Raw genomic sequence first — 44318 nt, 5'->3', positions numbered from 1 at the left:
GGATCATGAATCTGCAGGAGCCGGCCGCCAAGATGAGCAAGTCGGAGGAGGGTGGGGCCGGGGCGGGGGTCGTCTTTCTGCTGGATGAGCCTGAAGCCGTGCGGCGGAAGGTGATGCGGGCGGTGACGGACAGCGCGAGCGATGTCGCGTACGACCGGGAGAAGAAGCCTGGAGTCAGCAATCTGCTGGATGTGCTGGCCGCGTGTGCCGGTGGGCGGCCCGAGGAGCTGGCCGGGGAGTACGACTCGTACGGGGCGCTGAAGAAGGATGTGGCGGCGGCCGTGATCGAGCGGCTGCGGCCGCTGCAGGAGCGGTATCGGGAGCTGTCGCGGGACCCCGGGTATGTGGAGGGGGTACTGCGGGAGGGGGCGTCGCGGGCGCGGGAGCTGGCTCATCCGCGGGTGGATGCGGCGTATGCGGCGATTGGGCTGCTGGCGCGGTAGGGGCTGTGGATAACTCGGGGCGATGTCGGGGGGCGCCGATAGCCTGGAAGGGGCGTGGCCCCCGGGAGGGCGGGGACTGTGCTGGCGGGGGGCGGGGTGCCTTTGGTCTGCCGGGCGGCGGGCGTCCCCTCCCTCACCCCACCCCGCGGATCGTGATCGATCCATCGTTCGCCCGCGAGTCGATCGCGTGTCTGCTGCTGTCCGAGCGTGGTACGTCGATTGTGCGGTTGCCGTCGCGGAGCTTTGTGGCGATGCGGTACGGGCCGTCGGCCGGCAGCTCCAGCGTGGTGCTGCCGTCGCGGGAGCTTGTCTGTACTCGGTCGGGGGTCGAGGCGAAGGCCAGGTGGAGGCTGCCGTCATTTGTCGTTGCGCGGACGGTCGGGGTGGTGATGCCCTTGGCCGTCACCGAGCCGTCCCTGCTGTGCAGGGAGAGGGGGGCCTTCGGGTTGTCGATCTTGATTGAGCCGTCCTGGGTGTGGATGTCGAGCTTTGTGTCGAGGCCGGAGGCGCGGACCGTGCCGTCGCGGCCGTTCACCTTGACGTTCAGGCCCTGGGGGATCTCGACCTTGTGGCGGGAGTCGCAGTCGACGATCACGCCGCTGCACTTGGTCTTCAGGCGGAGGGTGGAGCCGTCGATGGACCAGTTGGTCCTGGTGGTGCCGTTCCACTTCTTGGCCTTGAACCAGCGCGTGACCCGCACGTCCTTCGTCTTCGCGTCCTCCGCGGGTACGAGGGTGAGGTTGCTGTCGTCGGTGTCGATCGTCAGCTGCCTGGCGTCGGACGGGAGGGTGAAGGTGCGGTGTTCGGCCTTGCCGTCGCCGACCGTGGTGCAGGAGGCGGCGACCGCCGCCACGGTGATGGCCGCCACGGCGGCGAGTGTGGTGCGCAGGACTGGCTTTGACGGCTTCGACATCATGCCTTCGACGGTAGAAAGCGGCTGGTTGCGGCGGAATGCGGTGGGCTACCGGGCGGGCGGGGACCCGGGGTAGGGCTAACCCCCCGGGGGTCCCTAAGGGTTGGATTCCCTCTGGGCCGGGGGGTCGGTGCCGTATGCGAGCTGGATTCCGGGTTCTTCACGCCGCCAGCGCCACCGCCTCCACCGCGGGGGTACGCAGCCGGCGCGCCGCCGTGGCCACGCTCGTGACCATCGTTGCGGCCACCGCCACGCCCGCCACCGCGAACCAGATGCCCAGGCCCTGCTGCGGCATCGAGTCCGTACGGGCCAGGGCGAAGGGGACGATGCCGGCCACGGCGGCGATGGTGCCGAAGAGGATGCCGGTGGCCGCCAGGACCGCCGACTCCGCGCCGACCGTGCGCAGGACCTGCCCCGGTGTGGCGCCCGCCAGTCGCTGCTGGCCGAACTCCTGGCCTCGGTAGGTCGTCGACGCGTACAGGGTGTTGATCAGCATGACGCAGGCGAAGGCGGCGATGATGCCGACGACGACGAAGTTGAGGGTCTCGAGCTGCTTGTCCTCGACCGTCTTGGCGATGCCGGACTGCTTGATGTGGTCGTTCTCGATCGCCTGCATGTAGAGGGTGGCCGTGCTGATGCCAACGAAGAGGATCAGCGGCATCAGGACGCCGGAGAGCTGGGCGGTGCGGTGGCGGAGGTTCGCCGCCGTGAGGCTCAGGTCGCCGGACTTGCCGACCAGGGCGGCGAGGAGGCGCGGGGAGAAGACCGCGAAGCCGACCGAGAGCATGATCGCGCCGTACGCGGGGGGTGCCATGGCCTCGGGTCCTGCGTCCTCGCCAATGGCGAAGGTGGTGACGCACATTGCGGCGCCGAGAGCGATGGCCGCGTAGCCGGACCAGGTGCGCAGGCGGGTGCGCTGGGTCTTCTTCTCGTGGGCCTTCGTCGCCCTGCGTACGGCCAGGAAGGCGGCGCCGACGGAGGCGAGGAGGGTGATGTTCACGCCGGAGGACATGGCGATCGCGCCGAAGGAGTAGTCGACCGAGTCCTTGACCTGGCCGCTGTCCTTGAAGAGGTCGAGCAGGGCGTTGCCGGCGAGCATCGCGGGGGCGATGGCGAGGGCGGCGCCCAGCAGTGCGACGACCGCCGCCTCGACCACGATCATGCGCTTGATCTGGGCCGGGGTGGCGCCTGCCGAGCGGAGGAGGTCGATTTCGCGTTCGCGCTGGCGGACGTTGACCGTGAGGGTCGAGGCGATGGCGAAGAAGACCAGGAGCGAGCCGTAGCCGCCGACGACCGCGGCCGCGGTGGAGAGGGACTCGGAGCTGACCTTGTCGACGCCTGTGGCGCCCGCGGTGTCGTGCATCGAGTTGAAGGTCATGATGATCGCGGCGCCGAGGAAGGCGGCGAGCAGGGTGGCCGCGAAGCGGCCTGGGCGCTTGCGGATGGAGCGCAGGGCCAGGGAGAACATCGTCGTCACACTCCAGTGGGGACGTAGGCGGTGTCGTTCGAGGACTCGTAGATGTCGCCGAGGTGGGCCATGCGCTCGGCCACGGCGTCGGCGGTGGGGCGGTCCATCCGGCCGGCGAGGCGGCCGTCGGCGAGGAAGAGCACCGAGTCGGCGTACGAGGCGGCGACCGGGTCGTGGGTGACCATGACGACGGTGCGGCCGTGGACCCGTACCGCCTCCTGGAGGAGCCGCAGGACCTCGCGGGCGCTGCGGGTGTCCAGGGCGCCGGTGGGCTCGTCGGCGAAGACCACGCTGGGCTCGGTGACCAGGGCGCGGGCGATGGCGACGCGCTGGGCCTGGCCGCCGGAGAGCTGGTCGGGGCGGTGGCCGACGCGGTCGCCGAGGCCGACGCGGGCGAGGATGTCGCGGGCGTGGGCGCGGTTGATGCGGCGGCCTGCGAGCTTCAGCGGGAGGACGGTGTTCTGCAGGACGTTGAGGGTCGGCAGCAGGTTGTACTGCTGGAAGATGAAGCCGATGCGGCCGCGGCGGAACTTCGTCAGCTCGGCCTCGGTGCCGCCGGTCATTTCCGTGCCGTCGACCATGACGATGCCGTTGTCGGGGCGGTCCAGGCCGGCCGCGCACTGGAGCAGGGTGGACTTTCCGGAGCCGGACGGGCCCATCACCGCCGTGAAGGTGCCGGCGGGGAGGCTGAGCGTCACGCCGTCGAGGGCGGTGACGGCGCTGTCGGCTTCGCCGTAGGACTTGGTCACCTTGACCAGGCGGAGCGCCTCGCCGGCCGCCGTGGCCTGGCCGCGGATCTTGCGCTCCTTACGTGCCTTGCTACCGAACATGGTCTTCAACTCCTCGTCAGCGGGGCACTCTCTGTGCCTCGCTTAAGAAGTTACGGACGGTGATCGGCGCGGGCATTGGGCGCACGACCCCAGTGGGGGGTGGACTTTTGTGTACCCCCTGGCTGGGGTGAGCCCCCTGCTCCCGTGTCGATTGTGGTAGCACTCGGGCATGCAGCAGCGCTCCGGTTATCACCATGGCTCGCTGCCGTCGGCGCTGGTCGCCGCGGCGCTCGAGCTGCTCGACGAGGGCGGCGCGGAGGCGGTGCGGGTACGGGAGGTGGCGCGCCGGGCCGGGGTGTCGCCGGGGGCGCCGTTCCGGCACTTCGCCGACCGGCGGGCGCTGCTGACCGCGGTGACCGGCTGGGTGCTGGAGGACTTCGCGCAGTGGCAGGCCGGGCAGGCGGCGGAGGCGGCCGCGGCCGGGGAGCCGGTGATGCGGGCGTTCGGGCTCGGGTTCGTGCGGTACGCGATCCGGCATCCGCATCGGTTCTCGTTGCTGCGGTCGGCGGTGTTCGCGGCGGAGCAGCCCGCGGAACTGCGGCCGCGGCTGGGCGAGTTGGACGAGGTGCTGGCCGGTCTGGTGGTGGCGGCGCAGCGGGACGGGGAGCTGCCGCCCGGGGATCCGGAGGTGGTGACGCTCGGGGCGCAGGCGCTCGTTTACGGGCTGGCGCAGATGATCGTGGACGGGTTTCTGCCGGTGGAGCGGGCGGAGTCGCTGGCGGAGCAGGTGCTCAACACGTATGCCCCGGACGGGCATTGACTCGCCAGTAACCCAGCCAGTAACTTCGCGATGTAATCGGCGATTACATCAACGCGGAGGAGGCACGTCCAATGCAAAGACTGCACATACCCCGCTTCCCTGAGCCCGCCGCCACCGGCTCCGTCACCATCCGCTCCACCCCGTCGGCGGCGTACCGCATCATCAGCGACCCGCCCGCCCTCTCCCGCTTCACCGCCGAGGCGTACGCGGCCGAGTGGGCGGACGGCGCGACCGGCGCCGCCGTCGGAGCCCGCTTCCGCGGGCGCAACCGCAACGGCGTCCGGCGGTGGGTCACCACCTGCCGTATCACCGACGCCGAGCCCGACCGGCGCTTCGCCTTCGAGGTGACCGCCGGGCCGCCCGGCATTCCCATCTCCCGCTGGCAGTACGACATCGCGCCGGCGGGCGATGGCGAGGGTGAGGACGGCTGCACGGTCACCGAGACGAACTGGCTGCGGGTGCCGCTGTGGTTCATCCCCGCGGCGATCATGATCACCGGGATCGTGAACCGGCCCGGGGCCAACGGGACGCATATCGCTACGACCCTGGAGCGGCTCAAGGCGCATCTGGAGGGCTGAGGCCTCAGGGGGCGTCCGCGTCCACCTTGCCCTTGTGGGTCAGGCGGCCGTCGGTGAAGCACAGCCGGTAGACCGGGTCCATGCTCCACGCGGAGGTGCGGTAGAAGCGGCACTCGTCGGTGCCGGCGGGGTCCTGCGGGACGTGTTCGGGACGGCCGCCGTCCTCCGCCTGGTAGGCGGGGAGGCGCTGCTCGACCGCGTCCTTCGGCTGGCCGATGCGCAGGCTGTCGTACGTGTCGGCGTCGAGCACCGAGCGGTACGAGGTGTAGACACTGAAGCCGAACAGCAGCACCGCGAGCACGATCGTGCCCGCGATCGGGATCCAGATGGCGTCGAGGATGCCGCGGCGGACCCGGCGGCGGGCGGCGGCCAGTTCGCGCTGGGAGACGTACTCGCGGGGCGGGGTGGCGGCGGCGCCCGGGGCGACCGGGAGGCTGGCGGTGACCTCGAATCCCGTGCCGCTGTCCACAGGCTGTGCATGGAGCGTGCCGCCGGCGAGGCGGACGCGCTCGTCGAGGCCGACGAGGCCGTAGCCGCCGGAGACCGCCGCGGACGGGAGGGGGCCGGCGGGGGGCGGGCCGTTGGCGACCGTGACGTCGGCGGTGTCGGGCGTACGGCGGAGGGTGATGGTGACGGCGGCGCCCGGGGCGTGCTTGGCGGCGTTGGTGAGGGCTTCCTGGATGACGCGGTAGATGCGCGGTCGGCCATGGGCGGGAGGGGCGGGGCGGCGGTGCCGCCCCCGCCGCCCTCGCCCCCGTCGTCCCCGCCCCCGCCGCCCTCGCTCTCGTCGCGCTGCTCCAGCGTGACCGCCATCCCGGAGTCGCTGGCCCGTTTGACCAGGGCTTCCACGGTCTCGTCCGCCGGGTGTACGGGCGCCTCCTCGCCGTCCTCGCGCAGCACGCCGATGATCTCGCGGAGCCGTTCGGTGGCGGTCGCGGCGGCCTCGCGGAGCTCGGCGGCGGACTCGCGGTCGGCGTCGTCCAAGCGCGGGCTGACCTGCAGGGCGGCGGCGCGCAGGGCGATGAGGCCGAGTTCGTGGCCGAGGGAGTCGTGCATGTCGCCCGCGATGCGGGAGCGCTCGCGCAGCCGCATCCGGTCGGCGACCAGCTCCTGTTCGCGCTCCAGGCGTTCGGCGAGCTCCCATCCGGTGCGTACGAGCTCGGCCTGCTGGCGGGCGTACCGGCCGAGGAGCCACGGCAGCACGCTGCCGAACAGCAGCGTGAGCATCAGCGTGCCCCAGCCGGGGACGCTCGCCCCCGGGATGACCGCCAGCAGCACGAGCCCGGTCACGGCGACCGCGGTGAACAGCACCATCGGCCCGCGGGTGCCGGCGGCGCGGCGGCCGAGGAGGAAGGACAGGGCGACCTGGGCGAGTACGTAGTTGTTCGTGAACAGCTCGGGGGTCGCGGCGAGCCCCAGGGCGAGGGGTGCGGCGGCGGCGAGGAGGGGGGCGCGGCGGGCGTACCAGACGGCGAGGGTGAGGACGGGGAACGCGGCGATCTGGGTCCAGATCAGGGGTGCGCCGACGACCTGGTAGTCGCCGCCCGGCAGGCTGTCCACCGGCAGCACCGGATACAGGACGGCCACCCACAGCAGGGCGTCCCAGGCGCGCGGGTGGCGCGCGAGGCGGAGGAGCTGCTCGGGGAGGCGGATCATGCTGCTCAAGGTACGGGGCGGCCTGTCGGCCGCGGTGCTGGCGAAAGTAAGGGATTCGCCTGCGGCGGGCATATCGCGCCTGCGGCGCTCGGCCTCAAGCGCCGGCCGGGCTTGAATTGTGGTTAGTTCGCGCTGAGCGGGGCGGAATTCCTTACGAAAGTCAGGGGATGCCGGTGTCCTTCGTGCACGGCCGGGGCGGTGGCCTGCTTCGTAGCTTCCCTTACATGAACGACGCCATCATCCACGCCGTCGAAGGCGTGGTCACCACACCCTGGGTCTATCTGGCGCTTTACGCCATCGCGGCCCTCGACGGCTTCTTTCCCGTCGTGCCCAGCGAGACTCTCGTGATCACGCTGGGCGTGTTCGCGGCGGCTACCGGCGATCCGTCGCTGGTGCTGGTCATCGTCGTCGGTGCGCTGGGGGCGCTGACCGGGGATCACATTTCGTACTTCATCGGGCGGCGGGCCGGGCCGCGTCTCTTTGCGCGGCTGAAGCCGGGGGGCCGGACGGCGCGGGCGTACGAGCGGGTGGGGCGGATGCTCGCCGAGCGGGGCGGGCTGGTGCTGATCGCCGCCCGGTACATCCCGGGCGGGCGCACCGCCGCCACGCTCACCACCGGCGCGACCGGGTTTCCGCGGCGGTCCTTCACGCGGTACGCGATCGTGGCCGCCGTGAGCTGGGCGGTGTACTCGGCCGTGCTCGGCTATCTCGGCGGGCGGGCGTTCGAGGAGAAGCCGCTGTACGGGGTCGCGCTGGGGCTGGGCATGGCGTTCGGCATCACGGTGCTGCACGAGGGCGTGCGGGCGGTGCGGATGCGCCGGCGGGCGGCCCGGGCCCGTGACGGCGCGGCGGTGGATACGGACCGTACTCCCGAAGGAGCCCAATCATGATCACGCTGCAGGGGCTGACCAAGCGCTACGGCGCCAAGACCGCGGTCGACGACCTCACGCTGGAGCTGACGCCCGGCACGGTCACCGGCTTCCTCGGCCCGAACGGCGCCGGGAAGTCCACGACCATGCGGATGGTCCTCGGCCTCGACCGGCCGACATCCGGCGCGGCGCTGATCGGCGGCCGCCCGTACGCCGAGCTGCGGCGCCCGCTGCGCACCATCGGCGCGCTACTGGACGCCAAGGCCGTGCATCCGCATCGCACCGGCCGCGACCACCTGCGGGCGATGGCGCTGAGCCAGCGGATCCCGTACGCGCGGGTCGAGGAGGTGCTGGGTCTCACCGGCATGACCGAGGCGGCCGCGCGGCGGGCGGGCGCGTACTCGCTCGGGATGAGCCAGCGCCTCGGCATCGCGGGCGCCCTGCTCGGCGACCCCGAGGTGCTGATGCTGGACGAGCCGGTGAACGGGCTCGACCCGGACGGGGTCCGGTGGATCAGGACGCTGCTCAAGTCCCTTGCGGAGGAGGGCCGGACGGTCTTCATCTCCTCCCATCTGATGAGCGAGATGGAGCAGACCGCGGACCGCCTCGTGGTGCTGGGGAAGGGGCGGCTGATCGCGGATGAGCCGATGGAGCGGCTGGTCCGGGGGGCGGGTGTGGTCGTACGGGGGCCGGGGCTGCAGCCGCTCGCCGAGGTGCTGCTGGACGTGCGGTGGACGGGGCCCGAGGAGCTGACCGTCGTCGGGCCGAGTGTGGAGCAGGTCGGGGATCTGGCCTACGAGTTGGGGCTGCGGGTGCATGAGCTGCGGCCGGTGGAGTCGTCGTTGGAGGAGTCGTACATGCGGCTGACAGAGGGTGACGTGGAGTACGGGGCGGTGCCGGCGTGAGGTACGTGGACTTTCGCGGGGCCGCGGCGGCCGAGTGGCTGAAGCTGCGTACGGTGCGGTCGACCTGGTGGTTCGCCGCGGGCGCGGTCGCGCTGATGCTGGCCGTCGCGCCCGGCACGGCGCTGACCGTCGGCAACAACATGGAGGCGGCGGGCGACCCGCTCCACTCGGTCGAGGTCGGCCCGCTGGCGGCGACGGCGGTGCTGTACGCCGTGCACTTCGTCTTCGGCGCGCTGGGACTGCTGTCCATGACGGCGGAATTCGGGTCGCGTTCGATCGGCGTCGCGCTGGCCTGCGTACCCTCGCGGGCGCGGCTGCTCGGGGCGAAGGCGGCGGTGGTCGGCGCGGCGGTGTTCGCGGCCGGGGTGCCGGTGGCGGCGCTGGGGACGGCGCTGAGCGTGCCGGTGCTCGGGGATTATGCGGCGCCGTACGGGATGGGCGAGGCCGTCGCGCAAGTGCTGGCGATGGCGGCGCACCTGGCGCTGGTGGCGGTGCTGGCGGTGGGGATCGGGACGCTGGTGCGGTCGACGGCCGGTGCGCTGACGGTGCTCTTCGCGCTGCTGATGGTGCTGCCGGCGGTGCTGCAGACGCTCGCCGACCTGGTGGGGTCGTGGGTGATGGAGGTCGCGGCGCTGACGCCGACGGTCGCCGGGGAGCGGTTCATCGGCGGGGAGTGGGCGTACGGGCTGGTGCTGGTGGCGTGGGCCGGCGCCGGTGTCGCGCTCGGAGTGCGGTCGCTGGAGCGGCGGGATGCGTGAGGCTTGGGCTCGGCGCCGGGATCAACGCAGCCGGGCTACTCCCCCTCCACCAACCCCGCCTCGTACGCGATGATCGCGGCCTGGACGCGGTTCTTGACCTCGAGGCGGGTGAGGACGGCGCTGACGTACGCCTTGACCGTGCCCTCGACGAGAAAGAGGCGGTCGGCGATCTCGGCGTTGGAGAGGCCGGCGCCGACGAGGGCGAGGACGTCGCGTTCGCGCGGGGTGAGGGCGGCGATGCGGTCCTTGGCGGCGGTCTGGCGGGTCATGCCGCCGCCCGCGCTGAGGCGTTGGATGACGCGGTGGGCGATGCGCGGGGAGAGGAAGGAGGCGCCCGCGTGGGCGGCGCGGACGGCGGCCATCAGCTCGTACGGATCCCCGGACTTGAGCAGGAAGCCGGCGGCGCCGCTGTCGAGGGCGCCGGCGATGTACTCGTCCTCGGAGAAGGTCGTCAGCATGACGACGGCGGTGTCCGGCGCGGCGTTACGGAACTCGGCCGCGGCGGCGAGGCCGTCGAGGACGGGCATGCGGATGTCGAGGAGGGCGACATCGGGCCGGTGCCGGCGGGCAAGCTCGAGCGCCTCCCGCCCGTCCCCCGCCTCGGCGACCACCTCGATGTCGTCGGCGGCGGCGAGGATCGCCCGTACACCGGCCCTGACCATGATCTCGTCGTCGGCGAGGAGGACTCTGACAACACCGCCGGAGGCGCGATCTTCTGAGGCCGTCATGCGGCCAGGTTACGGGGCTGCGCCAGGCTGCCCGAGCGGCGGGCGGAGGAATTCTGATATTCTGAATCCATGACGGTGATGAGTGCCAGCGAGGTCTCGAGGAACTTCTCCGCTGTCTATGACCGGGCGGCGGCGGGCGAGCGCATCGAGATCATGCGCAACGGCAAGCTGCTGGTAGAAATCGGCCCGATAAACCACCGCCCCAACGGCGCCCGCATCCTCGAAGCCGGGCGTAGGCGCGGCACCGGGCTGCTGGACGATGCCTTCGAGGACGACCTGCGCGCCGGCCGCGAATTCCACGCTCAGGGACAGGACCGTGATCCGTGGGCCGACTGATCCTCGACACCGGCGTCCTCGTGGCCGTCGACCGGGGCCGCGTCAAACTGTCGGACATCATCACCGAGGCCGACGATGTGGTGATCTCAGCAGTGACCGTAGCGGAGCTGGATGAAGGGCTGCAGTTGGCCGATGACTCCAACCGCGCAAGGCGCCAGGCGTTCATGGACGGCGTCCTGGAGGACTATCCGGTCGAGCCATACGACGTGCCCGTAGCCCGTGCACACGCAAAGCTCATGGCGCACTGCCGCATGGCCGGTCAGCCCCGGGGCGCCCATGACCTGATGATCGCCGCTACGGCAGCAGAGACCGGCCGGACACTGATCACCATGGATGCAAGGGCAGGCTTCGGGGACCTTCCCGGCATCACGGCCAAGGTGCTGCCGCGCTGATCGGGAGGGTGTTACTTCCCCGAGCTCGAGCCCAGCTCCCGGCTGCGGTCGCGGGCGGCTTCGATGGCGGCGATCAGGGCGGCGCGGACGCCGTGCTTCTCCAGCTCGACGATGGCGTTGATGGTGGTGCCTGCCGGGGAGGTGACTGCCTCGCGGAGCTTTACGGGGTGTTCGCCGCTGTCGCGGAGCATCGTGGCCGCGCCGATCGCCGCCTGGACGATGAGGTCGTGGGCCTTCTCGCGGGGGAGGCCGAGGAGGATGCCGGCGTCGGTCATCGCCTCGACGAGGAAGTAGAAGTACGCCGGGCCCGAGCCCGACAGCGCCGTCGCCGCGTCCTGCTGCGACTCCGGGACGCGGAGCGTCTTGCCGACCGGCTGGAAGATCTCTTCCGTACGGGCAAGGTCCGCGTCGGACGCATGGCTGCCCGCCGAGATCACGCACATGCCCTCGTCCACCAGCACCGGAGTGTTGGGCATGACCCGCACCACCGGGGTGTCCTCCGGCAGCCGCTCCTCGAAGAAGGACGTGGGCACGCCCGCGGCCGCGCTGATGACCAGGCGGTCGGCGGGCACATGCGGCGCCAGCTCGTCGAGGAGCGCGCCCATGTCCTGCGGCTTGACCGTGAGGATGAGGGTGTCGGCGCGCTTCGCGGCCTCGGCATTGGACACCGGCTCCACGCCATACCGCTCGCGCAGCGCCTCGCCCCGGCCCGGGCGCCGGGCCGTGACCATGAGGTCCGACGGCGACCACCCGGCCCGGATCATGCCGGAGAGCAGCGCCTCACCAATCTTCCCTGCGCCGAGCACGGCGACCTTCTGCGACGACATGCCCCCATCCTCGCAAACCGGGACGGCCGGCGGCGCGGCTGTCCACAGGCTGAGCGCGCTACGCCGTCCTGCGCCGCAAGGTCGCCGCGCCCAGCGCCAGGACCAGCACCGCCACCCCCGCGACGATGCCGCAGTCGCGGATGAAGGTGCTGGTGACGTCCGTATAGCGGAGGACCTCGTCCATGGCGTCCACCGCGTACGACATGGGGAGGACGTTGGAAATCGCCTCCAGGACCGGCTGCATCGTGTCCCGCGCGGCGAAGAGGCCGCAGAGGAGGAGCTGGGGGAGGACCACCAGGGGCATGAACTGGACTGCCTGGAACTCCGATGTCGCGAAGGCGGACACGAAGAGGCCCAGGGCGGTGCCCAGCAAGGCGTCCAGGAGGGCTACGACCAGCAGCAGCCACGGGGAGCCGGCCACCGACATGTCCAGGGCCCAGACCGCCAGGCCCGTAGCCAGGGCGGCCTGGAGGATGGCCAGGACCGCGAAGGCGATGGCGTAGCCCGCGATGAAGTCCGCCTTGCCCAGGGGCATCGCGAGCAGGCGCTCCAGGGTGCCGCTGGTGCGCTCCCGGAGGGTGGCGATCGAGGTCACCAGGAACATCGTGATCAGCGGGAAGATGCCGAGCAGCGAAGCGCCGGTGGCGTTGAACTGCTGGTCCTTGCCGTCGAAGACCCAGTAGAGCAGGGCCAGCATGATGGCCGGCACGAAGAGCATCATCGCGATCGAGCGCGGGTCGTGGCGCAGTTGGCGCAGGACGCGGGCGGCCGTGGCGATGGTTCGGGTTGCGTTCACTGGACTGCTGACCCCTTATCGAATTCTGCGGCCTTCTCTGCGTCCTTCTCGGCGTCGACGATCTTCAGGAAGGCCTCCTCGACCGTGGCCGTGCCCATGCGTACGCGCAGCGCGTCCGGGTCGTCGTCGGCGATGATCCGGCCGGAGCGCATCAGCAGCAGCCGGTGGCAGCGCTCGGCCTCGTCCATGACGTGCGACGAGACGAGGATCGCGGCGCCGCGCTCGGAGGCGATCCGGTGGAACAGCGTCCACAGGTCGCGGCGGAGGACCGGGTCGAGGCCGACCGTGGGCTCGTCCAGGACCAGCAGCTCCGGCGCGCCCAGCAGCGCCACCGCGAGGGAGACGCGGCTGAGCTGGCCGCCGGACAGGTTGGCCGTCAGGGACTCGGCGTGGTCGGTGAGGTCCACGTCGGACAGGGCCTGTTCCGCATGCGTACGGGCTTCGCGGCGGCCGAGGCCGAGGATGGCGGCGAAGTACTCGAGGTTCTGGCGGGCGGTCAGGTCGCGGTAGACCGAGGCCGCCTGGGTCACGTAGCCGATCCGGGAGCGGAGTGCGGCGCTGCCGGCCGGTGCGCCGAAGACGGTGAGGTCGCCGGTGACCTTGGCCTGGGTGCCGACCACGGCGCGCATCAGCGTGGATTTGCCGCAGCCGGACGGGCCCAGGAGGCCCGTGATCTGGCCGCGGGGGACGTCGAAGTCGAGCCCGTCCAGGACCTGGCGGCCACCGCGGACGACGCGGAGGGAGCGGGCCGTGATGGCGGGCTCGGCGGTCAAATTCATCATGTGTTGAATATCCCGCGTGCGGGGCCGCCCGTCAAGTTCCGCAGGCAGGCGCGTACGCAAAAGGGGCACCCAGCGGGTGCCCCTTTTGTCCTAGCAGGAATCGCGGCTCAGCCGACCCGCTCCCGATCCCGCCCCGGGACGCCGTCCGCCGCGGACTCCACGCCGCCCGGCTCCTCCCGCCGCCGGAACAGCGCGCCCGGCCACCACGTCCACCGCCCCAGGTCCAGCGCCAGCGCGGGCACCAGCACCGTCCGTACGAGGAAGGTGTCCAGCAGCACGCCGACGCCCACCAGGACGCCCATCTGCGCCATCGTCACCAGCGGCAGCCCGGCGAAGACCGCGAAGGTCGCCGCCAGCACGATGCCCGCGCTGGTGATCACGCCGCCGGTGGAGGTCAGGCCCGCCAGCACGCCGCGGGCGTGGCCGAGCCGCTCGACCTCCTCCCGTACCCGGGTCATCAGGAAGATGTTGTAGTCGATGCCGAGCGCCGTCAGGAAGACGAAGCCCATCAGCGGGATCGACCAGTCCACCGCCGCGAAGTCGAAGACGTGGGTGAAGAGGAAGTACGAGGCGCCCAGCGCCGCCAGGTTCGACAGCACCACCGTCGACAGCAGCAGCACCGGTGCCACCAGCGCCCGCAGCAGGCCGATCAGGACCAGGAAGACGACGCAGAGCACCACCGGGATCACCACCCGCAGGTCGCGGTCCGCGGCCCGCTGGGTGTCCAGGGTCTGGGCAGTGGTGCCGCCCACCAGCGCGTCCGCGCCGTCGACCTCGTGGACGTTCGTACGCAGCGCGTCGATCGCGTCCTTCGCCGCCTCGCTGTCCGGGGCGTCCTTCAGGACGACCTCGAGGGTGGCGAGGCCGTCGGCCCGGTCGCCGTTCCGTACGTCCGCGACGCCCTTCGTGTCCGCGGCGGCAGCCTTGACCGCGTCCTCGTGGCCCGCCTTCAGGACGATCTTCGCCGGGTCGGAGGCGCCGGACGGATAGTGGTCCGAGATGCGCTCCTGGGCGACGACCGACTCGGGCTTGTCCTGGTACATCTCGGACTGGGACAGGCCCATGTTGATGCCCACGGCCCCGAGTGCCAGCACGGCGGTGACGCCGGCCGACATCATCCAGGACCAGCGCGGCCGGCGGGCGACCGCGGCGCCGATACGGGACCAGACGGTGCGGTGCTTGTGGGCGGGAGTGCCGTAACGCGGCACGAAGGGCCAGAAGACCCACCGGCCCGCGATCACCAGCAGCGCCGGCAGCACCGTCACCAGCGCCAGGAAGGCGCAGACCGCGCCCACCGCGCCGACAAGTCCCAGCGAGCGCGACGAGTTGATGTCCGCGAGCGCCAGGCAGGACAGGCCGACCGCGATGGTCGCCGCGGAGGCGAAGACCGCGGGGAAGGTGCGGCGCAGCGCGATCCGCATCGCCTCGTGGCGGTCCTCGTGCGCGTGCAGCTCCTCGCGGTAGCGGGCGATGAGCAGCAGCGCGTAGTCCGTACCGACGCCGAAGACCAGCACCATCAGGATGCCCGCGGACTGCGGGTCGACGGGCAGCGAGGCGTACTTGGCCAGCAGATAGGTGCTCGCCTGGGTGAGGACGGCGGCGAAGCCGACCGACAGCAGCGGGAAGAGCCAGAGGATCGGGCTGCGGTACGTGATCAGCAGCAGCAGCGTGACGACCGCCGCGGTGGCGATCAGCAGCGTCGCGTCGAGGGAGTCGAAGACCTCGACGGAGTCGATCAGGGAGCCGGCGGGGCCGCCGACCTCGGTGTCGACGCCGGGCGGGGCGTTGGCGGCGGCGATGTCGCGGACGCCCTCGACGGAGTCGCCGAGGTCGGGCTTCGCGGAGTCGGCGGTGTCGAGCGGGACGATGGTCATCAGCGCGCGGCCGTCCGCGGACGGGATGGGCTTCGATACGTGCTCGCCCTTGGCGGTGTACTCGGCGAACTCGCGGGCGTCCGCCGCCGCCTTCGCGCGGCCCGCGTCGGTCATCTTGCCTTCGGCCACCGTATAGACGGCGACGGCGGGCATCACCGGCTCGTCGCGGAACTTCTCCAGCTCCGTATTGACCTTCGCCGACTCGGCGTTGCCGGGGAGGAACGCGTTCGCGCCGGACTCCTCCACATCGCCGAGCTTGCCGGCGAGCGGGCCGAGCGCGAGCGCGATGATGACCCAGGCGGCCAGTACGAGCCATTTGGCTTTACGGCCGCCGGGAGCGGCGGGCAGCCGCTTGATCCGGCTGGACATGGGTGTTCTCCTTGGGGTGTGTGATCGCCCGATTTCGGGCGTACGCAGCCGACACCCCGGCCGTATGAGGTTTGGCGACCGGGCCGGGGTGCTGGCCTCTACGGGGGTTGGTGCGCTGGGGGGTTACTCGATCTCGCGCATCATCTTCTCCACGGAGGAGACGGTGCGCCGGGTCTCGGACAGCTCGTCGAGGCTGCGCCGGTGCAGCTCAAGGTTGTCCTCCAGGAGCTGCTGGTACTTGAGCGTCATCTGCTTGTACTGCTCCTCGCGGGAGGCCAGCATCTTGGCCCGCCAGGTGGCCGCGATCTGCCAGACGACGACGATCAGCAGGGCGAAGAAGCCCGCCGCGCCCACGGCGCCGACCCAGACCCCCGCGTCCTCGCCTGCAGCGAGGTTCACCAGCTGCTCGTTCACTTCGCTTCCTCTTTCACGGTCTCGTTGTCGGTGATCGTGGCTGCCGCACGTGCGACGACCTCGGGGGTCAGCTCGTACGCGAAGGGCGTGACCTCGAAGTACTTCATGGCCTTGCCGTCCTCGGACAACTCCAGCGAGCCGGCCACCAGACCCGCCGCCTCAAGGCGCTGCAGGTGCATGTGCAGCAGCGGACGGCTCATCTTCAGGTCCCTGGCGAGCTTGCTGACGTAGTTCCGGCCCTCGGAGAGGGCGGCGACGATCCGCATCCGGTGCGGGTTGCCGAGGGCCGCGAAGACCTTCAGCAGCTCATCGCCGTCGGGAGCCATCCGCGGCTCCTCTCTTTCCTTGGGTGTGTAAGTCAAAGCTGACACCTGCCATCCGCACCTGTCAAAGCATGCTGACACATGTCGGGGGAGAGTGGGGGACGGCCCTGGCGGGCGTCAGGGTTATCCCTGAGACCCGTCCTCGCGGGCGAGGATCAGGGCGCATACGTAATGCTCGGTGAGCTCCCCGTCGGGGAACCGCTCCAGCAGCACCTCCCGCTCCGCGGCCAGCACCTTCGCGGCCTCGTCGCCCATGACGATGAAGTGGGAGTGGCTGCCGATGTTGCGCAGGTGGTCGTCCACGGTGAGGCGGCGCGACCAGGAGACATTGCGCAGCAGCGGCTCCAGGCCGTGCCCGGCGAGGAGCTCCTGTGCGCTCTCCTTCGTGATCATCTCGCGCTGCCGCAGCTCCAGCCGCCGCTCCTGCTCCGCGATCCACGGCTCCCCGCTGTCCTGCTGATTCCAGAACAGCGCGAGCGCCCCGCCGGGCCGCAGCACCCGCCGCGCCTCGGGCACGGAGCGGTCCGGGTCGGTCCAGTGGAAGGCCTGGGCGTACGTGACGAGGTCGAAGGAGTCGTCGGCGAAGGGGAGCGTGTTGCCGTCGGCCCGTACCAGCGGCAGCTCCGGGAGGCGGGCGTGCAGCTGGGCGGCCATGCCGTCGCCGGGCTCCAGGGCGGTGACGCGGGCCCCGCGATCGGTGAGGAGGCGGGTGGCGATGCCGGTGCCGGCGCCGCAGTCGAGGACGTCCGCGCCGGTGAGCGGGACGGTTTCCGCGATGGCGTCGAAGAGGGCGGGCGGGTAGCCCGGGCGGTAGGCGGCGTACTGGTCGGCGGCGGCGTCGAAGGAGAGCGCGCGGGCGGCGCGGGCGGGGGCGTCGGCTGTCACGTAGCCGTGGGCGTCGGTGGGCGGCATGCCCGCCATCTTGCCCGCGCGGCGGTCCTGCGGGTAGACGATCAGCCGCGCTTGCGCTTGCGCTTGGCGGGGTTGCCGGTACGGGTGGTGCGCCGCCGCTGATAGAGCTCGAGTTCGCGCTCGTACTCCTGGCGGTGGAGCTTCTCGCCCGGCGCTTCGAGGAGATTCCGGAAGAAGTAGGCGAGCAGCACGCCGACGAAGCCGATGCCGAGGATCGGCCGCATGGATGCCTCGCGGCCGGAGTCGGCGGCGGGCTCGGGCCGCCGCGAGAAACGGGTGATCATGCGGCTGAAGGCCATCGACGAGCAGATCGCGAAGGCCGCGACCATGAGAATGCTCAGCAGACTCCCGGAGTCGGAGAGCGCCAGCCCTTCATAGGCCAGCCGCAGCACGTACGCGCCGAAGGCGGCCAGCACGAGCGCGCCGATGCCGACGCCGACCCGGCGCGCCCAGTAGGCACCACCGCGGTCCACCCACGTGGTGCCGAAGAACCTCAGCGGCCCGGGCTGCGGGGTGCCGTCACCTTCCGCGGGGGTCTGTTTGTCGCTCACGAAGCCGATTATCCAGGCCGCGGGCGGGGCGCGTCTCGGCGGGGCGCTCAGCCCTCCAGCTTGCTCACGTCACGCACCGCGCCCTTGTCCGCGCTCGTCGCCATCGCCGCGTACGCGCGCAGGGCCGCCGAGACCTTGCGCTCGCGGGCCTTCGGGGCGTAGCGGCCGCCCAGGGCCTCCCGCCGCGCGGCCAGGGTGGCGTCGTCGACCTTGAGCTCGATCGAGCGGGCCGGGATGTCGATACGGATCAGGTCGCCGTCCTCGACCAGGGCGATCGTGCCGCCCGACGCCGCCTCCGGCGAGGCGTGGCCGATGGAGAGGCCGGACGTACCCCCCGAGAAGCGGCCATCGGTCACCAGCGCGCAGGTCTTGCCCAGGCCGCGCCCCTTCAGGAAGGAGGTGGGGTAGAGCATTTCCTGCATGCCGGGGCCGCCCTTGGGGCCCTCGTAGCGGATGACGACGACGTCGCCGTCCTTGACCTGCTTATTGAGGATCTTGTCGACGGCCTCTTCCTGCGACTCGCAGACCACGGCCGGGCCCTCGAAGGTCCAGATCGACTCGTCGACGCCCGCCGTCTTCACCACGGCGCCGTCCTCGGCCAGATTCCCCTTCAGGACCCCAAGCCCGCCGTCCTTGGAGTAGGCGTGGGCGACATCGTGGATGCAGCCACCCGCCGCATCCGTGTCCAGGGACTCCCACCGCTCGCTCTGCGAGAAGGCCTCGGCGGACCGCCGGCAGCCAGGCGCCGCATGCCACAGCTCCACGGCCTCCGCCGACGGCGAGCCACCGCGGACGTCCCACGTGTCCAGCCATGCCTTGATCGAGGGCGAGTGCACGGTGTGCACGTCCTCATTCAGCAGCCCGCCCCGATACAGCTCACCAAGGATGGCGGGGATGCCGCCGGCCCGGTGCACGTCCTCCATGTAGTACGTGCCGGTCGCGGTGACATTCGGCGCGACCTTCGCGAGGCACGGCACCCGCCGCGACACCGCGTCGATGTCGGACAGGTCATAGCCGACACCGGCCTCCTGAGCCGCCGCCAGCAGGTGCAGGATCGTATTCGTGGAACCGCCCATGGCGATGTCGAGCGCCATCGCGTTCTCAAAGGCGGCATACGTCGCGATATTGCGCGGCAGCACCGACTCGTCGTCGTCCTCGTAATACCGCTTCGCCAGCTCGACCACCGTCGCGCCCGCCCGCTCATAGAGCGCCTTGCGCGCCGTGTGCGTGGCCAGCACCGAGCCGTTACCCGGCAGCGAAAGGCCGATCGCCTCCGTCAGGCAGTTCATGGAGTTGGCCGTGAACATGCCGGAACAGCTGCCGCACGTCGGACAGGCGTTCTCCTCGATACGGAGGATGTCCTCATCCGAAATGTTCTCGTTGACCGCATCGCTCATCGCGTCGACCAGGTCGAGCGTACGAACCGTGCCGTCAACGAGCGTCGCCTTGCCGGACTCCATCGGCCCGCCGGAGACGAAAATGGTCGGGATATTCAGCCGCAGCGCCGCATTCAGCATGCCCGGCGTGATCTTGTCGCAGTTCGAGATGCAGATCAGCGCATCCGCGCAGTGCGCCTCGACCATGTACTCCACGGAGTCCGCGATCAGATCACGCGAGGGCAGGCTGTACAGCATCCCGCCATGCCCCATCGCGATCCCGTCATCGACAGCGATCGTATTGAACTCCCGCGGCACGGCCCCGGCAGCCTTGATGGCCTCGCTCACAATCCGGCCCACGGGCGCCAGGTGCGTATGCCCGGGCACAAACTCCGTGAAGCTGTTCGCCACCGCAATGATCGGCTTGCCGATGTCCTCGCTCGCTACGCCCGACGCGCGCATAAGGGCGCGGGCGCCCGCCATATTGCGGCCGTGGGTGACGGTGCGGGACCTCAGCGAAGGCATGTTTCCTCCCGGAACGACTGACCTCCGATCGAGGGTACGCCCGCGGGCCAAGATCCGGACAAGGGTGTCCGGGATTCGGGATCAGCCACCCACGACGCCGGGATCGGCAGGATGCGGCGCCGGAATCAGCGGCAGCCCCGCCGCCATCCGCTGCTCGCACAGCTCCACCAGCCGGTCGTACCCCTTCTGCCCCATCAGCTCCACGAGCTCCGCCTCGTACGACACGTACACCGGCTCACCCGCCCCGTGCGCGCTGCGCGCCGAGGTGCACCACCAGTTCAGGTCATGCCCGCCGGGCCCCCACCCGCGCCGGTCGTACTCGCCGATCGAGACCATCAGCACCTTGGTGTCGTCCGGCCGCTCCACCCACTCGTACGTCCGCCGGATCGGCAGCTGCCAGCACACATCCGGTTTGGTCTCCAGCGGCTCCCGCCCCTGCTGCAGCGCAAGAATATGCAGCGCACACCCCTGCCCACCCGCGAACCCCGGCCGGTTGTTGAAGATGCAGGCGCCATCGACCCGCCGCGTCTTCCGCTCCCCGTCCTCGTCGAGCTCGATCCAGCCCTTCTTGGTGGCCGTACCTTCCTCGTGGTACTGCCACAGCTCAGGCGTCAGCTGCTTCACAAACCGCCCGACCCGCTTCTCGTCATCCTTGTCCGAGAAGTGCGCCCCCAGCGTGCAGCACCCGTCATCCGCCCGCCCGGCCTCGATCCCCTGGCAGCCGCTGCCGAAGATGCACGACCAGCGCGAGGTCAGCCAGGTCAGGTCGACGCGGAAGATCTGCTCGTCATCGCCCGGGTCCGGAAACTCCACCCAGGCCCGCGGAAAGTCGAGTCCGACCTCATCCGACATATCGCGTTTCGCCTCATTCGTCTTGGCCACCCCACCAGCGTACGGCCCCGCGCAGGAGGCAGTAGCGTTCCAGTTATGAGACTCGGTGTTCTCGACGTCGGTTCGAATACGGTTCACCTCTTGGTGGTGGACGCACACCCCGGCGCCCGTCCCCTGCCCGCCTACTCCCACAAGGCGGAACTCAAGCTCGCCGAACTCCTCGACGACGAGGGCGCGATCGGCGACGACGGCGTAGGAAAGCTGATCGAGACCGCCCGGCTGGCCATGGAGATCGCCGAGGACAAGGGCGCGGAAGACGTCCTCGCCTTCGCCACCTCAGCCGTACGCGAGGCCGCCAACGCCGACGACGTCCTCACCCGCGTAGCAGCCGCCACCGGCGTCCAGCTCCGCGTCCTGACCGGCGAGGAAGAGGCCCGCCTGACCTTCCTCGCCGCCCGCCGCTGGTTCGGCTGGTCAGCCGGAAAACTCCTGGTCCTGGACATCGGCGGCGGCTCCCTGGAAATCGCCTACGGCATCGACGAGGACCCCGACAAAGCGGTGTCCCTCCCCCTCGGCGCCGGCCGCCTCACCACGGCCTGGCTCCCCGGCGACCCCCCGGACCCCGACGACGTCCGCGCCCTCCGCCGCTACGCCCGCGCAGAGATCGCCCGCATCGTCGGCGAATTCAGCCGTTTCGGCGACCCCGACCACATCGTGGCCACATCCAAGACCTTCAAACAACTGGCCCGCATCGCAGGAGCGGCCCGCTCGGGCGAGGGCCTCTACGTACACCGCACCCTGGGCCGCAAGGCCCTGGAGGAGTGGGTCCCGAAGCTAGCGGCAATGCCCGCAGACGAGCGAGCGGAACTACCCGGGGTATCCGAAGGCAGGGCGAGGCAACTCCTCGCAGGCGCCCTGGTCGCCGAGGGAGCAATGGACCTCTTCGGCGTAGACGAACTCGAAGTCTGCCCCTGGGCCCTCCGCGAGGGCATCATCCTCCGCCGCCTGGACCACATGCCCTAAAGGACCCCTCCCCACGGGAGGAGGGCCAAGTGGAGCGACGCAGCCGAAAAAGTCTTAGTGAAGCGGGCTTTTTCGGTTGTGTCGCGGAACTTGGCCCGGCCCACCCACCAAACAAGCCCGTCCGGCGCTTGAGGACATCCGTGGCGAAGCCACAGGATGAAAACGCCGATTACGCTATGCGTCATGCGCATCCCCGACGCGAAGATCGCGCTGTCCACCGCGTCCGTCTACCCCGAGCCCACCGCGACCGCCTTCGAAGCGGCCGCCCGCCTCGGCTACGACGGCGTCGAGGTGATGGTGTGGACCGACCCGGTCAGCCAGGACATCGAGGCCCTGCGCCGGCTCTCCGACCTGCACGGAGTGCCGATCCTCGCCATCCACGCCCCCTGCCTGCTCATCACCCAGCGCGTCTGGTCGAAGGACCCGTGGGAGAAGCTGCTCCGCGCCCGCGCCGCCGCCGAGCGCCTCGGCGCCTCCACCGTCGTGGTCCACCCGCCGTTCCGCTGGCAGCGGGCGTACGCGCGCGACTTCGTCGAGGGCATCTGGCGCATGGCGGACGAAACCGACGTGCGCTTCGCCGTCGAGAACATGTACCCGTGGCGCTACCGCGACCGCGAGATGCTCGCGTACGCCCCCGACTGGGACGTCACCAACCAGGACTACCGGCACTTCACCATCGACCTCTCCCACACCGCCACGGCCCGTAACGACGCCCTGGACATGGTCGACCGGATGGGCGACCGCCTGGCCCACGTCCACCTCGCCGACGGCAGCGGCTCGGGCAAGGACGAACACCTCGTCCCCGGCCGCGGCAAGCAGCCCTGCGCCGAGCTCCTGGAACGCCTCGCGATGAGCGGCTTCGACGGCCACGTAGTAGTAGAGGTGAACACCCGCCGCGCCATGTCCGCCGCCGAACGCGAGGCCGACCTGGCGGAAGCCCTGGCCTTCACCCGCCTGAACCTGGCAACGGCCGCGGCGCTGCCGCCGCGGGGCGCGTAATGCCGGCATCAGCCGACCCCGCGCCGGAGCCCGACCCCGCGCCCGAGCCCAAGCGCCGCCGCGGGCGGCCATCGCGCGAGGCCGCCGAGGAAGGCCCGGGCGCGCGGGAACGGATCCGCGAGGCAGCCCGCGGCGAGTTCGCGGAGCGCGGCTTCGACAAGGCCTCGATCCGCGGGATCGCAAAACGAGCCGCGGTCGACCCGGCCCTGGTGCACCACTACTTCGGCACGAAGGACGCCCTCTTCGAAGCGGCGATGGAGGTCAGCTTCGCCCCGGCGATGGACCTGCCGGACGTCACCTTGCACGGCGGCCCGGCCGCCGAGAGCGGCGAGCGGCTGACCCGCTTCATCTTCGGCGTATGGGAGAACGCCTTCACCCGCGAGCCGCTGCTCGCGATCGTACGGTCCGCGGTGAACAACGAGAAGGCAGCGGCGATCTTCCGCAAGATGATCACACGCAACCTCCTGAAGCGGGTCGCGCCGGACCTCCCCGGCCCCGACGCCGAGCTCCGGGCCGAGCTGGCGGTGGCCCAGCTCGTGGGCACGGCCATGCTCCGCTACATCATCAAGCTGGAGCCGATCGCCTCGGCAGACGTGGAAGACCTCATCCAACGGATCGCGCCGGTCGTCCAGCACCACCTGACGCAAGGTTCGGAATAACCGACCCCCACACCCGGGTGCCCGCACCATAGCCCGCTGACCTGCGGATTCGTACCGTCGAATCCATGGAAGCCATCCTCGAACTGGACCAGGTCACCCGGACCTACGGCCGCGCCAGCGCCAGCAACAAGGCGGTCCACGCCCTCCACAACCTCGACGCCCGCCTGTACGCCCACTCCCTCACCGCGATCATGGGCCCGTCCGGCTCCGGAAAGTCGACCTTCCTCCAGTGCGCGGCAGGCCTCGACCGACCCACCTCCGGCACCGTCCGCCTCGCCGGCCAGGAGATCTCGCGGATGGGCGAGCGCGAGCTCACGCGCCTGCGCCGCGCCCGCATCGGCTTCGTCTTCCAGGCCTTCAACCTCCTCCCGACCCTCACCGCGGAGCAGAACGTCCTCCTCCCCCTCCGCCTCGACGGCAAGCCCCGCGACCCGGCGCGGGCGCATCGCATGCTGGCCCGCGTAGGCCTCGAAGCCCGCCCCGACGCCCGCCCCGGCGAACTCTCCGGCGGCCAGCAGCAGCGCGTGGCGATCGCCCGCGCCCTGATCACCGAGCCCGACGTGATCTTCGCGGACGAGCCGACCGGCGCGCTGGACGCGGAGACGGCGGCCGGGGTCCTGGCCCTGCTCCGGGAGGCGGTGACCTCGTACGGGGCGACGGTCGTCGTCGTCACGCACGACGCGGCGGTGGCGGCGCGGGCGGACCGGGTGCTGCGGCTGGCGGAGGGGCGGCTCGTGCAGGACACGGCGGTGGGTCCGCGGACCGGGGCCGCCGTATGACCACCGGACTCGCCTCCGCCTCCGTACGCGCCCGGCCCTCCGCCTTCGCCGGCACCTTCGCCGCGCTCGCGTTCTGCGCGACCGTCATCACGGCGAGCGTGTCGATCGCGGTCTCCGCCGGGGCCGTGCCGACGTCGCCCAAGCAGACGGCGGTCTATGAAATGGGCTTCGTCGTCAGCCTCGTCACCGTCTACATGTCCATCTTCGTCATCTCTCAGGTGATGGCCCTGGCGGTCAATCAGCGCCGGCGCGAGTCGGCGCTGCTGCGCGCGGTCGGCGCCGCGCCGTGGCAGATCCGGCGGATGGTGGCGGCCGAGGCGCTGTTCACCGCGCTGCTCGCGCTGCCCGTCGGTTACGGGCTCGGTTCGCTGCTCGCGGTGGTGTGGTTCGCCGCGCTGGACGGCAACGGGATGCTGCCGGACGGGATGTCGCTGCACATCGGGCTCGGCCCGCTGTTCGCCGCGCTCGGCGTGCTGGTGGTGTCGTCGCAGCTGGGCGGGATCATCGCGTCGCTGCGGGCCTCCCGTACCCGGCCGGCCACGGCGCTGTCCACATCGCAGGTGCAGGGCGGGGAACGGGCCGGCCGGGTGCGGGGCTTCGTCTCGCTGGTCTTCATCGCGGGCGCGGTGGCGATCACCGTCGCCTTTTCCGCCGGTCCCGCGGAGGACGCCGGGGACGGCATTCCCCTCGTGCTGCTCGCGTACCTGATCGCCGCCGGCATGGCCGGGCCCTGGTTCGGGCGGATCGCGACGCGGGTGGCGGCGCCGGTGCTCCGGAGGTTCGGCGGGGTGGCCGGGGAGCTGGCGGTCGCGGGCTCGCGGGCGCGGGCGCGGCGGCTGTCGGCCGCCATCACGCCGATCGCGATGGTGACGGCGTTCGCGCTGGCCAAGTTCGTATCGCTGACCGGGGCCGGGGAAGTGGACTCGGGGGAGATCTTCGGGACGCTGCTGTACGCGGCGTTCACGGGGGTGGTCGCGGCTAACACCCTCGTCATGCTGACGCTGGAGCGGCTGCGCGAGTTCTCGCTGCTGCGCACGATCGGCGCCGAGAAGCGCCAGGTGCGCACGGTGGTGCTGGCCGAGGCGGCGATCACGGCGCTGGCCGGGGTCGGCACCGGCACGGCGATCGCCTGCGCGGTGATGGTCCCGCTGGGCCCGAAGACGGGCACGCCGCTGACCGGCCTCCCCGTGTGGGCGTGGGTGGCGACGCTCGGCGCGGGCGCGCTGCTGGTGTGGGCGGCGTCGGCCGCGCCGCTCGGGCGGATGTTCCGGGTGCGGCCGATCGAGGGCGTTACCCGTAGGAGCGTGTGAGAGATGGCAGGCTCGTAACGTGTCCGTCCTGCGCAAGGTGTTCGCCTCCCCCAGGGAAGCGGCGTACGCGCTGCTGGCCCCCGTGCTGGGGCTGGTCTGCGGGGTCTCGCTGCTGTGTCTGCTCGCCGTGTCCCTCGTCGCCTCGGTCACCCAGATCGGCCTGATCCTCGTGATCGGCACGCTCGCCGCGGCGCGGGCCACCGGGGCGATGCATCGCGGGCTGCTGCGCGGGCTGCTCGGCGAGGACATCACGACGCCGCCCAAGCGCCCCCGCGGCCTGCGCTCGGCCCTCACCGACGCCGACGGCTGGCGCGCGGCGGCCTTCACGGTCGCGTACGCGCCGATCGGCCTCGTGCTCTTCACGGTGTCGATCGGGATCTGGGCGTACGGCCTCCTCGGCGTGGCGTACCCCTTCTACTGGTGGGCCATCAATGAGGACGGCCGCCACGGCATCGGCGTGGCGGGCGACTTCCGCCTCGACAGCTGGCCGCTCGCCTTCCTCACCGTGCTGGCCGGCATCGCCGTGCTCGCGCTGGGCACCTGGCTGACGCGCGGGCTGCTCGCCCTCGTCGTACGGCCCATGGGGCGGGCGCTGCTGGGGCCGGGGCGGCTGGAGTCGCGGGTGCAGGAGCTGCAGGCGACCCGCGCGCTGGCCGTCCAGGACTCGGCGGCGACCCTCCGCCGCATCGAACGCGACCTCCACGACGGCGCGCAGGCCCGCCTCGTCGCGGTGGCGATGGCGCTGGCAGGCGCGAAGGACCAGTTGGCGCACGCCGACCTCGGCGACGCGCCGGAGCTGACCCGCGGGCGCGAGCTGGTGGACTCCGCGCTGGACGGCTCGCGGACGGCGATACGGGAACTCCGCGACCTCGTCCGGGGCATCCACCCGCCGGCGCTCAACGACGGCTTGGACGTGGCCCTGGAGACCCTGGCCTCGGGCTATGCGCTGCCGGTGACGCTGGACGTGGACCTGCCGGAACGGCCCCCGGAGGCGCTGGAGACCATCGCGTACTTCTGCGCGGCCGAGCTCCTCGCCAACGCGGCCAAGCACGCGGCGGCGACACGGGCGGAGGTGGCGGCGTACGAGAAGGACGGGGCGCTGCACCTGTCCGTACGCGACGACGGGCGGGGTGGCGCGCGGGCGCGGCCCGGCGGCACCGGGCTCGCGGGATTGTCGGAGCGGGTGAGTACCGTGGACGGGCGGCTGCTGATCGACAGCCCCGAGGGCGGCCCGACCACCGTCACCGTTGAACTGCCGCTCTAGGAGCCCGCGCATGCGCATCGTCATCGCCGAGGACGCCGCCGTCGTACGGGAAGGGCTGGTGCAGCTGCTGCGCGATCGAGGTCTTGAGGTGGTTGCCGCGGTGGGCGACGGTGCGGCGCTGCTTGACGCGGTGGAGGAGCACCGGCCCGACGTCATCGTCGCGGACATCCGCATGCCGCCCACGCACCGCGACGAAGGCCTGCGCGCCGCGCTCGCGCTGCGCGAGCGCCATCCGGACCTCGGGGTGCTGCTCTTCTCGCAGTACGTGGAGACGCGCTACGCGGACCGGCTCGCCGCCACCGGCATGGCCGGGTTCGGGTATCTGCTCAAGGAACGCGTCGTCGACGTCGGCGACTTCATCGATGCGCTGCGGCGGGTGGCCGCGGGCGGCACCGCGCTGGACCCGGAGGTGGTCTCGAAGCTGCTGGCCGCGCGCTATGCCGCGGACGGGCTGGCGGAGCTGACGGCCCGGGAGCACGAGGTGCTGGGGCTGATGGCCGAGGGCCGTACGAACGCGGCCATCGCCGAGGGCCTCGGCATCTCGCAGCGCGCGGTGGAGAAGCACACGGCGAGCATCTTCGCGAAGCTGGACCTGCCGCGGACGGATGCCGGGCACCGGCGGGTACTCGCGGTGCTGCGGTATCTGCAGCGGTAATCAGCTTTTGGTCTTACCCCGTCGGGGTCGGCGTCGTCGAGTCCGACGGGCTCGGGTCCTCGGACGACGGCGGCGGCGTCGAGGGGTCCTCCGACGGGGGCGGGTCCTCCGAGGGCGGCGGGTCCTCTGAAGGCGGTGGGTCCTCCGACGGGGGCGGGTCCTCCGAAGGCGGCGGGGTCGTCGGGTCCTGGGACGACGGCGGCGGGTTCGAGGTCGGCGGGCGCGACGACGACGGCGGCGGGGACGGGCGGACGCCGCGGCCGCGGATCAGGATCTCGGCGCCGCAGGGGGCGATGCGTACGCGCGCCGACCAGGCGCCGACCGGCTCCCGGTCGTGGTCCACGGCGACGCGGATCGTCGTCGTCTCCCCCGGGCCGAGGACGCCGCTGGTGCGGCTGAAGTTCAGCCAGTACGCATTGCTGCTCGCGCGCCAGCGGACGGACTCGCGGCCGTCGGAATGGAGGGTGATCAGCGTCGTGTCGCCGTTGGAGTCGGCGGAGACCGTGAGATGGCCCGCGCCCTGCCCGGAGCCGCCGGGGCCAGGCGTGGCGCCGCCGCTGTCGATGACCTCCACCGATACGTCCGGGGCCCGGCTCCCGGCCGTATAACGCGGGCCCGGCTTCCCGTCCTTGGCCGAGCCGGCCTTCTCCACCGGCCTGCCGTCGAGCTGCTCCGGGTCCTCGGCCCGGTCGGAGGACGAGGGGAAAGCGCCCTGGGTCTCGCCGGTCGGCGGCGCGCCGCGATACGCCGCCCAGAGCGCGAGCACCGGCGCGGCCAGCACGGTCGCGACGACGGTGGACGTGACCGCCTTGGTACGCAGGCGGTCGCGGCGCGCGGCGCGGGCGTTCGGGTCCTGCGGGAAGCCGCTGCGGTCGTAGCGGGGCCGGGGGACGGTGGCGGAGCGTGCGCCCCCCTTGCTTCCCTTGCCACCCTTGCCGCCGGTGCTCGCTTTGAGCGCTTTGCCCGGCTTTCCGCGCAGCGCGTACGTCATGGCGGCGTGTGCCGCGGCCCGCGGTGCCTCCAGCACGGTCAGCGGGGCGGCGGGGGTGAGGCCGGTGAGCTTGCCGGGCCAGCCGCTGCCGGTGGCCGCCCACTCGGCGGTGCGCCGGCAGTCCGCGCAGTCGTCGACATGGCGCACCAGCTCGCGCCGCAGCCCGGCGCCGAGCAGCACCTCGCTGTCGCCCGCGAGGCGGGTCACCACCGGGCAGTCGCCGTGCTCGACGACGACCAGCGCGGCGCGGGTGCGCTCCACCTCGCAGGCGGCGGACGCGAGCAGCTCACGGGCGTCGTACGGCTCTATGCCGAGGACGACCGCGACCTCCTCGGGCGTGAGGTGGTGGCGGACGGCGAGCTCCAGCGCCTCGCGCTGCTCCGGGGTGGTGCCGGCGGCCTCCGGCCAGGCGAGCGCGGCCAGTTCGCGGCGGCGCTGGGCGACGGCGGCGGGGGCGACGGGCGCGTCGCGGCCCGCCGCAACGGCGGGCGCACCCTCGGCGAGGCGGTGCAGGCAGGCCCAGCGGGCCAGCGAGTACAGCCAGGGCCGCCGCTGCGTCGGCGCGGGCATCCGCGAGCGGCGCGGCGGGCGTTCGGCGAGGGCGAGCACGTCGCCGAGGGCGGCGATGGCGGCGTCGTGGTCGCACAGGACCGACAGACAGTAGGTGAACAGGCCGTCGAGATACGGGTCGTACTGGGCGGGCGGGGACTGCGCCTCGACCGGTCGGTCGGCGCGGTGGGCTCCGCCGCGGGAGCGATTCTGCTGATCCGCGGATCGGCGTTCGTCGGGCCTGCTGCTCATCACTCCGCGAAAGTAGGCGCACAGGGGCGCACGGCTCACCGTCGTTGAACTGTTCTCACTCAGACGGGTGAACCTGTCCCTCAAAAGGGGACCGGAGGGCATACGTCCGCTTTTGCCTGGCCAGTTGGCGTGCGTGGTTGCGCAGCAGCGCCGCCGGGAGTGTGACCGCGGCGCACGCGATGGCGACGAGCGCCCCGAAGCCGGCGCCGGCGAGCAGGGGGCCTGCGCCGAGGCCCGCGACGCCCGAGGCCGCCCAGACGAGCGCGTCGACACGGCCCTGGAGGCGGGTGGAGCGGTGCGCGAGGAGGGCGCTGCCGCCGACGAAGGTCAGGTTCCACCCGTAGCCGAGGAGGAACAGGCCTGCGGCCAGCAGGAATCCGGCGGAGGGGTCGGCGAGGACGGTGCATACCCCGGCGGTGACCAGCACGGCGAGGCCGGCCTGGATGGTGGCGGCGCCGCCGATGCGGTCGGCGAGCTTTCCGGAGAGGGGGGCCAGGGCGAACATGCCGGCGAGGTGGGCGGTCAGGACGCCGCTGACCGCGCCGAGGCCCTGGCCGTGGGTGTGCATGTGGACCGGGGTCATGGTCATGACGGCGACCATGACGACTTGGCCGGTGACCATGGAGACCAAGGCGACTCGGGTGGTCGACGTCCCGCGCTGGTCGCGCGGGACTTGGTCTCGATGCGGGCTGGGTGGGGCGGGTGCGGGCCGCTCCCGGTGGGACGGGAGCCGCCGGACGGCGGCCCGTCTGCCCGCAGCGGCGGCTGGGGAGAGGTGGCGGGCATCGGCTGCCGGGAAGCCGCCGACCGCGACCAGCGCGCCCAGCAGCGCCAGCAACGCCAGTGCGTACGGGCCCACTTCCGGCGGTGACGCCAGATGGGTCGTCAGCGGCAGCAGCGCCGGGCCGGCCAAGGCGCCGGCCGTGCCGCCCCAGACCACCGTGCCCATGATCGCGCCCTGCCGCTCCGGCGGGTACAGGTCCGCCGCCGCGTAACGCGACAGCATGGCCACCGCATTGGCCGCGCCCACCAGGAACAGACCCCCGGCCAGCAGCACCAGCCCCGCCCCCGGCGCAGACCCAGCCGCCAGCACCGCGCCCGCCCCCGCGGGCAAAGTCCCCGCCGCCGCCAGCCCGTACCCCAGCACCAGCCCCGCCCGGCGCCCCCGCCGGCTCATCCGAGCCGACAGGCCCAGCGAACCGGCCGCCGTCCCCAGCACCGCCGCAAAGTTCGGCAGCCCGCTCCACGCCTCCCCCACCGCATCCACGGCGACCAGCGTCGCCATCGTGCTGGCGCCCGCCATCATCAGATTCACCAGCGCCACCCCGGCCACCAGCCGGCCCAGCGCTCTGCGCCGGTACCCGGTCGCAGCGACAGCAGCCCTATTCGTAAGTCCCATGTCCTGAAACGCTATTGACGGCCGGACATCGACTGAAGGCGCGATCAACGGACTTCACCAGCCGATCGCCTTATGGACGAAAGGCAAGCAGCCGCGATGGACTCACGTTCCGAAACCCGCCTCGACGACCTGGACTGGAGCATCCTCCGCGAGCTCCAGGCCGACGCCCGCCTCTCGTACGCGCAGCTCGGCCGCCGCGTCAACCTCTCCCCGCCCGCCGTCGCCGAACGGGTGCGGCGGCTGGAGCGGGACGGGGTCATCACCGGTTACGGGGCGAAGGTCGAGGCCGCTCGGGTCGGGCAGCCGGTGGCGATGTTCGTGCAGCTGCGCTGCCGGCTCGGCAGCTGTCTGCTGCGTACGTCCGCCGCCGAGGACTATCCGGAGGTAGTCGAGGTGCACAAGCTCACCGGCGAGCACTGCGCGATGGTGAAGGTACGGGCCACCTCCCTCGAGCATCTGGAGGGGCTACTGGAACGGCTCGGCAACCACGGCGCGCTGCTTACCTCACTGGTGCTCTCCACTCAGTACGAGAACCGCCCCGTCGAACCCGCCCCGGAGGACTTTTTGCGCGCCACCGACTCGGAAGGGTGGCGGCGCCCTGACGGTCCGTAACCAGCGGCGGGTGTTGACGATGAATCAGAGACGAAAGTCAGACTGGGCGGCGGGTACTGGGCCGAGTTGCCGCTTGAGTCTCGTAAGGTTTTCGCCGTGGGATCACTCCGCAACCCTATTGGCCCCCTTCCGTCCTCGATCTACTGGCGACGAAGGGCGGTCGGGCTTGCGCTGCTCGTTCTGCTCGCGCTGCTGATCACCTGGGCGGTGAACCTGGGTGGCGACGGCGGTGACGGCAAGAGCGACAACGGCAAGGGCCCGGCCCCCTCGATCACGCCGGGCGAGTCCCCGTCGGGACCCGCGATCAGCGAACGGCCCCGCGGCCGTGACGAAACCGGCGACGACGGCGGTGGCGACACCGCCGGCTCGGGCGGCGAGGACGGCGGCACCTCCGACGGAGGCGGCGGCGACGGCGGCGCGGACGGTGGCGGCGGCGAAGACGGCGGCGGCGGTACGCGCGGTGCCACCGGCGGCGGCGCGGCCGGTGTCGGCGGCGGCTTCGAGGTCGGCGACGACGGCGTGCCCGCGGGCTCCTCGATGGCGGCCTGCGACGACTCGGCGGCGAGCATCGAGATCCGCAGCGTGAAGGAGACGTACAAGGCGGGCGAGACACCGAAGTTCGAGCTGGTCGCGAAGAACGACGCGGGCAGCGCCTGCAAGCTGGCCTTCGGCCCCGAGGACGCCGTCATCACGATCGAGAAGTCCGGCGACCGCTTCTGGTCGTCCAAGGACTGCCCGTGGACGCAGAACCCGATACTGCTTCAGGTCCCGGCCGACGGTCAGACCTCGCGCAACATCGAGTGGGACCGCAGCCCGAGCGAGCCGAAGTGCGCGGATCCGGACGCCGGGAAGGCGAAGTCCGGGACGTTCACGGCGAAGGTGAAGGCGGCCGGGCTGCCCGAGGACACGGTGAAGTTCGAGCTGAAGGGCTGAAGCGGGGGTCTGCTAGACGTACCGCTCAAGGATCGACGACTCGGCGAGCCGCGAAAGCCCTTCCCGTACGGAACGGGCGCGGGCCTCGCCGACGCCGTCGACCGTCTGCAGGTCGTCGACGCTCGCGGCGAGGAGCTTCTGCAGGCCGCCGAAGTGGTCCACGAGGCGGTCGATGACCGTGCCGGGGATGCGCGGCACCTTGGCCAGCAGCCGGTATCCGCGCGGCGAGACCGCAGAGTCGAGGATCTCGGGCGAGCCGCTGTAGCCCAGCGCCCTTGCGACGGTGGGGAGTTCGAGGAGCTCGGCGTGGGTGAGCTTGTCGAGCTCGGTGAGGGCGTCGGGGACCGTACGGGGGCGGCGGCTGGAGCCGCTGCGGTCGGGTACGTAGTCGCGGACGACGAGTTCGCGCTCGGGGTCGACGCCGGAGATCAGCTCGTCCAGCTGGAGCGAGAGCAGGCGGCCGTCGGTGCCGAGCTCGACCACGTACTCGGCGATCTCGGTGGCGATGCGGCGCACCATCTCCAGGCGCTGTGAGACGGCGGTGACGTCGCGGACCGTGACCAGGTCCTCGATCTCGAGGGCGGAGAGGGTGCCGGCGACCTCGTCCAGACGGAGCTTGTAGCGCTCCAGGGTGGCGAGGGCCTGGTTGGCGCGGGAGAGGATCGCGGCGGAGTCCTCCATGACGCGGCGCTGGCCGTCCAGATACATCGCGATGAGATGCATGGACTGGCTGACCGAGACGACCGGGAAGCCGGTCTGGATGGAGGTGCGCTGCGCGGTGCGGTGCCGGGTGCCGGTCTCCTCGGTGGGGATCGACGCGTCGGGCAGCAGCTGCACGCCGGCCCGCAGGATCTTGGTGACGTCCTTGTCGATGATCACGGCGCCGTCGAGCTTGCACAGCTCGCGCAGCCGGGTCGAGGTGAAGTCGACGTCCAGGACGAAGCCGCCGGTACAGATCTCCTCGACGGTCGGGTCCATGCCGAGGACGATGAGCCCGCCGGTATTGCCGCGCAGCACCCGCTCAAGGCCGTCGCGCAGGCCCGTGCCCGGGGCCACGGAGCTCAGCGCGTCGCGCAGCCGCCTGTCGGCGCCGGGGCCCCCGCCCCTGCCGGGCGCTACCGCCCGTTCGTTGGCTGCCACTGCCAGTCCTCCGGTCCCCGCTCACCCTGGTCCTGCATTCCCCTTCCGGCCCCCTGCCCCACGCTTCTACGGGCCGAGACCGGGGCAAAGTCTACCGGCGAGGCTCCTCGGGCCGCCGGGCGTCCTTGGGGACCAACCTGGTCACCCTTCCGGGCAGCGCCCGCAGCGCATCCCCTATGTCCGCTACCTCCCGGACTTTCATCCCGTCCGGGATCTTTCCGGGATCTGCCGGGACCAGCGCCTGCGTGAATCCGAGCCGCGCGGCCTCGGCGAGCCGCCGCTGCACGCCCGTGACTCTTCTCACCTCTCCCGCGAGCCCCACCTCTCCGATCGCCACCAGGTTCTTGGGGAGGGGCGTATCGCTGGCGGCGGAGGCGAGGGCGAGCGCGACGGCGAGGTCGGCGGCGGGCTCGGAGAGCTTTACGCCGCCGACGGTGGCGCTGTAGATGTCCCGCTTGCCGAGGGCGGAGATCTGCCCGCGCTGCTCCAGGACGGCGAGCATCATCGAGACCCGGGAGGTCTCCAGGCCCGAGGTGGTGCGGCGCGGCGACGGGATCTGCGAGTCGACGGTCAGCGCCTGCACCTCGGCGACCAGCGGCCTGCGGCCTTCGAGGGTGACGGTGAGGCAGGTGCCGGGGACGGGCTCGTCGCGGCGGGTGAGGAAGAGGCCGGAGGGGTCGGCCAGGCCCGTAATGCCTTCGTCGTGCAGCTCGAAGCAGCCGACCTCGTCGGTGGCGCCATAGCGGTTCTTGACGCCGCGGACGAGGCGGAGGCGGGCGTGCCGGTCGCCCTCGATGTTGAGCACGATGTCGACGAGGTGCTCCAGCAGGCGCGGGCCCGCGATGGCGCCGTCCTTGGTGACATGGCCGACCAGGATCGTGGACATGCCGCGCTCCTTGGACGCCCGGATGAGCGCTCCCGCGACCTCGCGGACCTGGGCCATGCCGCCCGGGGCGCCGTCGATCTCGCCGGAGGCGATGGTCTGCACGGAGTCGAGGACCAGGAGGGACGGCTTCACCTCGTCCAGGTGGCCGAGGACGGTGGCGAGGTCGGTCTCGGCGGCGAGGTAGAGGTGGTCGCTGAGGGCGCCGATGCGGTCGGCGCGGAGGCGGACCTGGCCTGCGGACTCCTCGCCGGTCACGTAGAGCGTGCGCTGCTCGGCGGAGGCGGCTTTCGAGGCGACGTCGAGGAGGAGGGTGGACTTGCCGACGCCGGGCTCGCCGGCGACGAGGACGACGGCTCCGGCGACGATGCCGCCGCCGAGGACGCGGTCGAGTTCGTCGACGCCGGTCGTACGGGAGGTGGCCTGGCGGCCGTCCACCTCGGCGATGGGGAGGGCGGAGGACTGGACGCGGGTGGCGGCGGTCGTACGGACGGTGGGCGCGCCACCGGTCTCCTCGACGGTGCCCCAGGCTTGGCACTCCGGGCAGCGGCCCAGCCACTTTGCGGTTGTCCAACCGCATTCTGTGCAGCGGTAGGTGGGGCGGTCCTTGCCTGCCTTGCGCGTTGCCATGCTCGCGACCCTAGCGGTGCGGTCTGACAGCGGGGGCTGTACCCGCCCGCCCGCCCGTTGCCCGGTGCAGAAAGCACACTGGCAGTGGTTACGGAGCCGAGCAACGGGCGGGTGGGTGGGCCCATCAGCTCCAGGTCGAGCGCGTCAAGCGCTCGTACGCCTCCACGTAGCGCTCGCGGGTCTTCGCCACCACCTCGGCGGGCAGCTCCGGGGGCGACGTTTCGCTCTTGCGGTCCCAGCCCGACGCCGGGGACGTCAGCCAGTCCCGTACGTACTGCTTGTCGAACGACGGCTGGGGCCGGCCGGGCTCCCACGTGGCCGCCGGCCAGAAGCGCGACGAGTCCGGCGTCAGGACCTCGTCCGCCAGGACCAGCTCCTCGCCCGCGTACCCGAACTCGAACTTCGTGTCCGCCAGGATGATCCCCCGGTCGCGAGCGATCTCGCGGCCGCGCCCGTACACCGCCAGCGTCGCCTGCCGCAGCTGCGCCGCGACATCCGCGCCGACCGCCCGGGCGACCTCCTCGTACGACACATTCTCGTCGTGCTCCCCGACCTCCGCCTTCATCGCCGGCGTGAAGATCGGCGCCGGCAGCTCGGAGCCGTCCTCCAGCCCCTCCGGCAGCGCGAGGCCGCACACAGTGCGCGACGACTCGTACTCCACAAGACCCGACCCGGTCAGATAGCCGCGCGCCACGCACTCCACCGGCACCATGTCCAGCGACCGGCAGATCGTCACCCGCCCCTCCCAGTCCGCGGGCGCGCCCGCGGGGACATCGGTCGAGATCACATGGTGCGGCACCAGATCCGCGAGCTGGTCGAACCACCACAGGGACAGCTGGGTGAGGACCCGGCCCTTGTCGGGGATCTCGGTCGGCAGCACCCAGTCGTACGCGGAGATGCGGTCGCTGGCGACCATCACCAGGTTTCCCGCCTCGTCGCGGTAGAGGTCGCGGACCTTGCCCGTGTGCAGATGCACTAGGCCGGGCACGACGGCGGGCTGGGGCTTCTCGACGAAACCGGACACGCGATCCCTCCGGGGGTTGCGGCAAGCGATGCTGCCGATTCTCCCCCAGAGGGACCGCGTACCTGTACAGCGGGCCACAGCGGGCTAGGCCCGGCCCCTCAGCGGTCGAGCACCGGATAGTCCGTATAGCCGCGGTGGTCGCCCCCGTAGAAGGCCGCCGGGTCGGCCTCGTTGTACGCGGCGCCCGCCTTGATCCGCTCCGTCAGGTCCGGGTTCGCCAGCCACGGCCGCCCCAGCGCGACGACATCCGCCACCTCCCCGGCGAGGATCCGCTCCGCCTCGGCCACCGGGTCGATCCCGTCGCTCGCGACGTTGAGGATCAGCGTCCCGTCCCAGGCCCGGCGCAGCTCCCGGGTCACGGCCCGGTCGGTCTCGAAGGCGTGGAGATATGCCAGACCCAGCGGGTTCAGCTGTGCGATCAGCGCCAGGTACGTCGGCAGCGAGCCGGTCTCCTTGATGCCGGCGTTGAACTCGTTGTCCGGCGAAATGCGCAGCCCCACCCGCTCAGGGCCGATGGCGTCGACGACCGCCTGGGTCACCTCGACCGCGAAGCGGATCCGGTTCTCGACCGAGCCGGAGCCGTAGGCGTCCGTACGCAGGTTGGTGTTGTCGGCGAGGAACTGGTGGATGAGATAACCGTTCGCGCCGTGCACCTCCACGCCGTCGAAGCCGGCCGCCACCGCGTTACGGGCCGCGTCGGCGAACTCGCCGATCACCCGCGCGATGTCGTCCAGGGTCAGCTCCCGCGGCACCGGGTGGTCGATCATGCCCTGGTCATTGGTGTAGAGCGCCTGCCCGGTGGCCACCGGCGACGGCGCCTCCGGCAGCCCGCCGTCCGGGTAGAGGTACGGGTGCCCGACCCGGCCCGCGTGCATCAGCTGCGCGAAGATCTTGCCGCCCTCGGCGTGCACCCGGTCGGTCACCTTCCGCCAGGCGGCGACCTGCTCGTCGCTGTGCAGCCCCGGCGTCTGGATATAGCCCTGGCCGCGGACGCTCGGCTGGGTGCCCTCGGTAATGATCAGGCCGGCGGCGGCGCGCTGGCCGTAATACTCGGCGTGCAGGTCGGTCACCAGGCCGCCCTCGGCGGTGGCCCGCGAGCGGGTCATGGGGGCCATCACGAGGCGGTGCGGGAGGTCGAGCTTGCCTACGGTCACGGGTTCGAAGATGTTGTTCGTCATGTCTTCGAAGCTAGATACGGGGGAATGGCCGCCGAATCCGTAGTGCTGCTGTAGTTGGTTACGTAGCCGGGAAGGGCACTCACGTAGGGCGGGCTAAGGTCTCGATGGTGTTGTACGGGCGGGGAAGTGAGCTGGCGCAGCTCGAGCGGCTGCTGGATGCGGCGCGGGCGGGGGAGAGCCGTGCGCTGGTGCTGCGCGGCGAGGCCGGCATCGGCAAGTCGACGCTGCTCGAAGAGGCCACCGAGCGGGCGCAGGCGGCCGGGATGGCGATCCTGCGGGCCACCGGCGCGGAGGGCGAGCGGGATCTCGCCTTCGCCGGGCTGCTGCAGCTGCTGCGGCCGGTCGCGGACCGGGCGGACCGGCTTCCCGGGCCGCAGGCGGATGCGGTACGGGCCGCGCTCGGCACCGGCGCCGCCCGCGAGCACGACCGTTTCCTCACCGGCCTCGCCGTGCTCTCGCTGCTCGCCGAGGCGGCCGAGGACGGGCCGCTGCTGGTGCTGATCGACGACGCCCAGTGGATCGACGCGCCGTCCGGGCAGGCGCTGCAGTTCGCCGCCCGGCGGCTGGCGGCCGAGGGCGTGGCGATGCTGATCGCGACCCGCGACGACGACCGCTCCTTCACCGCCGCCGCGGGGCTGCCCGAGATCCAGCTCTCCCGGCTCCGCGACGAGGACGCGCTCGCGCTGCTGGACGAGCTCGATGTGCCGTCCGAGGCGCGGATACGGCTGCTCGCCGAGGCGGACGGCAACCCCCTCGCGCTGGCGGAGTTCGCCGCGGCCGGCGGCGAGCCGCCCGGTTCCGTGATGACCCCGGTCCCGGCCGCCGACCGGGTGCTGGCCCGCTTCCGGGCCCGGATCGCCGAACTCCCCGAGCGCACCCGCCTGATGCTGCTCTTCGCCGCCGCGGAGGCGAAGGGCGTGATCTCGTATCTCCTCCCCGCCGCCGAGTCGCTGGGCGTGGGCCTCGCCGACCTGGCGGAGGCGGAGGCGCACGGCCTGGTCGAGGTGACCGGCGGCCGGGTGGTCTTCCGGCATCCCCTGGTACGTACCGCCGCCTATCGCGCCGCCCCGATGGCCCGCCGCGTCGCCGTCCACCAGGCGCTGGCCGCCACCTCCATGGACGAGGACTGCCGGGCGGCGCACCGCGCCGCCGCCGCGATGGGCCCGGACGAGGAGGTGGCGGCGGAGCTGGAGGCGTACGCACGGCGCATCCTCGCCCGCGGCGGCGCTGCCGCGGCGGCGGGCAGCTTCGCGCAGGCGGCGCGGCTCACGCCGGAGCCGGCGGAGCGGGCCCGGCGGCTCACCGCGGGCGCCTGGGCGGCGCAGCAGGCGGGGCATGCGGAGCAGGCGGCGAGCCTGGCGGGGCGGGCGTATCCGATGACGGCCGATCCGGTGGACCGGGCGGAGCTGGCGTACATCAGGTCGTTCTGGCTCTTCGAGAAGGACGAACCGGTCGAGGCCGGTCAGCTGCTGCTCGACCACAGCCAGGACGCGACGCCCGAGCGGGCCACGGTGATGATCCGGACGGCGGGCACGTACGGCTGGTTCGGCGGGGACGCGGGGACGCTGCGGCGGGCCGCGGAGCTGGTGGAGAAGCACGGGGGCGGCGCCGCGGCGGACGCGGCGGTGCGCGGCCTCGCGCTCGTCGCCGGCGAGGACTACGAGCGCGGGCTGCCGCTGGTGGCCGCGCTGCTGGACCCGCCGCCGCCCGACGGGCCCTCGCGGCTTTTCGCCATGTCGCTCTCCTCGCTGCTGCCGGACGACGCGCTGCTGCCGCTGCTCACCGAGGAGATCGAGCGGGCCCGTACCGACGGCCTCATCGGCCGGCTCCCGTATCTGCTGCACGTCCTCGCCCGGCTGCAGCTCTACGGCGGCCGGCACCGCGCCGCGGAGGCGACGGCCGCCGAGGGCGCGGCGATCGCCCGCGACACCGGGCTGCGGGCCCGTATCGAGCGGCTCGACAACCTGGTGGCCCGGATCGCGGCGATCGCCGGGGACGAGGACCGGGTGCGGTCGCTGGTCACCGACAGCCTGACGACGGACGGCAATTACGGCCGCACCGCCTGGGCGCTGCTGGACCTGGGGCTCGGCCGCTACGAGGCGGCGCTGACCCGCCTGGAGCAGGCCCGCACGGGCAGCGTGCGGCACAGCGCGGCGCTGCTCTTCGCGGCGGCGGACCAGGTGGAGGCGGCGGTACGCCTCGGCGACCCGGACCGGGCCGCGGAGCCGGCCCGCCGCTTCGCGCACTGGGCGGCGGCGAGCGGCCAGCCGTGGGCGCAGGCGGTGGCGCTGCGCAATGAGGGGCTGCTGACGGATGCCACGGACGCGTACGAACGCGCGGCGAAACTCCACGCGGAGACCACCGCCCGCCCCTTCGAACGCGCCCGCACCGAGCTCCTCTACGGCGAACACCTCCGCCGCGCCCGCCGCCGGGCGGACGCCCGCGAACAACTCCGCTCAGCCCTCACCGCCTTCGACCGCCTGGACGCCACCCCCTGGGCCGACCGCGCCCGCGCGGAACTCCGCGCCACAGGCGAGACTTTGGCCTCGGAGCGAGCCGCGGCCCCGGCCCTGGTCGACCGCCTGACCCCACAGGAGCTCCAGGTGACCCGGCTGGCGGCGGGGGGCGTGAGCAGCCGGGAGATCGCGGCGCGACTGTTCCTGTCACCGCGGACGGTGGAGTACCACCTGTACAAGGCCTATCCGAAACTGGGCATTTCGAACAGGCGAGAGCTGGCGGGGCTGGACCTGTCGGACTAGAGCCGCCCCGCCCGCACCCGCGTCAGGCCGCGACGGCTGCCCCGTCCCGTACCGGCTCTTCTGTCGTCTCGCGTGAGCGCGCGAACAGGCGGTCCAGGCCCAGGGCGCCGGAGCCGGTGAAGACGAGCAGCAGGAGAGCCCAGCAGAACATGGCGGAGGCTTCGCCGCCGTTCTGCATGGGCCAGAGGGCCTCGGGCTGGTGGACCTTGAAGTAGGCGTAGGCCATGGAGCCGGAGGCTATGAAGGCCGCGAAGCGGGTGCCGAGGCCGAGGAAGACCAGGGCGCCGCCCACCAGTTGGATGACGGCGGCGTACCAGCCGGGCCAGGCGTTGGTCGCGACGGTGCCACCCTCGCCGTCGGCGCCGCCGAGGACGCCGAAGAGCGATGAGGCGCCATGACAGGTGAAGAGCAGGCCGACCACGATGCGGAACAGGCCCAGGGCGTACGGCTGGGCGGTGTTGAGTCTGCCGGTCATGTGGGGGGACTCCATTTCGGCGGCCCGGGGACAGGACCGCTCAACTCGGGGACCCCGCTTAGGTTAGGTAACCCTAACCATGGTTGCAAGTTAAATCAGTGTGACGCAATGCCATCACCGAAGCGAACCGCGACGAGAGCTCCCCCCTCAGCCGCCTGCCCCAGCGTCACCTCCCCACCCGACTCCTCGGCCGTACGGCGGACGATGTCGAGGCCGAGCCCGGTCGACCCGTCCCCGCTGACCCCCCGGTCACCGGCGGTCGCCTCCGCAAAGCCCTCCCCACCGTCCGCGACCACCAGCTCCCCGCCCTCGGCCACCGCCACCCGCAGCCCGGCCCCGGCCGCCGCATGATCGAGCACATTCCCGATCAGCGCATCGAGTACGGCCCCCAGCTCCTCCTCCTCGACCGGCACCGGCACCACCCCCTCCGGAACGGAAACCACCACCTCCCGCCCCTGGTCCTCCGCCAACGGCGCCCAAAAGGCCACCCGTTCCCGCGCCACCGCCGCCAGATCGGACCGCGCCTCCCCCGCCCGCAGCGGCCGCCGCGCCGTCCTGATCACTTCGTCCACACCCCGCTCCAGCGCGGCGACCCCGGCGGCGATCCGCTCTGCCTCGCCCGCGTCCCGCAGCCCCTCCGCGTCCAGGCGCAGCGCGGCGAGCGGGGTGCGGAGCCGGTGGGCGAGGTCGGCGGCGTTCTCGCGCTCCTCGGTGAGGAAGCCGTCGATCCGCCCGGCGAGGGTGTTGAGTTCGCCCGCTATCAGCCTCAGCTCCGGCGGCCCGCCGGGCTCCGCCCGCGCCGACAGGTCCCCGCCGGCGAGCCGGTCGGCCACCCCCGCGAGCCGCCGCGTGGCGCCGACCAGCCGGGCCGCGAGCCGGTCCGCGACCAGCAGCCCGACGAGCATCAGCCCGGCCCCGAGCCCGGCAAGACCCAGCCAGGACGCGAGCGTCCCCTCGTACAACTGCCCCTCGGAGACGGCCACCTGCACCACGGCGGTGCGCTCGACCCCCTGCACGGGTACGAGCACCATCCGCCCGCCCCCGCCGGGCTGGTACGTGAAGGCCTTCCCGGTCCGCGCCAGCTTGACGGCCCGGGTGGCGGGCGCCGCGACGCCGAGCACGTCGCCGCCGGGCAGGAAGACCGAAGTGCGCGGCAGCCCGGCGCCGTTGGCCGCGTCCAGCACCGAGTCGATGGTGCGCAGCCCGCCGCCGCCCGGTGCGAGGGCCTGCCCGGTGACGGCGGCGATGGACTGGGCGCGCTGGGTGGCGTCCGCGGTGGCCCGGTTGGCGGCCTGGCTGCGGGCGAGCAGCCCGAGCGGGACCAGCAGCGCGACGAGCACGAGGGCGGTGGTGGCGGCGGTGAGGAGCAGCAGCTGGCGGCGCATGTACGGGGGCTACTCGGGCGCGCTCAGCTTGACGCCCACGGTCCGCACCGTGTGCAGATACCGCGGCTCCTGCGCGGTCTCCCCCAACTTCCGCCGCAGCCACGACAAATGCACATCAACGGTCTTATCGGTCCCGCCCAGCGGCTGCTGCCACACCTCCGCGAGCAACTCCCGCCGCCCGACCACTTGCCCCTGCCGCCGCGCCAGATACGCCAGCAGATCGAACTCCCGCGGCGTGAGCTCGAGCGCCCGCCCGGCGAGGGTCACCTCGCGCGCCGCCGGGTCGACGACGAGGTCGTCCCCGACCCGTACGACCGGCTCCACCTCATCCGCGCCGACCCGCCGCAGCACGGCCTTGATACGGGCATCAAGCTGGGCGGCGCCGAACGGTTTCACGATGTAGTCGTCGGCCCCGTCGCCCAGCGCGGCCACCATCTCCGGCTCCTCGTCCCGCGCGGTGGCGACGATCACCGGCACATCGCTGACGGCCCGCAGCATCCGCAGCACCTGCGCGCCGTCGACGTCCGGCAGCCCGAGGTCGAGGACCACGAGGTCGAAGCGTTCCGTCACGGCGGCGTCGAGCCCGGCCATCCCGGCGGCGGCGGTGGCGACGGCGTGCCCCCGGTCGCGCAGCGCCCGTACCAGCGCGCCGCGCACCCGGGGATCGTCCTCGACAACCAGCACGTGCGGCATGCGGCTCACGGTACCGAGGGAAGGCGCCCTGGCGGCAGGGCAGGCGGCGCTCTTTGGGGACGCCTTAACCAGCCGTTAGGACGCGTTGCGGCATCCTGCCTCCATGAGTCCGCCCGCGCGCGCCCGTACCCTCCTGGCCGCCCTGGCCTGGGCGGCGGCCCTCGCCCTCGCCGGCGGCCTGGGCGCCTGGTCCCTGACGCACTCGGACCCGGCGGGCACCGGCACCCACGCGGACCCCCTCGACGACGCGGAGGTCCGCCGCCAGCTGGACAAGGCCGACCCGCCCTCGACCGGCACCCCGTCCCCCAGCCACACCCCCTCCGCCTCCAGCAACGGCACGGCCACCCCGCACCGCACCGTCCACTTCAGCGGCGGCTCCGCCACGGCCCAGTGCCTCCCCGACGGCAGCATCCACCTCTCCAGCTGGAGCCCGGCGGCCGGCTACACGGTCGAGGAGGCCACCCGCGGCCCGGCCCGCACGGCCGTACTGGAACTGGAGCCCTCCGCGGACGACGGCGAGGACAAGACGGTCACCCTCCACTGCGCCAACGGCCGCCCGACACCGGTCGCGCTCCCGGCGGAGGACGCGGACGACGCGGTCGAGGACTGACCATCCCCAGGACGCCGCCGCAGCCCGGCAGCGCAAGGAGGGGCCGGGGTGGAACGACGCCGCCGAAAAAACCCATCACCGAGCAGCAGCTGACCACCACGTTTTTTCGGTGGTGTCGTGGAACCCCGGCCCCGGCCCACGCACCTGAGCCAAGCCAGCCCAGCCCGGCCCTCCAGCAGCCGATAGGCTGCATCGCACCCACGAACGGAGAGACCCCACGATGAGCGAACCCGGCGCCGGAGGCGCGATCGTTCGCCGCGACACCCTCCGCTCCCAGCTCGCCGAAGCCCTCCGCGACGAGATCCTCGCCGGGCGCCTCGAGGCCGGCCGGCACGTCACCGTAAAAGAGCTCGCCGCCACCTACGGCGTCTCCGCAACACCCGTCCGCGAGGCCCTCGTCGACCTCTCCGCCCAGGGCCTCCTCGACGCCGAGGAACACCGCGGCTACCAGGTCCACGCCTTCTCCGCCGCCGACTTCCGCGCCATGGTCGAGGCCCGCTCCGTCGTCACCGAGGGCATCTTCCGCTCCGCCGCCGGGGCCGCGATCGACCTGCGCCCCGCCGACCCGGCCGCCGTCGCCGCGATGCGCCGCCGCGCCGAGGAGGCGGAGCGCGCCGCGCGCGCCCGCGACCTCGATGTGCTCGTCCATTACGACCTGCGCTTCTGGCGTGAGATCAGCGGCCTGTCGGGGAACCCTTATCTCACCGACTTCCTGGACCGGATGCGCATCCAGTGCTGGGTCTACGCGGTCCCGTACCTGCGCCGCGAGCTCCGCCGCACGGCGGGCGGCGAGGCGGGGGCGGCCGCGCCGAATCCGTTCTGGCACGGCCACCGCGAGCTCGTCGACGCGGTCGAGTCCAGGGACATGGCCGGCGCGGAGGCCATCATCCACGCGTACAACAAGCACACCCTCGCACTCATCGACCAGGTCACGGCCGAGTGACTACGCTGGTCTGACCCTTGGTAAGCACAACGCAAGCACAACGCATAAGGAGTCCCGGATTGGCGTGTGACCTGTGGCTGGTGCCGCTTGTCGACGTGCTGTGCCACAGCGCCGACAACCCCTTCGCCGAAGAGCTCGCCGTATACGACAAGGCCCTGGGCGAAGCCGGACTGCCCCCCGTCCCCGTGAACAGCTACATGCCGGGCCTCTCCGGCGACGTCGCCCCCGTCGCCGGCTTCGACTACGACGCGCTGCACTTCCTGCGCCGCGCCTATCTCCTGCAGCAGTGCGGCCTGGAGGTCGCGCCGGTCGGCGAGCTGGGCAGCGACTACGAGCAGCTCCTCGAAATGTTCGAGCAGACCGCCCAGCAGTCGCACCTGGTCTGGCACTACGACCACGCGGGCGCGTACGTCCCGGTGGACTTCCCGCACCCGCTCGCCAATGACGAGCTCCTGGAGGGCGGCGGCCCGCTCGGCTCCAGCCAGGGCCTGATGCGCGAGCTGATCACCATCGCCCCGGCCCTCGGCATCGACCCGGACAACCCGCCCCCGGCCCCGGCACCCCCCACCCGCCCGACGGACCTGTCCGAGCCGGCGGAGGTCGCGTACGACACCGGCCCCTTCGCCCGCGAACGCCACGTCTGGCTGGGCCTGCACGCGGCGACGACCCGCAGCCTGGCCCAGGGCTCAATGATCATCTTCAGCTGAGCCGGACAGCTCCCGCACCCGTCCTCCACCTGCGCAGACAAGGCGCCCGCCGCACCAGCGACCCCGCCCCCGCCGCCCGTACGCAGCGCCGCAAACCCGGCGCCCGTACGGACATCCCGATCCCCCGCCCACACGGCCTCATCGAGGCGGCTCCGGCGGGCGCTGGCGCGGCATCGGGGCGCGCACCCCGGGCTGCGGGAACGGGAAGCGCGGCTGGGCCGCCGCGCCGTCCTGCACGGGCCAGCGCACC

General features: G+C 72.2%; 46 protein-coding genes and 2 pseudogenes (2 of these 48 cut by a window edge). 21 read left to right on the top strand and 27 right to left on the bottom strand.

Annotation, left to right across the window (positions count from 1 at the left end):
• On the top strand, positions 1–443 hold the 3' portion of the coding sequence (gene trpS, locus ACNNMR_RS24290) for a tryptophan--tRNA ligase (RefSeq protein ID WP_419996801.1). Its footprint begins 559 nt before the window's first position; the window shows 443 of its 1002 coding nt (coding positions 560–1002); its start codon lies beyond the left edge, outside the window; the stop codon is at positions 441–443.
• Positions 444–576: 133 nt separating this feature from the next.
• Here trpS and ACNNMR_RS24285 read toward each other — a convergent pair whose 3' ends face one another.
• The 3 genes from ACNNMR_RS24285 to ACNNMR_RS24275 all read right to left on the bottom strand — a co-directional run bounded on the left by ACNNMR_RS24285 (position 577) and on the right by ACNNMR_RS24275 (position 3654).
• Positions 577–1359: a DUF4097 family beta strand repeat-containing protein gene (locus ACNNMR_RS24285; RefSeq protein ID WP_419996800.1), complete on the bottom strand. Its 783-nt coding sequence runs from the start codon at positions 1357–1359 to the stop codon at positions 577–579.
• Positions 1360–1516: 157 nt separating this feature from the next.
• Positions 1517–2824: an FtsX-like permease family protein gene (locus ACNNMR_RS24280; RefSeq protein ID WP_419996799.1), complete on the bottom strand. Its 1308-nt coding sequence runs from the start codon at positions 2822–2824 to the stop codon at positions 1517–1519.
• Between the two features lie 5 nt (positions 2825–2829).
• A complete protein-coding gene (locus tag ACNNMR_RS24275) occupies positions 2830–3654 on the bottom strand; it encodes an ABC transporter ATP-binding protein (RefSeq protein ID WP_419996798.1) in 825 nt (274 codons plus the stop codon).
• Between the two features lie 169 nt (positions 3655–3823).
• Here ACNNMR_RS24275 and ACNNMR_RS24270 point away from each other — a divergent pair, with 169 nt between their 5' ends.
• Both ACNNMR_RS24270 and ACNNMR_RS24265 read left to right on the top strand, forming a co-directional pair.
• Positions 3824–4414 (top strand): TetR/AcrR family transcriptional regulator, encoded by a 591-nt coding sequence (locus ACNNMR_RS24270; RefSeq protein WP_419996797.1) that lies wholly within the window; start codon positions 3824–3826, stop codon positions 4412–4414.
• A 71-nt stretch (positions 4415–4485) separates the two neighbouring features.
• Positions 4486–4992 (top strand): SRPBCC family protein, encoded by a 507-nt coding sequence (locus ACNNMR_RS24265; protein ID WP_419996796.1) that lies wholly within the window; start codon positions 4486–4488, stop codon positions 4990–4992.
• Positions 4993–4996: 4 nt separating this feature from the next.
• Here the strand turns inward: ACNNMR_RS24265 and ACNNMR_RS24260 are convergent, their stop codons facing one another.
• The 3 genes and pseudogenes from ACNNMR_RS24260 to ACNNMR_RS24250 form a co-directional block, all read right to left on the bottom strand.
• Positions 4997–5461 (bottom strand): hypothetical protein, encoded by a 465-nt coding sequence (locus tag ACNNMR_RS24260; RefSeq protein WP_420000665.1) that lies wholly within the window; start codon positions 5459–5461, stop codon positions 4997–4999.
• Between the two features lie 15 nt (positions 5462–5476).
• Positions 5477–5674: pseudogene (locus tag ACNNMR_RS24255) on the bottom strand (sensor histidine kinase); the annotation flags it as partial.
• Positions 5675–5937: 263 nt separating this feature from the next.
• Positions 5938–6048, bottom strand: a pseudogene (locus ACNNMR_RS24250) (hypothetical protein); the annotation flags it as partial.
• A gap of 824 nt (positions 6049–6872) precedes the next feature.
• Between ACNNMR_RS24250 and ACNNMR_RS24245 the strand changes: the two are divergent.
• Genes ACNNMR_RS24245 through ACNNMR_RS24235 form a run of 3 tightly spaced genes read left to right on the top strand, consistent with a single transcriptional unit; the run spans position 6873 to position 9180 of the window.
• Entirely contained in the window at positions 6873–7538 is a 666-nt protein-coding gene (locus ACNNMR_RS24245; protein ID WP_419996795.1) for a DedA family protein, read from the top strand.
• On the top strand, positions 7535–8422 hold the full coding sequence (locus ACNNMR_RS24240) for an ABC transporter ATP-binding protein (protein ID WP_419996794.1): 888 nt from the start codon (positions 7535–7537) through the stop codon (positions 8420–8422). Before ACNNMR_RS24245 ends, ACNNMR_RS24240 begins: the two co-directional genes overlap by 4 nt.
• Positions 8419–9180, top strand: coding sequence for a hypothetical protein (locus ACNNMR_RS24235; RefSeq protein ID WP_419996793.1), 762 nt, complete (start codon positions 8419–8421; stop codon positions 9178–9180). Before ACNNMR_RS24240 ends, ACNNMR_RS24235 begins: the two co-directional genes overlap by 4 nt.
• A gap of 35 nt (positions 9181–9215) precedes the next feature.
• On the opposite strand, the gene ACNNMR_RS24230 is transcribed toward ACNNMR_RS24235, so the two are convergent.
• The gene (locus ACNNMR_RS24230) at positions 9216–9908 is read right to left on the bottom strand and encodes a response regulator (protein WP_419996792.1); all 693 of its coding nucleotides are present in this window, start codon (positions 9906–9908) and stop codon (positions 9216–9218) included.
• Between the two features lie 69 nt (positions 9909–9977).
• Here ACNNMR_RS24230 and ACNNMR_RS24225 point away from each other — a divergent pair, with 69 nt between their 5' ends.
• Both ACNNMR_RS24225 and ACNNMR_RS24220 read left to right on the top strand, forming a co-directional pair.
• Positions 9978–10244: a type II toxin-antitoxin system Phd/YefM family antitoxin gene (locus tag ACNNMR_RS24225; RefSeq protein WP_419996791.1), complete on the top strand. Its 267-nt coding sequence runs from the start codon at positions 9978–9980 to the stop codon at positions 10242–10244.
• Positions 10232–10636 (top strand): PIN domain-containing protein, encoded by a 405-nt coding sequence (locus ACNNMR_RS24220; protein WP_419996790.1) that lies wholly within the window; start codon positions 10232–10234, stop codon positions 10634–10636. The genes ACNNMR_RS24225 and ACNNMR_RS24220 overlap by 13 nt, the downstream gene beginning before the upstream one ends.
• Positions 10637–10647: 11 nt before the next feature.
• Here the strand turns inward: ACNNMR_RS24220 and proC are convergent, their stop codons facing one another.
• The 10 genes from proC to ACNNMR_RS24170 all read right to left on the bottom strand — a co-directional run bounded on the left by proC (position 10648) and on the right by ACNNMR_RS24170 (position 20237).
• Positions 10648–11463: a pyrroline-5-carboxylate reductase gene (proC, locus tag ACNNMR_RS24215; protein WP_419996789.1), complete on the bottom strand. Its 816-nt coding sequence runs from the start codon at positions 11461–11463 to the stop codon at positions 10648–10650.
• Positions 11464–11521: 58 nt separating this feature from the next.
• Positions 11522–12259, bottom strand: coding sequence for an ABC transporter permease (locus tag ACNNMR_RS24210; protein WP_419996788.1), 738 nt, complete (start codon positions 12257–12259; stop codon positions 11522–11524).
• Entirely contained in the window at positions 12256–13041 is a 786-nt protein-coding gene (locus tag ACNNMR_RS24205) for an ABC transporter ATP-binding protein (RefSeq protein ID WP_419996787.1), read from the bottom strand. The genes ACNNMR_RS24210 and ACNNMR_RS24205 overlap by 4 nt, the downstream gene beginning before the upstream one ends.
• Before the next feature lie 107 nt (positions 13042–13148).
• Positions 13149–15284 (bottom strand): MMPL family transporter, encoded by a 2136-nt coding sequence (locus ACNNMR_RS24200; protein WP_419996786.1) that lies wholly within the window; start codon positions 15282–15284, stop codon positions 13149–13151.
• 123 nt (positions 15285–15407) lie between these two features.
• Positions 15408–15698 carry a hypothetical protein gene (locus ACNNMR_RS24195; protein WP_419996785.1) on the bottom strand — a complete coding sequence of 97 codons (291 nt, stop codon included), beginning with the start codon at positions 15696–15698 and terminating at the stop codon, positions 15408–15410.
• Positions 15695–16024, bottom strand: coding sequence for an ArsR/SmtB family transcription factor (locus ACNNMR_RS24190; protein ID WP_419996784.1), 330 nt, complete (start codon positions 16022–16024; stop codon positions 15695–15697). The genes ACNNMR_RS24195 and ACNNMR_RS24190 overlap by 4 nt, the downstream gene beginning before the upstream one ends.
• Positions 16025–16144: 120 nt before the next feature.
• A complete protein-coding gene (locus ACNNMR_RS24185; protein ID WP_419996783.1) occupies positions 16145–16933 on the bottom strand; it encodes a class I SAM-dependent methyltransferase in 789 nt (262 codons plus the stop codon).
• Between the two features lie 41 nt (positions 16934–16974).
• A complete protein-coding gene (locus ACNNMR_RS24180; protein WP_419996782.1) occupies positions 16975–17484 on the bottom strand; it encodes a hypothetical protein in 510 nt (169 codons plus the stop codon).
• Between the two features lie 47 nt (positions 17485–17531).
• The gene (gene ilvD / locus ACNNMR_RS24175; RefSeq protein WP_419996781.1) at positions 17532–19385 is read right to left on the bottom strand and encodes a dihydroxy-acid dehydratase; all 1854 of its coding nucleotides are present in this window, start codon (positions 19383–19385) and stop codon (positions 17532–17534) included.
• An 81-nt stretch (positions 19386–19466) separates the two neighbouring features.
• The gene (locus ACNNMR_RS24170; protein ID WP_420000449.1) at positions 19467–20237 is read right to left on the bottom strand and encodes a hypothetical protein; all 771 of its coding nucleotides are present in this window, start codon (positions 20235–20237) and stop codon (positions 19467–19469) included.
• A 75-nt stretch (positions 20238–20312) separates the two neighbouring features.
• On the opposite strand from ACNNMR_RS24170, the gene ACNNMR_RS24165 reads away from it, so the two are divergent.
• From ACNNMR_RS24165 to ACNNMR_RS24135, 7 genes are all read left to right on the top strand, one after another.
• Positions 20313–21239 (top strand): Ppx/GppA family phosphatase, encoded by a 927-nt coding sequence (locus tag ACNNMR_RS24165; protein ID WP_419996780.1) that lies wholly within the window; start codon positions 20313–20315, stop codon positions 21237–21239.
• 183 nt (positions 21240–21422) lie between these two features.
• Entirely contained in the window at positions 21423–22238 is an 816-nt protein-coding gene (locus ACNNMR_RS24160; RefSeq protein WP_419996779.1) for a sugar phosphate isomerase/epimerase family protein, read from the top strand.
• Positions 22238–22897, top strand: a complete 660-nt coding sequence (locus tag ACNNMR_RS24155; RefSeq protein ID WP_419996778.1) for a TetR family transcriptional regulator — start codon at positions 22238–22240, stop codon at positions 22895–22897. The genes ACNNMR_RS24160 and ACNNMR_RS24155 overlap by 1 nt, the downstream gene beginning before the upstream one ends.
• Before the next feature lie 65 nt (positions 22898–22962).
• Positions 22963–23676 (top strand): ABC transporter ATP-binding protein, encoded by a 714-nt coding sequence (locus ACNNMR_RS24150; RefSeq protein WP_419996777.1) that lies wholly within the window; start codon positions 22963–22965, stop codon positions 23674–23676.
• Positions 23673–24986: an FtsX-like permease family protein gene (locus ACNNMR_RS24145; RefSeq protein ID WP_419996776.1), complete on the top strand. Its 1314-nt coding sequence runs from the start codon at positions 23673–23675 to the stop codon at positions 24984–24986. The genes ACNNMR_RS24150 and ACNNMR_RS24145 overlap by 4 nt, the downstream gene beginning before the upstream one ends.
• A 19-nt stretch (positions 24987–25005) precedes the next feature.
• Positions 25006–26250: a sensor histidine kinase gene (locus ACNNMR_RS24140; RefSeq protein ID WP_419996775.1), complete on the top strand. Its 1245-nt coding sequence runs from the start codon at positions 25006–25008 to the stop codon at positions 26248–26250.
• Positions 26251–26260: 10 nt separating this feature from the next.
• A complete protein-coding gene (locus ACNNMR_RS24135; protein WP_419996774.1) occupies positions 26261–26905 on the top strand; it encodes a response regulator in 645 nt (214 codons plus the stop codon).
• A 13-nt stretch (positions 26906–26918) separates the two neighbouring features.
• Here ACNNMR_RS24135 and ACNNMR_RS24130 read toward each other — a convergent pair whose 3' ends face one another.
• Entirely contained in the window at positions 26919–28697 is a 1779-nt protein-coding gene (locus tag ACNNMR_RS24130; RefSeq protein WP_419996773.1) for a BACON domain-containing protein, read from the bottom strand.
• Positions 28698–28752: 55 nt separating this feature from the next.
• Complete coding sequence (locus ACNNMR_RS24125) at positions 28753–30096, bottom strand: MFS transporter (RefSeq protein ID WP_419996772.1); 1344 nt, start codon at positions 30094–30096, stop codon at positions 28753–28755.
• Between the two features lie 96 nt (positions 30097–30192).
• Between ACNNMR_RS24125 and ACNNMR_RS24120 the strand changes: the two genes are divergently transcribed.
• Positions 30193–30708: an Lrp/AsnC family transcriptional regulator gene (locus ACNNMR_RS24120; RefSeq protein WP_419996771.1), complete on the top strand. Its 516-nt coding sequence runs from the start codon at positions 30193–30195 to the stop codon at positions 30706–30708.
• Between the two features lie 96 nt (positions 30709–30804).
• Positions 30805–31641 carry a hypothetical protein gene (locus tag ACNNMR_RS24115; protein WP_419996770.1) on the top strand — a complete coding sequence of 279 codons (837 nt, stop codon included), beginning with the start codon at positions 30805–30807 and terminating at the stop codon, positions 31639–31641.
• 12 nt (positions 31642–31653) lie between these two features.
• Here the strand turns inward: ACNNMR_RS24115 and disA are convergent, their stop codons facing one another.
• From disA to ACNNMR_RS24095, 4 genes are all read right to left on the bottom strand, one after another.
• On the bottom strand, positions 31654–32781 hold the full coding sequence (disA, locus tag ACNNMR_RS24110) for a DNA integrity scanning diadenylate cyclase DisA (protein ID WP_419996769.1): 1128 nt from the start codon (positions 32779–32781) through the stop codon (positions 31654–31656).
• Between the two features lie 91 nt (positions 32782–32872).
• Complete coding sequence (gene radA, locus ACNNMR_RS24105) at positions 32873–34294, bottom strand: DNA repair protein RadA (RefSeq protein WP_419996768.1); 1422 nt, start codon at positions 34292–34294, stop codon at positions 32873–32875.
• A 124-nt stretch (positions 34295–34418) separates the two neighbouring features.
• Positions 34419–35318 (bottom strand): phosphoribosylaminoimidazolesuccinocarboxamide synthase, encoded by a 900-nt coding sequence (locus tag ACNNMR_RS24100; RefSeq protein ID WP_419996767.1) that lies wholly within the window; start codon positions 35316–35318, stop codon positions 34419–34421.
• A 98-nt stretch (positions 35319–35416) separates the two neighbouring features.
• The gene (locus tag ACNNMR_RS24095; protein WP_419996766.1) at positions 35417–36496 is read right to left on the bottom strand and encodes an alkene reductase; all 1080 of its coding nucleotides are present in this window, start codon (positions 36494–36496) and stop codon (positions 35417–35419) included.
• 104 nt (positions 36497–36600) lie between these two features.
• On the opposite strand from ACNNMR_RS24095, the gene ACNNMR_RS24090 reads away from it, so the two are divergent.
• The gene (locus ACNNMR_RS24090) at positions 36601–39255 is read left to right on the top strand and encodes a helix-turn-helix transcriptional regulator (protein WP_419996765.1); all 2655 of its coding nucleotides are present in this window, start codon (positions 36601–36603) and stop codon (positions 39253–39255) included.
• Between the two features lie 22 nt (positions 39256–39277).
• Here the strand turns inward: ACNNMR_RS24090 and ACNNMR_RS24085 are convergent, their stop codons facing one another.
• The 3 genes from ACNNMR_RS24085 to ACNNMR_RS24075 all read right to left on the bottom strand — a co-directional run bounded on the left by ACNNMR_RS24085 (position 39278) and on the right by ACNNMR_RS24075 (position 41808).
• Positions 39278–39730, bottom strand: coding sequence for a DoxX family protein (locus tag ACNNMR_RS24085; protein WP_419996764.1), 453 nt, complete (start codon positions 39728–39730; stop codon positions 39278–39280).
• A 95-nt stretch (positions 39731–39825) separates the two neighbouring features.
• On the bottom strand, positions 39826–41115 hold the full coding sequence (locus tag ACNNMR_RS24080) for a sensor histidine kinase (protein WP_419996763.1): 1290 nt from the start codon (positions 41113–41115) through the stop codon (positions 39826–39828).
• A 9-nt stretch (positions 41116–41124) separates the two neighbouring features.
• Complete coding sequence (locus ACNNMR_RS24075; RefSeq protein WP_419996762.1) at positions 41125–41808, bottom strand: response regulator transcription factor; 684 nt, start codon at positions 41806–41808, stop codon at positions 41125–41127.
• Between the two features lie 103 nt (positions 41809–41911).
• Between ACNNMR_RS24075 and ACNNMR_RS24070 the strand changes: the two genes are divergently transcribed.
• The 3 genes from ACNNMR_RS24070 to ACNNMR_RS24060 all read left to right on the top strand — a co-directional run bounded on the left by ACNNMR_RS24070 (position 41912) and on the right by ACNNMR_RS24060 (position 44068).
• Positions 41912–42418 carry a hypothetical protein gene (locus tag ACNNMR_RS24070; protein ID WP_419996761.1) on the top strand — a complete coding sequence of 169 codons (507 nt, stop codon included), beginning with the start codon at positions 41912–41914 and terminating at the stop codon, positions 42416–42418.
• A 220-nt stretch (positions 42419–42638) separates the two neighbouring features.
• The gene (locus ACNNMR_RS24065; protein WP_419996760.1) at positions 42639–43361 is read left to right on the top strand and encodes a GntR family transcriptional regulator; all 723 of its coding nucleotides are present in this window, start codon (positions 42639–42641) and stop codon (positions 43359–43361) included.
• Positions 43362–43420: 59 nt separating this feature from the next.
• Positions 43421–44068, top strand: coding sequence for a hypothetical protein (locus ACNNMR_RS24060; protein WP_419996759.1), 648 nt, complete (start codon positions 43421–43423; stop codon positions 44066–44068).
• A 138-nt stretch (positions 44069–44206) separates the two neighbouring features.
• On the opposite strand, the gene ACNNMR_RS24055 is transcribed toward ACNNMR_RS24060, so the two are convergent.
• A protein-coding gene (locus tag ACNNMR_RS24055; RefSeq protein WP_419996758.1) for an SLATT domain-containing protein crosses the window boundary here: on the bottom strand, positions 44207–44318 show its 3' end. It continues 602 nt past the right edge of the window; only the last 112 of its 714 coding nucleotides appear in the window; the start codon falls outside the window, past its right edge; it ends in the stop codon at positions 44207–44209.

The sequence above is a fragment of the Streptomyces boninensis genome (assembly GCF_048572725.1).
GTDB classification, from domain to species: domain Bacteria; phylum Actinomycetota; class Actinomycetes; order Streptomycetales; family Streptomycetaceae; genus Streptomyces; species Streptomyces boninensis.
The sequence above is the reverse complement of the archived record's forward strand: the minus strand, read 5'-3'. Positions and strand labels throughout refer to the sequence as shown.

Coding starts and splice junctions, on each gene's coding strand:
- ACNNMR_RS24285 (WP_419996800.1), bottom strand. CDS start 1,359: ATGATGTCGAAGCCGTCAAAGCCAGTCCTGCGCACCACACTCGCCGCC.
- ACNNMR_RS24280 (WP_419996799.1), bottom strand. CDS start 2,824: ATGTTCTCCCTGGCCCTGCGCTCCATCCGCAAGCGCCCAGGCCGCTTC.
- ACNNMR_RS24275 (WP_419996798.1), bottom strand. CDS start 3,654: ATGTTCGGTAGCAAGGCACGTAAGGAGCGCAAGATCCGCGGCCAGGCC.
- ACNNMR_RS24270 (WP_419996797.1), top strand. CDS start 3,824: ATGCAGCAGCGCTCCGGTTATCACCATGGCTCGCTGCCGTCGGCGCTG.
- ACNNMR_RS24265 (WP_419996796.1), top strand. CDS start 4,486: ATGCAAAGACTGCACATACCCCGCTTCCCTGAGCCCGCCGCCACCGGC.
- ACNNMR_RS24245 (WP_419996795.1), top strand. CDS start 6,873: ATGAACGACGCCATCATCCACGCCGTCGAAGGCGTGGTCACCACACCC.
- ACNNMR_RS24240 (WP_419996794.1), top strand. CDS start 7,535: ATGATCACGCTGCAGGGGCTGACCAAGCGCTACGGCGCCAAGACCGCG.
- ACNNMR_RS24230 (WP_419996792.1), bottom strand. CDS start 9,908: ATGACGGCCTCAGAAGATCGCGCCTCCGGCGGTGTTGTCAGAGTCCTC.
- ACNNMR_RS24225 (WP_419996791.1), top strand. CDS start 9,978: ATGACGGTGATGAGTGCCAGCGAGGTCTCGAGGAACTTCTCCGCTGTC.
- proC (WP_419996789.1), bottom strand. CDS start 11,463: ATGTCGTCGCAGAAGGTCGCCGTGCTCGGCGCAGGGAAGATTGGTGAG.
- ACNNMR_RS24205 (WP_419996787.1), bottom strand. CDS start 13,041: ATGATGAATTTGACCGCCGAGCCCGCCATCACGGCCCGCTCCCTCCGC.
- ACNNMR_RS24200 (WP_419996786.1), bottom strand. CDS start 15,284: ATGTCCAGCCGGATCAAGCGGCTGCCCGCCGCTCCCGGCGGCCGTAAA.
- ACNNMR_RS24190 (WP_419996784.1), bottom strand. CDS start 16,024: ATGGCTCCCGACGGCGATGAGCTGCTGAAGGTCTTCGCGGCCCTCGGC.
- ACNNMR_RS24185 (WP_419996783.1), bottom strand. CDS start 16,933: ATGCCGCCCACCGACGCCCACGGCTACGTGACAGCCGACGCCCCCGCC.
- ilvD (WP_419996781.1), bottom strand. CDS start 19,385: ATGCCTTCGCTGAGGTCCCGCACCGTCACCCACGGCCGCAATATGGCG.
- ACNNMR_RS24170 (WP_420000449.1), bottom strand. CDS start 20,237: ATGTCGGATGAGGTCGGACTCGACTTTCCGCGGGCCTGGGTGGAGTTT.
- ACNNMR_RS24165 (WP_419996780.1), top strand. CDS start 20,313: ATGAGACTCGGTGTTCTCGACGTCGGTTCGAATACGGTTCACCTCTTG.
- ACNNMR_RS24160 (WP_419996779.1), top strand. CDS start 21,423: ATGCGCATCCCCGACGCGAAGATCGCGCTGTCCACCGCGTCCGTCTAC.
- ACNNMR_RS24155 (WP_419996778.1), top strand. CDS start 22,238: ATGCCGGCATCAGCCGACCCCGCGCCGGAGCCCGACCCCGCGCCCGAG.
- ACNNMR_RS24150 (WP_419996777.1), top strand. CDS start 22,963: ATGGAAGCCATCCTCGAACTGGACCAGGTCACCCGGACCTACGGCCGC.
- ACNNMR_RS24145 (WP_419996776.1), top strand. CDS start 23,673: ATGACCACCGGACTCGCCTCCGCCTCCGTACGCGCCCGGCCCTCCGCC.
- ACNNMR_RS24135 (WP_419996774.1), top strand. CDS start 26,261: ATGCGCATCGTCATCGCCGAGGACGCCGCCGTCGTACGGGAAGGGCTG.
- ACNNMR_RS24130 (WP_419996773.1), bottom strand. CDS start 28,697: ATGAGCAGCAGGCCCGACGAACGCCGATCCGCGGATCAGCAGAATCGC.
- ACNNMR_RS24125 (WP_419996772.1), bottom strand. CDS start 30,096: ATGGGACTTACGAATAGGGCTGCTGTCGCTGCGACCGGGTACCGGCGC.
- ACNNMR_RS24120 (WP_419996771.1), top strand. CDS start 30,193: ATGGACTCACGTTCCGAAACCCGCCTCGACGACCTGGACTGGAGCATC.
- radA (WP_419996768.1), bottom strand. CDS start 34,294: ATGGCAACGCGCAAGGCAGGCAAGGACCGCCCCACCTACCGCTGCACA.
- ACNNMR_RS24095 (WP_419996766.1), bottom strand. CDS start 36,496: ATGACGAACAACATCTTCGAACCCGTGACCGTAGGCAAGCTCGACCTC.
- ACNNMR_RS24090 (WP_419996765.1), top strand. CDS start 36,601: ATGGTGTTGTACGGGCGGGGAAGTGAGCTGGCGCAGCTCGAGCGGCTG.
- ACNNMR_RS24085 (WP_419996764.1), bottom strand. CDS start 39,730: ATGACCGGCAGACTCAACACCGCCCAGCCGTACGCCCTGGGCCTGTTC.
- ACNNMR_RS24080 (WP_419996763.1), bottom strand. CDS start 41,115: ATGCGCCGCCAGCTGCTGCTCCTCACCGCCGCCACCACCGCCCTCGTG.
- ACNNMR_RS24075 (WP_419996762.1), bottom strand. CDS start 41,808: ATGCCGCACGTGCTGGTTGTCGAGGACGATCCCCGGGTGCGCGGCGCG.
- ACNNMR_RS24070 (WP_419996761.1), top strand. CDS start 41,912: ATGAGTCCGCCCGCGCGCGCCCGTACCCTCCTGGCCGCCCTGGCCTGG.
- ACNNMR_RS24065 (WP_419996760.1), top strand. CDS start 42,639: ATGAGCGAACCCGGCGCCGGAGGCGCGATCGTTCGCCGCGACACCCTC.